The following is a 41958-nucleotide window of genomic DNA, read 5'->3' as shown; positions in this document are numbered from 1 at the left end:
AGCTCCGACGAGGCGAGCGCTACCGTCAAGACTCGTCGCTCAAAGGGGTCAAAATTGGACGCCGATCCGGGGTCAAATTTGAACGCCGATTGACAAGGCTGTTTCGCAAAACAGGTCAGCGTGTGAGTGCCAGCCATTTGGAATGAACCGGTTAAGTTACTGCAATACAGACTATTTTGACTGCGGCCCTTGACGACAGGGAGAGTACAGCTGACGTTAAAAGCGTCGCCGGTTGTTTCTCGATCGCGCGGCCGCGTGGGGGCAGGCGGGCAACCATACCCGTACTGCCGGCGGTCATCCCCCAACGCGTAGGCCGTCGGCAGTGCGGGTGCCCGACGTGTCAGGTGAAAGCAAAGCAAAACGGCGCGCCGGTCGCCCGTGCTTTCCCAGCACAATCGCCGGGTCCAACGTCGTTTCGCGCGGAAGCTGGCGCTAAGACGACACGAGCGAAACCATCGGGGTCAAAGCCAGTAAAATCGGCCAAACCCTTACAGTGTGCAGCAATTCCGATAACGGACGCGGAAGTAGCCTTGTCCCTACATTGGGCTGCCGACATACTCGCCGATTTGGCGAAATCCGATACGGACGGGTGAATTTTCACCCGTCCGTACATTCGGGGAGACGCAATGGCAAGCCAAGTCAATCGCGAGCGCGCTATCGGTTATGGTCGCGTCAGTACGAGAAGGCAGGCCGCCAATATCACTAGCCTCAACGAGCAGGCTGAAAAAATTCAAGCATTTTGCGACACGCGCAATCGCGAGCTTGTGACGATCTTTGTTGATCCGGGTCTCTCCGGACGAACCGACCGTCGGCCGAAATTCAAAGAGATGATACAGTTTGCGTGCGATCCGAAGAACTGCATTCGTGAAGTCATTGTCTATAATTTTTCGCGGTACTTCCGAAATCCTCAAATGTATCTTCAGTATAAGAATCAGTTGAAGGCTGCGGGCGTACGACTCTTGTCTGCCACGCAGGAGATTCCTGCTGGGCCAACCGGAGAACTTCTCGAAACAATTCTTTGCGCATTTGACGGCCATGCCTCCGAGGTGAACGCCGAAGTTGTCCGCGACGTGATGTGTGCGAATGCTGAAGACGGCTTTTTCAACGGGTCAAGCCCCCCATACGGTCACAAGACCGAGGTGGTTGCCGTGCTAAGAAAAAAGGAAAAGAAGAAGCTCGTCCTCGACGATAAAGAAGCGGCAATCGTAAGGTTGATTTTTCGCTTATGTCTCGGTCAACAGGACGGGCTCGGCGAGCTAGGCATCAAGGCAATCGCGAGTTATCTCAACAAGAACGGCTATCGCCGTCGTGGCCATCTCTTTTACACTGCAAGCATCGAACGCATTTTGAAATCCGAAACATGTATTGGCATCCGTTATTTCAATCGGGTTGACAGCCGAACACGAAAGCCGCGACCGCGCTCCGAATGGATTGAGATAAAAGTACCTGCCATCATTGATCGCGATACTTTTGCTGCCGCGCAACGAACCCTCAAACGACGGCGGCCATCTGAAACGCCCGCGCGCATTACAAACGGTCCAACCTTACTCGCAGGCTTGGCCGTCTGCGGGCGTTGTGGCGCTGGAATGCAACTTCGAACCGGTAAGTCTGGCCAATACCGTTACCTCACCTGCAGCGGTCAAGCCAACAAGGGCAAGATTGCCTGCGAAGGCCAGTCAATCCGGATGGAAAAAGCCGATGAACTTGTGTTAAGCGCCGTTGAAGGTCGAGTATTCGAGCCCGCGAGACTATCGGCGCTGATCGGCAAGATGGCCACTATGTCGGCCGGACAACGCGACGGGATAGCTGACCAACTGCATCATCACCGCAACGCCCTTCAAGACGCCACCAAACGGTTGGCGAGAATCTATGACGCGATCGAGGACGGCTTTTCAGATCACAACGACAAGCTACTTCGGGAGCGGGTTGACAGTCTTCGGCTTCAGCGAATGGAGCATGAAAACGCTCTTGCGAAACTTAGCGCCCGCAAACACGCGACCGCGATTACTCTGACCCCGGAAAAGCTGGCAAGATTTTCGGACGCCATGAGGTTGCGTCTACGCACCGCCGATCCGGGCTTTCGGCGTGCGTGGCTGCGCCTATTCGTTGCCGAGGTTTGTATCGGACCCGACCGAATCCGTCTTGCAGGCCCGGATGATGCAATCTTCGGCTTGATTGAACAGCACGAAAACTTGCCCGCAATGGTGCCCAACATTGACCGGAACTGGCGCGCCCGAAGAGATTCGAACTCCTGACCCCTAGATTCGTAGTCTAGTGCTCTATCCAGCTGAGCTACGGGCGCGTTTTTCGCTAGGCATCCTGGGCTTGAGGGCCCGGTCGCATTCCGAACGGGTCCGGAAAGGCCGCGAAAGAGCGCCTTAGCTACCCGCTCCGGCCCCGATTGGCAAGGTCCGCGACGCGGTATCACCCCATCGATTTGCCATCCATTTGCGATGGTAAATTGGCGGAAAATCCGCCAAACGCCGCGATCGAGCCGGCTTTACGCCCGCGCCCGCTCGTTGCGGATGCTGAGCAGTTCCACCGGCCGGTCCGGTATCGCGATCCGGAAGGTGGCCCCGATGGTGCCTTCGACAAGGTGGATGTTACCGCCATGGGCGCGGACCAGCTCGGCGGCGATCGCAAGCCCAAGCCCGCTGCCGCCGGGCCTTCCTGAGGTCTGGAACGCCTCGAACAGGTGATCGCGGGCCTTGGCCGGCACGCCGGGGCCGGTATCGGAAACCTCGACGATCGCCACCGTGCCCTCGCGGCGGCCGGTGATCCGGATCTGCTGGGTCGCCACATCGCTCTTGGGATGGTTTTCCAGCGCCTGGGCGGCGTTGCGCACCAGATTGAGCAATACGCGAAACAGCTGGTCGGGGTCGGCGTCGATGGTCAGGCCGCGTTCGATCGCGCTGATCCAGCTGATCGAGACATCCGACCCGAGCCCTGCCGATTCGCGGACCTCGATCACGACCGGCTCGATCAGGATCATCCGGCGATCGGGTGCGGCCTCCTGGGCGCGGCCGTAGGACAATGTCGACTGGCAGAACGCGATGGCGCGTTCCAGTGAACGCATCAGCTTCGGCGCGAAGCGCTGCACCCGCGGATCGGGCACGCTGGCAAGCTGATCCGACAACAGCTGCGAGGACGCCAGCAGATTGCGCAAATCGTGGTTGATCTTGGAGACGGCGAGGCCGAGCGCCGCCAGCCGGCTCTTTTGATGCAGCATCGACACCAGATCGCGCTGCATGTCGGACAATTCGCGTTCGGCTACGCCGATCTCGTCGCCGCGCTGACTGGGAACGATGATCCGCGCCGAGCTTTCCGGGTTGGCGTGGAAGCCGACCAGATTGGCGGTCAGCCGCCGCATCGGCCGCACGAACAGATAATGCAGCGCCAGATACACCAGGGCCGCGGTGAGAATCGCGATGATCAGCGAAACCCACAACAGGTTGCGGGAGAAGCGGTACATCGACGCCCGCAATGGCGCTTCGTCGACCACCGTCTCGATGAACTGCGCGCCATTGGACGCGGGCCCGACCAACCGTATCGTCTGGTTTCCGGTCTCAAGCATGATCTCGAACGAATCCACGATCGCCGACCACACCGTCAGGGTTCGCATATCGACATCATGATCGATCGCCGCCGGCAGATCGGCGCTGGCCAGGAGCCGGCGCTGGTGCCCCATCTTGATGGCCACCGCACGGGCGCCGATGCTGCTCAGGATCTGCCGCGCCAACGAATCCGGCACCATGCCGGAAGGCGCGGCATCCAGCACCAGGGCCGCGGTGTTCGCCGCCGCCAGCCGGTCGTTGAGCCGGTTCATCCGGAAATTGGCGATCGCGGGCACATAGATCAGGACTTCCGCGATCATCACCAGCGGAATGGTCAACAGCAGCAGCTTGCCGGACAGACCGAGCCGGTACGCCGGCTTCGGCCGCGGCATTGCCGTGGTCGACTGTTCTTCGGTGACTGCCACTCGGTCTGCCTTCGGCTAGCCTGATCCCGACGATGCAATTTGCTCAGGACTCGGTCAAATTACACTTCGATAACGTCAAATATTCCGCACTTAGGCGCGCGTGCCGGACAATTCTCAAGACTCAAACGAAAAAACCCCGGCGCGCTTATTATATTCGCGATATTCGCGCCAAAAATGCGCCATTTCAACGAACCGCGGGTTGCGTCCGGGCGCCTCAAATCCGACCGCCTGCCACTCCGGCCACGGAACCCGGCCGGTCCGCAGTTGCGAATATACCAGAACCCCCTGATTCCAGTGCGATTTTAGTCTAGAATCTGTCTCAAGGACCGCTGTGGCGGCAAGCGCTACCGGGCTTGCCGGTGTCGCTTCGGCCTGATTGACGAAAACCAGTCGCTCGCTTATAAGCCGCGCCAACTGTCCGCGATGGCCCGGTTAACCGGGGCGGCTCATTTGGGCCGGAAGCGGCTTATTTGGGCCGAAAAGGCTCATTTTGGGCTAACCAGCATCACCGGATTTATCTCAATACCTCAATTCGTGGCAAACTTGCCCGGTCAGCGGAGTACTACCCGTGAAGCGGACTTATCAACCCAGCAAACTGGTGCGCAAGCGCCGTCACGGCTTCCGCGCCCGCCTTGCGACGACCGGCGGCCGTAAGGTTCTGGCCGCGCGTCGCGCCCGAGGCCGTAAGCGTCTGAGCGCCTAACCCGGGCTTCCCGGAGAACTCATCATGGATCGGCTAAGGCAGCGGGCGGACTTCCTCGCCGTTGCCGATGGCGTGCGCGTCAACAGCGCTGCCTTTGTGGTGCAAAGCCGCCGCCGCGACGATAACGGCCCGGTCCGGGTCGGCTTCACGGTGACCAAAAAGAACGGCACCGCGACCGAGCGCAACCGCATCCGGCGCAGGCTTCGCGAACTGGTGAAGCGGCTCGACATCATATCAATGCGACCGCACAGTGATTATGTGCTAGTCGGCCGTCGTGCGGCCCTGGGCCGCGACTTTGCGACCATGCTCGACGATCTCCGCTCGGCGCTCCATCGCCTCGACCGGCAGCCCACAAACGCACGGCACAAGCCGCGGCCAGACCCGAATGACGAGACCTTGAAACGATGACCGACAACCGCAACACCATCCTTGCCGTCATTCTGTCCGGGCTCGTGCTGATCGCCTGGCAGTATTTCTACAACATGCCGCAGATGGAAAAGCGCCGCGCCGCCGAACAGGCGCAGAGCGAGCTGGTGAAGCCGGCGCCGCAGCCGGGTAATGCCGCCACAGCCCAGGGCGGGCCTGCGTCGACGCCGTCGCCCGATGCCAATCCGACCGCGACCAGCCAGTCTTCTTCGGCAGCCCCGGTGGTCAGCCGCGAAGCCGCGATTGCCGCCTCGCCGCGCATCAAGATCGATACGCCGCGCCTGATCGGCAGCATTGCGCTGAAGGGCGCGCGGATCGACGATCTGTCGCTGGTGCAATTCCGCGAGACCGTGGATCCTTCTTCGCCCGCGATCGTGCTGTATTCGCCTTCCAATACCGCCGAGCCTTATTACGCCGAATTCGGTTGGGTTCCCGCCTCGGGCGCCAACGTCAAACTGCCCGACCGCGACACCGTGTGGCAGCAGGAAGGCGCCGGCGCGCTGACGCCGACCACGCCGATCACGCTGAAATACGACAATGGCGACGGCCTCACCTTCCACCGCACCATCGCGATCGACGACCGCTATCTGTTCACGATCAAGGACGATGTCAGCAATGTCGGCAATGCGCCGGTCACGCTGTATCCATTCGCGCTGATCTCGCGGCACGGCACCCCGAAGGTCTCGGGCTATTACATCCTGCATGAAGGCCTGATCGGCTATCTCGGCGATCAGGGCTTGCAGGAATATGCCTACAAGAAAATCGACGACGCCAAATCGGTGAACTTCAAGGTCACCAACGGCTGGCTCGGCATCACCGACAAATACTGGGCCTCGGCGCTGTTGCCCGACAACACCGCGCAATTGAATGCGCGCTACTCGTCCACCCTGGTCGGCACCTCGCATAATTACCAGACCGACTATCTAGAGGATGCGCAGACCATCGCCATCGGCGGCACCGGCAGTGCCAGTGCGCGGCTGTTCGCCGGCACCAAGGAAGCCAGCGTCGTCGGCATCAATTTCCCGTTCAGCGGTTTCGGCGGCTACACCAAGCAGCTCGACCTCAACCATTTCGACCTCTTGATCGACTGGGGCTGGTTCTACTTCATCACCAAGCCGATGTTCCTGGCGCTCGACTTCTTCTATCATCTGGTCGGCAATTTCGGCATCGCGATCCTGCTGGTGACAGTGCTGGTGAAGCTGTTGTTCTTCCCGCTGGCCAACAAATCCTACGCGTCGATGGCGAAGATGAAATCGGTGCAGCCGCAACTGGCCGCGCTGAAGGAGCGCTATCCCGACGACAAGATGAAACAGCAGCAGGAGATGATGGAAATCTACAAGAAGGAGAAGATCAACCCGATCGCCGGTTGTCTTCCCGTCGCCTTGCAGATTCCGGTGTTCTTCTCGCTCTACAAGGTGTTGTTCGTCACCATCGAAATGCGGCACGCGCCGTTCTTCGGCTGGATCAAGGACCTGTCGGCGCCGGACCCGACCAATCTGTTCACGCTGTTCGGCCTGTTCAATTACGATCCGACGACGTTGCCGGTGTTCGGACACTATCTCGCGCTCGGCATCTGGCCGATGATCATGGGCGTCACGATGTGGTTCCAGATGAAGCTCAATCCGACGCCGCCGGATCCGACCCAGCAGATGATCTTTACCTGGATGCCGCTGATCTTCACCTTCATGCTGGCGGGTTTCCCGGCGGGTCTCGTGATCTACTGGGCCTGGAACAACACCCTGTCGGTGCTGCAACAGAGCTTCATCATGCGCCGCAACGGAGTGAAGGTGGAACTGTTCGACAATATCAGGTCGACGTTCGGACCCAAGAAAAAAGCAGAATCGAAAGCCTGACGAGTAGCTCGCAGGAGCGCTGAAGTCTCCAGATCGTCATGCCCGGGCTAAAGCGCGAAGCGCGTCTTCGCGCAGATGTCCCGGGCATCCACGTCTTTGGAGTTGCCGAATAGAAAGACGTGGATGGCCGGGACAAGCCCGGCCATGACGAGAACCGAAAGACCTTCGCATGACCGCCAACACCGATGCGAAGCTGATCGAACAGGGGCGAAAACTGTTCGCCGGCGAGTGGCAGTTCTTCTGGGCCTCGCCATCGGTCGAGACCCTGCCGCCGATGGCCGGCATGGAGGTCGCGTTCGCCGGCCGCTCCAATGTCGGTAAATCGAGCCTGATCAATGCGCTGACCGGACGCAACGCGCTGGCGCGCACCTCGCATACGCCGGGCCGCACCCAGGAATTGATCTTCTTCGAAGGTCCCGACAAGGAAGGGCTGCGGCTGGTCGACATGCCCGGCTACGGATACGCCTCGGCGCCCAAGGTCAAGATCGCGTCCTGGACCGCGCTGATTCACAAATTCCTGCAAGGCCGCGCCAGCCTGGCGCGGGTCTATGTGCTGGTCGATGCAAGGCATGGCCTGAAAGATGTCGATCTCGACGTGCTCAAGACGCTGGATAAATCCGCCGTCAGCTATCAGCTCGTGCTCACCAAGGCCGACCAGGTGAAGCCCAGCGAGTTGGAACAGACGCTGGCCGCCACCATCACGGCGCTGGCCAAGCATCCCGCCGCCTTTCCGGTCGTGCTGGTGACCTCGTCGCGCACCGGTGCCGGGATGCCGGAACTGCGCGCGGCGATGATACGCCTGCTCGGCGAGCGCAGCCGATGATCGGATCTCGTTCGTTGCGCATTCTGATCATTCTGGCCGCCATCATGGGCGCCGACGGCGTCATCCTGGCGGCCGCTTCGGCGCACCAGCCCGACGCGACGCGGCTGGCGTCGGCATCCTCGATGCTGCTGTTCCATGCGTTGGCCGTGCTCGCGGTGGTGGCGCTGACCGAGCGCGGCATGCTCCATGTCCGGATCGGGATCGCAGCGGCCTCGGGCTTCGTCGTCGCCGCCATTCTGTTCGCCGGCGACCTGACCTTGCGGCAATATGCCGGCCACAGCCTGTTTCCGATGGCCGCCCCAACCGGCGGCACGCTGCTGATCGTGAGCTGGATCGTGCTGGCCGTGGCCGCGGCGTGGCCGCAGCGGAGCTGAGAGCCTGTAGCCCGGATGAGCGGAGCGATATCCGGATCTCTCGCGTCAAATCCCGAATATCGCTCCGCTCATCCGGGCTACAGGGGAGCGAACAGCGCTTTGCGCGGTGCCCGGCAATCGGATAGAACCCGCCCCATCGTTCCGATCGCGAGACCCCCTTCATGACCGACGCTGCTCATATCAGTCCGCTCGATCAGGCCCGCATCCTGTCCGAGGCATTGCCTCACATGCAGGAATATGACGAAGAAACCATCGTCATCAAGTATGGCGGCCATGCGATGGGCGCCGAAGACCTCGCCAAGGCGTTCGCGCGCGATATCGTGTTGCTGGAGCAGACCGCGATCAATCCGGTGGTGGTGCATGGCGGCGGACCGCAGATCGCAACCATGCTGAAGCGGCTCGGCATCCAGTCGGAATTCGCCGCAGGCTTGCGCATCACCGACGCCGCGACCATCGAGATCGTCGAAATGGTGCTGGCGGGCTCGATCAACAAGCAACTGGTCGGCTACATCAACGAGGCCGGCGGCAAGGCTGTCGGGCTGTGCGGCAAGGACGGCAACATGGTGACGGCGTCGAAGGCGACGCGCACCATGGTCGATCCGGATTCGCATATCGAAAAGGTCATCGATCTCGGCTTCGTCGGTGAACCCGATAAGGTCGACCTGACCCTGTTGAACCAGTTGATCGGCTATGAACTGATCCCGGTACTGGCGCCGCTAGCGACCTCGAAAACAGGACAGACCTTCAACGTCAACGCCGACACCTTCGCCGGCGCCGTCGCAGGCGCGCTCAAGGCCAAACGGCTGTTGCTGTTGACCGACGTTCCCGGCGTGCTCGACAAGTCGAAGAAACTGATTCCGGAACTGTCGGTCAAGGACGCCCGCAAGCTGATCGCTGACGGCACGATTTCCGGCGGCATGATTCCCAAGGTCGAGACCTGCATCTATTCGCTCGAGCAGGGCGTGCAGGGCGTGGTCATCATCGACGGCAAGACGCCGCATGCGGTGCTGCTCGAATTGTTCACCAACCAGGGCACGGGTACGCTGATTCACAAGTGATAACGCACCACCATCCTTCGTCATGGCCGGGCACAGTAGTCTGCCTGGCGCAGACTACGTACACTTGTCTGCGCTCCCGGCCATCCACGTCTTTCTTGCATCCGCGCAAGCAAGACGTGGATGCCCGGCAGAAGGCCGGGCATGACGAACTTGTCAGCGCGCGACACACCTTCTCAATCCTGCTCGCCCTGCCCGCTGCCATCATCTCCTTTCTTCTCTCTGCCGCGCCGGCCCATGCCGACCTGAAACTCTGCAATCACATGAGCTATGTGATCGAAGCCGCGATCGGCATCGACGACAAGGCCGCGACCGCGACGCGCGGCTGGTTTCGTATCGACCCCGCGGCCTGCCGCGTCGTGGTCCAGGGCACGCTGACCGCGGATCGGATCCTGCTCAATGCCCGCGCGCTTCCGGTCTATGGCTCCTCGCCGATCCCGCAAAACGGCGGTGACACGCTATGCATCGCGCCGGACAATTTTGTCATCGCCGCGGCGCGACAGTGCCGCGCCGGGCAAACGCCGGCGCCGTTCACCCAGATCACGCCGACGGCGACCGACGACGGCAATCTGGTGGCGTATCTCGCCGAAGACAGCGACTATGACGACGAGCAGGCACGGCTCGCCGCGATCCAGCGGCTGCTGGTGATCGCAGGCTATGACGCGGCCCCGATCGACGGCGTCGACGGCCCGAAAACCCAAACCGCGCTGGCGGCATTTCTCAAAAGCCGGGGGCTTGCGTCCGACATCGTGCAGTCGCCGAATTTCTTCGCAACCATGATCGAAGCGGTGCAGGCGCCCTCCCCCAACGGCCTGACCTGGTGCAACGATACCCCGCACAAGGTGATGGCCGCGGTCGCCACCGACGACGGCAAGACCGTGACCAGCCGCGGCTGGTATCATATCGATCCCGGCAAATGCCTGCATCCCGATGTCACCGGCCAGCCGAAGCAGATTTTCAGTTTTGCCGAAGCGGTCGATGCCGATAACCGCAGCATCAAGCTCAACGACAAGCCGCTGAACTGGGGCGGCGCCAAACAGCTTTGCACCCGCGAAAGCAAGTTCGAGATCAACGAACAGAGCGACTGCGGCAGCCGCGGCCTCGCGGTATCCGGATTTGCCCCCGTCGATATGTCGAGCGGCGGCAAGACGCTGCGCTTTGCGATGCCGTGATTTTTTCGTCGTCCCCGCCTAGCGCGCAATTGCGCGTCAGGGGCGGGGACCCATAACCCCTAGACTGAATTCAGAGCACCAATGCCGGCAACAAACACATCTAACATCTGCCGCGCCTTTCACGATCGACACGGCGTATGGGTCCCGGCCTTCGCCGGGACGACAACTTCATCGGATGCGGCGCAATGACAACAACACCCCGCAGCTTCGCCCATGTCGACACCTGGGTGTTCGATCTCGACAACACGCTGTATCCACATCACGTCAATCTGTGGCAGCAGGTCGACGCGCGGATCGGCGAATTCATCAGCGCCTATTTGAAAATATCGGCGGAACAGGCCCGCGTGATCCAGAAGGATTATTACCGCCGCTACGGCACCTCGATGCGCGGCATGATGACCGAGCATGGCGTGCGCGCCGACGACTATCTGAGCTACGTGCACCGGATCGATCACTCGCCGCTGCAACCGAACCCCGCGATGGGGACGGCGATCGCCAAACTGCCCGGACGCAAGCTGATCCTGACCAACGGCTCGGTCGATCACGCCAATGCGGTGTTGCAGCGGCTCGGTTTTGGTCACCATTTCGAGGCGATTTTCGACATCGTCGCCGCCGAGCTCGAACCAAAGCCGGCGCCGCAGACCTATCAGAAATTTTTAGGCCTCCACCGGGTCGACCCGACGACCTCGGCGATGTTCGAGGATCTCGCGCGCAACCTCGTGGTGCCGCACCAGCTCGGCATGACCACGGTGCTGGTGGTACCCGACGGCGCTGAGGAAGTGGTGCGCGAAGACTGGGAACTGGAAGGCCGCGGCGAAGCCTATGTCGATCATGTCACGGATGATCTGACGGGGTTTTTGCAGAAGCTGCCGTAGAATTGGGGCAAGCCCGCCCAAACAGCTCGGCCGTCATACCCCGCGAAAGCGGGGTATCCAGTATTCCGCGAAGTCCGAAGGTGCACTCTGGCGTCGCGGAATACTGGATCATCCGCCTGCGCGGATGATGACGCCGCAACGGGGTCGGACGACGGCGAGGAAGCCTTGACTCCGCCCGCTCGAATCCCGACAAAAGCCTCCTAAATCGCCACCGCCATACCCCGTTGCCTCCAAGGAAACCTTCATGTCGCTCGCCTCCCTCGAATCCACCGTCAACGCCGCGTTCGATGCCCGGGATGGGATCTCGACCGCCACCAAAGGCGAGGTCCGCGAGGCCGTGGATCATGCGCTGGAGCTGCTCGACAGTGGTACCGCGCGGGTCGCCGAACGCGAGGCCAACGGCAAGTGGAAAGTCCATCAATGGCTGAAGAAGGCGGTGCTGCTGTCGTTCCGCCTCAACGACATGAGCGCCATTCCCGGCGGTCCCGGACAGGCGTCGTGGTGGGACAAGGTGCCCTCGAAATTCGCCGGCTGGGGCGAGAATCGTTTTCGCGACGCCGGCTTTCGCGCGGTGCCCGGCGCGATCGTGCGCCGCTCGGCCTTCATCGCCAAGAACGTCGTGCTGATGCCGTCCTTCGTCAACCTCGGCGCCTATGTCGATGAATCGACCATGATCGACACCTGGTCGACGGTCGGCTCCTGCGCGCAGATCGGCAAGCGCGTGCATATTTCCGGCGGCGTCGGCATCGGCGGCGTGCTGGAGCCGTTGCAGGCCGAACCCGTGATCGTCGAGGACGATTGCTTTATCGGCGCGCGCTCGGAGGTCGCCGAAGGCGTCATCGTGCGCAAGGGCGCGGTGCTGGCGATGGGCGTGTTCCTTGGCGCCTCCACCAAGATCATCGACCGCGACACCGGCGAAATTTTTATTGGCGAGGTCCCGGAATATGCCGTGGTGGTGCCCGGCACGTCGCCGGCCAAGCCGCTGAAGAACGGCCAGCCCGGCCCCGCCGTCGCCTGCGCCGTGATCGTCAAGCGCGTCGACGAACGCACCCGCGCCAAGACCAGCATTAACGAGTTGCTGCGGGATTAAGTTCAACTCGGGTCCTTTCGAACCCGGGGACCTTTCGAACCCAAGAGCCCTTCGCGCGACCAATCTACCGGACCACGGGCCTCGCTCGGCGGTCCGGAGGCCAGCGATGGATTCGATCGTTTCCAAGACGTTTCTGTTCAGCTTTCAAGGACGCATTAACCGCGCCAAATACTGGTACGCGCTGCTTGCAAGTACGATTTCCTGCCTGGTTTTGCTGTCGATATTGTCGTCTGCCGTCGGCGGGTTCTTCGGTGTCGGTGTCGAGTCAGTCAGCCTCGACTTCGAGGACATCCTCCGTCATTTCCCGTCGCTTCCTTTCCACGTCAGTTTTGGCAATGCCGGCCCAACGTCGGCCGCGGCTCTATCGTTCTACGTGCTCGGAACTCCGATCTTCATCGTCGGCGTCTGGTTCCTGGCGGCCACCACGGTCAAGCGACTGCACGATCGCAACAAAAGCGGATGGTGGATTGTCCCGTTCTACATTGCTCCTCCCTTGCTCGGGAGGCTTTGGGACTGGCTCGATAACCCGGATTTGCTGCTTCTCGTCGAAGCGCTCAGATACGGCCTCGACGTTTGGTGCATTGTCGAACTGTTCTGCCTGAGCGGGGCGAAGGCGCCCAACCGATTCGGACCCGATCCGCTGGCGCCGGTCGAGACCGGCACACCCGACAAGCGCCCGGGCTGGGACCAGCACAGCGAGCTGGAATTTGTGCCGCATAGCGCTGGCCCATCGCCGGGGCCTCATGTTAATCCGACAGCATGAATGACGCTGTTTCCATTACCCGCGACCTGATCCGCTGCCCGTCGGTGACGCCGGCCGACGCCGGTGCGCTCGATGTGCTCGAAAATATCCTCAAAGCCTCAGGCTTCGAGATCCATCGGGTCACCTTCAGCGAACCCGGCACCGCCGACGTCGATAATCTCTATGCCCGTATCGGTACGTCGGCGCCGCACATCACCTTTGCCGGGCATACCGACGTGGTGCCGCCGGGCGATGAGGCCGCCTGGAGCCATGGCGCGTTCTCAGGCGAGATCAAGGACGGTTTTGTCTACGGCCGCGGCGCCGTGGACATGAAAGGCGGCATCGCCTGCAGCGTCGCCGCGGTGCTGGAATATCTCGCCGCCAATGATGGCAAGCCTAGAGGATCGATCTCGTTCCTGATCACCGGCGACGAGGAAGCAATCTCGGTCAACGGTACCGTCAAGCTGTTGCCGTGGGTCGCGGCGCGCGGCGAGAGCTTCGATCATTGCGTGCTCGGCGAGCCCAGCAATGTCGAGGAACTCGGCGACTGCATCAAGATCGGCCGGCGCGGCTCGCTGTCGGGCACGCTTTATGTCGATGGCCTGCAAGGCCACGTCGCCTATCCGCATCGCGCGGCCAATCCCGTGCCGGATATTTCGCGTTTGGTGGTGGCGCTGAGCGACGAGCCGCTCGACCACGGCAGCGCCCAGTTCCAGCCCTCGAACCTCGAATTCACCTCGATCGATGTCGGCAACACCGCGAGCAACGTGATCCCCGGCCAGGCCCGCGCAAAGTTCAACATTCGCTTCAACGACAATCATACCCAGGAGACGCTACGCGCGCTGGTCGAGGCGCGCTTGACCAAAGCCTGTGGCAACCGGATCCGGGCCCGGATCGAATGGGAGTACTCCAACTCCAACGTGTTCGTGACCAAGCCCGGCCCCTTCACCGATCTCGCGGTCAGCGCGATCGAGCAAATCACCGGGCGCAAACCCGAACTCTCGACCTCCGGCGGCACCTCGGACGCGCGCTTCATCTCGAGCTACTGCCCGGTGATCGAATTCGGCCTGGTCGGCCAGACCATGCACCAGATCGACGAGCGCACCCCGGTGTCGGATCTGGAGAAGCTGACCAAGATCTATCGCGGCGTGCTGGATCGATATTTTGGGTGACTGCGTCACTTCGACCGCGGGGCGCCAGACACAAAATCGCGAAAACAACCCCATGCAAAGTAAGGATGGGGGCCCTAGAGCCTTTTCGGTTCTGATGGAATCAGAACCGGGCTCTAGGCTCTTGTTTTGACGCGTTTTCTTGACGCGAACCGGTATCCACTTCGCTCGAAAACGCCCTAGTAATCCACGCGCACCAGATATAGCCCATCCGGCGGCGCGACCGGACCGCAGGCGGCGCGGCTTTTGGCGGCCAATGCTGCAGCGAGATCGTCGGCGCTCCAGCGGCCCTCGCCGACCCAGACCAGCGATCCCACGATCGAACGCACCTGGCTGTGCAGGAACGAGCGCGCCGACGTGATGATATCAACCTCGTCGCCGTTGCGGATCACGTCGAGCTGCTCGAGCGTCTTCTCCGGCGACTTCGCCTGGCATTCGGTATCGCGAAAGGTCGTGAAATCATGCTTGCCGACCAGCCGTTGCGCGGCCTGGTGCATCGCATCGGTATCGAGCGGGCGCGGCAGGCGCCAGACATGGCCGATGTCGATCGCGAGATTGGCGCGGCGATTGCTGATGCGATAGCGATAATGGCGTTTCCTGGCCGAGAACCGCGCCTCGAACGTATCAGGCACGATGTCCGCCGACAGCACGCCGATCGGATGCGGCCGCAAGTGAGCGTTGAGGCCGTCGCGAAAGCGGCCCGGCACAAAGTGTTTTTCGATGTCGCAATGCGCGACCTGCGCCAGCGCATGCACGCCGGCATCGGTGCGACCGGCGCCGTGCACGCGGACCTGTTCGCCGCAGATCGCTTTCACCGCGTTCTCCAGCGCGCCCTGCACCGAGGCGCCATTGTCCTGCAACTGCCAGCCACAGAACGGCGCGCCATCATACTCGATGATGAGCTTGTAGCGAGGCATCAGGCGAACCGCAGCGGCGGCTTGAGCGGCATGCCGCGGAGGAAATCCCCGGCCTTCATCGGCGCCTTGCCGGCGCGCTGCAATTCGAGAATCCGGATCGCGCCCTCAGCACAGGCGACCACGAGATGTTCGTCGAGCAGATCGCCCGGCTGACCTGAACGCGCCACCTTTTCGCAGCGCAGGATTTTGATCCGCGCAGACTGACCGTCGAGCGCGATCTCGGCCCACGCGCCGGGAAACGGCGACAGCCCGTGGATGTGGCGCAGCACCGCATGCGCCGGCCTGTTCCAGTCGATCCGCGCCTCGGCCTTGTCGATCTTGGCGGCGTAGGTCACGCCGTCGTCGCTTTGTCTGGTGAGCTGCAATTTGCCGCGCTCCAGCGCGCCCATCGCCCGCACCATTAAATCAGCCCCGAGCGGCGCCAGCGCATCGTGCAGATCGGCCGCCGTCATCGCATCTGATATCGCGATGCGCTCGGCCATGGCGACGTCGCCGGTATCGAGGCCGACGTCCATCTTCATCACCATCACGCCGCTCTCGGTATCCTCGGCCATGATGGCACGGTTGATCGGCGCGGCGCCGCGCCAGCGCGGCAGCAGCGAACCGTGCAGATTAAAGCAGCCCAGCGGCGGCGCATCGAGAATGGCTTTGGGCAGGATCATGCCGTAGGCGACGACCACAGCGGCATCCGCCTGATGCGCCTGCAATGTTTCGAGCGCTTCCGGCGTCTTCAAGGTCGAAGGCGTCAGGACAGGGATGCCGAGCCGCTCGGCCTCTTGCGCCACCGGCGTCGGCTGCAACTTCATGCCGCGCCCGGCGGGTTTTGCCGCGCGGCTATATACCGCCGCGATCTCATGGCCATGGGCCACAAGCTCCAGCAGCGTCGGCACCGCGAAATCGGGCGTGCCCATGAAGATCAAGCGGAGTGGCATGTGCGCAGAAAACTCCTTTAACCGACCCCAAGATAGCGAGCGTCATCCTGAGGTGCGAGCCCTTGCGAGCCTCGAAGGATGTGCAGGAAGAAAGAACGTAACCTGCGTCTGCCGTCGCCCTTCGAGGCTTCGGCGCCAAGAGGCGCCTTCGCACCTCAGGGTGACGGCGCGTCGTTCGTGCAAGGCCGGGTCTTACTCCACCGCGCGTTGCTTGGCGGCTTTTGCAAACTTCTTCAGCACGCGGTCGCGCTTCAGCTTCGACAGATAGTCCACGAACAACACGCCGTTGAGATGGTCGATCTCGTGCTGGATACAGGTGGCGAACAGGCCCTCGGCGTCTTCCTCATGCACTTTGCCGTCGAGATCGGTGAAGCGCACGCGCACTTTGGCCGGCCGCTCGACCTCCTCGTAATATTCCGGGATCGAGAGGCAGCCTTCCTCGTAGACCGACAGCTCTTCCGAGGACGAGACGATCTCCGGGTTGATGAACACCCGCGGCCGCGGCGTGGTCTCGCCGTCTTCGTCCCTTTTGGCGAGGTCCATGGTGATCAGCCGCAACGGCTGCGCGACCTGGATCGCCGCAAGCCCGATGCCGGGCGCGTCGTACATGCTCTCGAACATGTCGTCGGCGAGCTTGCGGATCTCCGTCGTCACCTTCTCGACGGGCTTGGAGACGAGCCGCAACTGCTTGTCCGGCAGGATGATGATTTCTCGGATGGCCATGATGATATCTGTAAGTACCTCGGCGGGCGATTTAAGCCGCTGATCTGCCGGGGTCAATCGCCGTTGGCCCGCGTTAACGCTTCGCTAACCATGAAATTTAAGGCGGCGTTAACCATGAAAATTAGTGTTTGATTAACCATAAATGTTCCCTCTTCGTTCGTGTTCAAGCGCGAATCGGCTACAAGGGCGCCATGAACGAGATCCTTTTCATCCTCGGCGACTGGCCGATTCGCGTCAGCACGGCACTCACCGGCTTCGCCGCGCTGGCCCTGCTGCTGTTATTGAGCATTGCCGTCGTGATTGCCCGGTCCGGCCGCCGCGGCGCCGAACTGGCGATGGCGCAGGCGATCCGCGCCGACGAGCTGGAGGAGCGCCTCGGCGAAATGCTACGTGCCCAGAGCGAGGCCACCGGACGAGTCGATGCGATGGGGCAGGCGCTCGCCGGCCGCCAGGCCGAAATGACGCGCGCGGTCAGCGAGCGACTGGATTCGGTCACCCACCGGGTCGGCCAGTCGATGGAAGCGACCACGCGCAACACCATGGACAGCTTGCGCGTGCTGCACGAGCGGCTCGGCATCATCGACAATGCGCACAAGAACCTCACCGATCTGACCTCGCAGGTCACCACCTTGCGCGACGTGCTCGCCAACAAGCAATCGCGTGGCGCCTTCGGCCAGGCGCGGATGGAAGCGATCGTCCAGGACGGCATGCCGAAAGGCTCCTACGAATTCCAGTTCACGCTATCGACCGGCAAGCGGCCGGATTGCGTGGTGTTCCTGCCGGATCAGCGCCCGCTCTGCATCGATGCGAAATTTCCGCTGGAAGCCGTGACCGCGCTGCACGACGCGCGCTCAGACGAGGAAAAGAAATTAGCCGCGCAACGGCTCCGTGGCGACGTGATGAAGCATGTCAGCGACATCGCCGAGAAGTATCTGGTTCCCGGCGAGACCCAGGATACCGCGCTGATGTTCGTGCCGTCGGAATCGGTCTATGCGGAGATTCACGACGGTTTCGACGACGTGGTGCAGAAAGCCTATCGGGCCCGCGTGGTGCTGGTGTCGCCGTCGCTGCTGATGCTGGCGATCCAGGTGATGCAGCAGATCCTGAAAGACGCGCGGATGCGCGACGCCGCCGACCAGATCCGCACCGAAGTGCTCAACCTCGGCGACGATCTCGGCCGCCTGCGTGACCGCGTGCTGAAATTGCAAAACCATTTCGGACAGGCCAACGAGGATGTCCGGCAGATCCTGATCTCCGCCGACAAGATCGAAAAGCGCGCCGGACGGATCGAGGAGCTGGATTTCTCCAAAAGCGACGCTCCCGCGGAAGCCCCGCGCATCGCCAAGCCCGCCGCGCCCGAGCTATTCCCGCTGCCGCGCAAGCTGCAGGCCGGGGAGTAATATACCGCCGTCATCGCCCGGCGCTCTTTCCCTTCTCCCCTTGTGGGAGAAGGTGGATCGACGCCGCGAAGCGGCGGCGAGACGGATGAGGGGTCGCGGCGTATCAATACCCCTCACCCGTCTCGCACCTGACGGTGCGATCCACCCTCTCCCACAAGGGGAGAGGGGAAGAAGCGCGAATCTGCTAGCCTTGCCGGATGAACACCTCGCCCGATCATCCGCCCCAAAAGCCAACCTCACCCCAGCCCCCCACCTCCTGGCGCGACAGCTTCGCGGTCTACCTGCAGCGGCGGGTGCTGATCGTGTTGCTGCTCGGGTTCTCGTCGGGGCTGCCGCTGGCGCTGTCGGGGTCGACGCTGCTGGTGTGGATGACGGAATCCGGCGTCGACCTGCGCACCATCGGGCTGTTCGCGCTGGTCGGCACGCCCTACACGTTGAAATTCCTGTGGGCGCCTCTGGTCGACGCGATCCACGTGCCGCTGTTCACGCGCGCCTTCGGCCGCCGCCGCGGCTGGCTGTTGTTCTCGCAACTGTTGCTGATCATAGCCATCCTGTTGCTGGCGCTGACCGACCCGGCGCGCTCGCCTCTGTTCGTGGCGCTCGGCGCGCTGCTGGTGGCGGCGACCTCCTCGACGCAGGACATCGTGGTCGATGCCTTCAGGGTCGAGAGCCTGCCTGAGAGCGAGCAGGCCGCCGGAATGGCATCCTATGTCGCGGCCTACCGCATCGGCATGCTGGTCTCGACCGCGGGCGCGCTGTTCATCGTCACCGGATTTGAGAGCGGCGGCCTGCCGCGCCCACAGGCCTGGATGTGGGGTTATGTCGTAATGGCCGCGATGGTGCTGATCGGCACCGTCACCGCCCTGGTCGCCACCGAGCCCGAGCAATCGGCGCGCGCGGAGGCCGCGACCGGCAGCGAGACCGCGTTCGCGCGGGTGCTGCATGCGGCGACCGGCGCGTTCTCCGAATTCCTCGGCCGCCCGCATGCCTGGGCGGCGCTGGCCTTCGTGGTGCTGTTCAAGTTCACCGATGCGTTTTCCGGCACCATGACCGCGCCGTTCGTGATCGATCTCGGCTTCACCCGCAACGACTATGCCGCGATCGTCAAGGGCGTCGGATTGGCCGCGACCTTGATCGGCGGCTTTGCCGGCGGCTTCGTCGCACGGCGCTATTCGCTGGCCGCGAGCCTGTGGATCGGCGGCGTGCTGCAGGCGGTCGCCAATTTGTCGTTCTCGTGGCTGGCGCTGTCAGGCGTCAACGAATGGGCACTGGCCTTTGCCATCACGATGGAGAATTTCACCAGCGCCATCGGCACCGTGATCTTCGTCGCCTATCTGTCGGCGCTGTGCCGCAATCCGCTGCACACCGCAACCCAATACGCGCTGCTCACGGCGCTCGCCGCGGTGGGGCGAACGTATCTGTCATCGGGCGCGGGCTATGTTGCGCAGGCGACCGGCTGGCCGCTGTTCTTCGCGGTCTGCGTGCTGGTCGCGATCCCCAGCCTGATCCTGCTATCATGGCTGCAGCGGCGCGGACATTTTGACGCGTTGGGGCCAGTGAAGGTTTGATCGGCGCCGGCAATCAAATTCAGCTGTCATCATCCGGCCTTGTGCGCAATTGCGCACTGGGACCGGATGATCCAGTATTCCAGAGCGTTGTTTTTCAATCGAAGCGCTCTGGAATACTGGGCCACCCGCTTTCGCGGGTGGTGACGTCAGCAACGGCGGGACGGTATCGCCTTAGCGCTTCGTCACCACGCTCCATTTGGTGACCACGGCATCGCTCATCTGACCGGCTTCCTGGGAACAGGCGACCTCATCGACCTTGAGCGAGACTTCCTTGCCGATGAAATTCTTCAACTGCGCCACCTGTGCCTCGTTGTTGGTGACGATCTGAAAGGTCTCCGGGCCGGTTTCCAGCCCGCACAGCCCATTCGCCGTCGCCAGCCGGCGCGGCTCGCTGGTCACCTGATAGGTGGCGACGCGTTTGCCCAATTTGCCGGCGCGGACTTTCATGGCGTTGAGTTCACCCGACAGCACATCTCCGGCATTGATCAGCTTGGCGGCCTTCGGCGCCGGTTCAGCCTGCGGCTCCAGGTCTCCCGGTGCCGAGCGGGCAGCGGGCGCGGCCAACACCACGAGCATCGCCACACCAAAGCTCAAGCGTTTGCCGAATCGTCGTTTCGTCATGTCGGTTTGTCCGTGATTGATGGTTAGAACAGCGTCCGCTGCCGCATCGCGGCGGACAGCGTGCCTTCGTCGAGATAATCAAGTTCACCGCCGACCGGCACGCCATGGGCGAGCCGGGTGATCTTGACGTTGGCTTCCTGCAATAGGTCGGTGATGTAATGCGCGGTGGTCTGGCCGTCCACCGTCGCATTCAGCGCCAGGATGATTTCGCTAACGCGTGGGTCATGCGCCCGCGCCACCAGCGCCTCGATGGTGAGGTCCTGCGGGCCGACGCCATCGAGCGGCGACAGCGTGGCACCCAGCACATGGTAGGCGCCATTGGTCGCATGCGCGCGCTCCAGCGCCCACAGGTCGGCGACGTCGGCGACCACCACGATGATCGAGCCGTCGCGCCGCGGGTCGGTGCACACCGTGCAGGGATTTTGCGTGTCGATATTGCCGCAAATCTTGCAGACCTGGATTTTTTCGATCGCGACCTGCAGCGCGCCGGCGAGCGGCGTCATCAGCGCCTCGCGCTTCTTGATCAAATGCAGCGCCGCGCGCCGCGCCGAGCGCGGGCCAAGCCCGGGCAGCCGCGCCAGCAGCTGGATCAAGCGTTCGATTTCGGGACCGGCAACCGCAGCAGGCATGTCGTCAGCCGAGTCCCAATCCGGGCGGCAATCCGAGGCCGCCGGTCAGGCTCGACATTTTCTCCTGCACCGCGGCTTCCGCCTTGCGCCGCGCGTCATTATGCGCGGTGACCAGGAGATCCTCGAGGATCTCTATCTCATCGGCCTTGATCAGCGACGGGTCGATCTTCACCGCCTTGACTTCCATCTTCGCGGTCATGCGCACGGCGACCAGGCCGCCGCCGGAGATGCCCTCGACCTCGACATGGCCGAGCTCTTCCTGCATCGCCTGCATCTTCGATTGCAGTTGCGCCGCCTGTTTCATCATGCCGAGAAAATCAGCCATCGGATATTCCTCTTGCCTCTCGAAAATATCTATTCGTCGTCGTTGTCGGGGCTCTCGGTGGGATCGTCGACGCCGGCATCGGATTCCGGCGGCTCGGGCGCAAGCCGGCGCACCTCGACGACTTTGGCGCCGGGAAACCGCGCGAGCACTTCCTTGACCCGCGGATCGGATTCAGCGGCGCGTTCCCGCTGATTCTTCTCGACCTCGCTCTGCGAGCGCAGCGTCGGCTGTCCCGGTTCGTTGGATACGATCACGGTCCAGCGCCGGCCGGTCCATTGCTCCAGCTTACGCGAGAGCTCGTTGATCAGCGTACGCTGGGCATTGCGCTCCAGCGCGACCTCCAGCCGCCCGTCCTCGATGCGAACCAGGCGGACATCAGCCTCCAGCGCCATCTTGGTCATCACGTCGCGCTTCTCGCCCGCCAGCGCCACCAATTGGGGAAAGCTCGAAATCCGCAGCGCGGGTGCCGCTTGCGCGACGGAGGCGACCTCTTGCGCGGGCGCGATGATTTGCGGGCGCGCGGAGGCTTCGGCGCCGGCGCGCGGGGGGCTCGAGGATCGTATCGGCGACGGCTGTGAGGCGATCGAGGCAACCGTCGATGCCGGCGCGCCGCGCGGCGCAGCACTCGATGCGATCACCGGTGAGGCGTCGCCGTTCTGCGCGAGCATCCGGATCGCCTCATCCGGCGTCGGCATGTCCGCGACATAGGCAATGCGGACCAGAACCATTTCGGCGGCCGCGGCCGGCCGCGTCGCGGCCTGCACCTCAGCGATGCCCTTCAAGAGCATCTGCCACATCCGCGACAACACCCGCATCGACAATTTTGCCGCGAAGTCGCGGGCGCGCAGCCGCTCGGTCTCGCCGAACGCGACATTGTCCGCGGTCGCCGGCACGATCTTGACCCGGGTAACGAAATTGACGAATTCGGCCAAATCGCTCAGCACCACGATCGGATCGGCGCCGGTATCATATTGATCGCGGAATTCCTTGAAGGCGCTCGCGATGTCGCCGCGCGCCAGCGACTCGAACAGGTCGATCACCCGGGTGCGGTCGGCCAATCCCAGCATCTGCCGCACCGCATCGGCGCGCACCGGGCCCGCCGCATGCGCGATCGCCTGATCGAACAGCGACAGCGAATCACGCACCGAGCCCTCGGCGGCGCGGGCGACGATGCCGAGCGCCTCGGGCTCGACCTCGACGTTTTCCTTGGCCGCGATATTGGCCAGATGTTTCATCAGCACGTCGGCCTCGACCCGGCGCAGGTCAAAGCGCTGGCAACGCGACAGCACCGTCACCGGAACCTTGCGAATTTCCGTGGTGGCGAACACGAACTTGGCATGTTCCGGCGGCTCTTCCAGCGTCTTCAGGAAGGCGTTGAAGGCCGCGGTCGACAGCATGTGGACTTCGTCGATGATGTAGACCTTGTAGCGCGCACTGGCCGGCGCATAGCGCACGCTGTCATTGATCTGGCGCACGTCGTCGACGCCGGTGTGGGACGCGGCGTCCATCTCCAGCACGTCCATGTGCCGGCTTTCCATGATCGCTTGGCAGTGGACGCCCGGCACCGGCATATGAATGGTCGGCCCTTTCACGGAACCGTCCGGCAATTCGTAATTCAGCGCCCGGGCGAGGATCCGCGCCGTGGTGGTTTTGCCGACGCCGCGCACCCCGGTCAGGATCCAGGCCTGCGGAATCCGCCCGGTCTCGAACGCATTGGAAACGGTGCGGACCACGGCGTCCTGGCCGATCAGATCCTCGAAACTGGAGGGGCGGTATTTGCGCGCCAGCACCCGATAGGGCTTGCCCACCTCCGGCGGTCCACCGAGATCGAAACCACCCTGATGGGTGCTGTCGTCGGACGGCGCGGTGGACATGTCGGCGGAAGGTTGGGTCGGCTTGCCAGCGTCGGTCATCGATCGATCCGCAATTGATTGTCACTCGAAGCCGGCTTGCGGACTAGCAGGAGAATCAAGCGCAGGACGGGCCACCCCTTTTTGGCGCGATTCGGCCGAAAAAACAGGCGAAAAACTGGTAGGAGACTGACGAGCGACCCGATCCGGACCTCGTTAGGGCTGCTTCCTTCCGGACCTGACCCGGTTGGCGAGTGGCTCGTCCACCGCCAATCTCCCGGCTCCTATTTGGGGCCAAAAGGGCCGGAAAGCAAGCGCCAGCCACGCGCTTTGCGGGGCTTGTGCAAAAACACGGAAAAGCATTACTTGCCCTGAAGCACGGTCTATGCCGGGCATCGAAGTCTTTTTGACCTCTTCTTTCAGGTCTTCTTTGAAGTCTTTTTTGACGTCGCAGGAATAGACATGCCCGACTCCGCTTGGTCGCTGAACTCACAGCTCAAAAAAGACACCATCGACATCGGCGACCTGCCGCTGAGCCGCGTGCTGGTGATCAAGGACGCACATTATCCCTGGCTGTTGCTGGTGCCGCGGCGGCCCGAAGTCAGCGAGATCATCGACCTCGACGAGGTCGAGCAGGCGCAATTGATGACCGAAATCAGCCGCGTCGGCCGCGCCCTGAAAGACATCACCAAATGCGACAAATTGAATATCGCAGCGCTCGGCAACGTGGTGCCGCAACTGCATGTCCACATCATCGCCCGGCGCACGAGCGATGTCGCCTGGCCGCGCCCGGTCTGGGGCGTGATGCCGCCGCTCGAACATGACGCCGAGGAAGTCCAGCACTTCATCAGCGCGCTTCGCCGTAAAATCTGGCTAGGGTAATCCATGACCGCATTCGATTCATTTCCGCTGGGCCAGCCGGCCTTCGTCACCCATGTGCTCGATCGCGCCGCCCATTTGCGTACCGACGACGCCAAGCTGCTGGCGCTGGAAGGCAAGCCCGATACGCGCGCCTATGTGCTGCATCGTGATTCGCTGGTGGTCGTCAGGGAAAACGGCAGCTCGCGCGCGCTCTTGACGATCGACGAGGCGCTCAAGCACGGCGCCAATCCCGGCACCATCTTTTTGGGCTTGCGCGAGGGGGCCGCGATCTTCGGCATGGGCATCGGCGCCCCCGCCGTGGAGAAGCTATTGACCCGCGACGACGTCGCGGTCAGCGAATTGCGCGGCATGGCGATGCAGGGCGTGGTGCCGGCCGACCAATTGTCGGCGATCGCGATGGCGAAATCGATGGTGAGCTGGCATCAGCGCCATGGCTATTGCGCCAATTGCGGCACCCGGACGGCGATGAAGCAGGGCGGCTGGAAGCGCGATTGCCCCAATTGCAAGGCCGAGCACTTTCCACGCACCGACCCCGTCGTGATCATGCTGGTGACATCAGGCGACAAGGTGCTGATGGGCCGGCAGAAGCAGTTCCTGCCCGGGATGTATTCGTGCCTCGCCGGTTTCGTCGAGGCGGCCGAAACCATCGAGGACGCGGTCCGCCGCGAAATCTTCGAGGAAAGCGGCATTCGCTGCACCGACGTGAATTACTACATGACGCAGCCCTGGCCCTACCCGTCATCGCTGATGATCGGTTGCACGGCGCGCGCCACCAACGAAGACATCATCGTCGATCATTCGGAACTGGAAGACGCGCGCTGGTTCGACCGCACGGAGGCCACCTTGATGATCAAGCGGCAGCATCCGGACGGACTGGCCGGGCCGCATCCGTTTGCCATTGCGCATCATCTGCTCGGACGATGGTTGCAGGCGGGGCCCGATAGCATTGCCTAGAGCGTTTTCAAGCGAAGTGGGCACCGGTTCGCGTCAAGAAAACGCGTCAAAACAAAAGTCTAAAAACCCGCCGCGTATCCTGTGCATTGGCATCCCGGTACGTGACCTGATCTTTCGGATCGAGGAACTGCCCGAGCGCGGCTTCAAGGTAAGCGCCAGCCATTTCGACCAGATCGGCGGCGGCAACGCGCTCAACGCGTCGATCGGTATCGTTCGCCTGGGCGGCCGGGCCTCGATCTGCGGGCCGATGGGCGACGCCGCCGAAACCTCGAGCCGGTATATTTTCGACAAGCTTGCCGAAGAGGGCATCGACACCAGGCACCTCGTGCACATGCCGGGCCTGGTGACGCCGATCTCGAACATCATGATCGACCCCAGCGGCGAGCGCACCGCGGTGACGTTCCGCGATCCGGAATTGTGGAAGGTCAGCCTGCCCGATGCCGACATATTGCTCGACGATTGCAGCGCCATCCTGACCGAAAGCCGCTGCGCCGAATTCTGCACGGATCTCTGCGCCGAGGCGCGCCGGCGCGGCATTCCCGTGGTGGTGGATGTCGATCGCACCATGTCGCTGCGGGAAGGCCTGTTGACCGCGTCATCGCATCTGGTGTTTTCCAGCGACGCCTTGCGGTCCACCGCCGGCATCGCCGACGACGGCGAGGCGCTGAAAAAAATTGCCAGGCTGACCCCCTCGTTCCTGGCGGGCACCCAGGGGCCGCAAGGCACGCTGTGGCTCGATGAAAACCAGAACCTGCAGCGCACACCCGCGTTCCCGGTGCATACCGTGGACACGCTGGGCGCCGGCGACGTGTTCCACGGCGCCTTCACGTTGGCGATCACCGAGAACCAGGAGCTTCGGCAAGCCCTGCGATTTGCCTCCGCCGCCGCGGCGCTGAAATGCACCCGGTTCGGCGGCGCTTATGCTGCACCGGAGCGCATTGAAGTTGAACAGCTTTTGGCCCAAGGCCAGACGGTCGATTCGGCGCCGCCGCCGCCATAATGGGCTTGTCCTAGAAGAATTTTCTATATATGAGTGTGATCTACCGCTCATATGGAACAAAGTTCTTCCCATGACCGACCTCGCCGTTCACGTCCTCGAGCCCAACCGCCGGCTCGACGCGATCGACCGCAAAATTCTCACCGTGCTGCAGGAAGACGCCTCGCTGTCGGTGGCCGAGATCGGCGACCGGGTCGGCCTGTCATCGACGCCATGCTGGAAGCGCATCCAACGGCTCGAGGCTGACGGCGTGATCCTGCGCCGGGTGGCGCTGGTCGACCAGAACAAGATCGGCCTCGGCATCTCGGTGTTCGTCTCGGTCGAGAGCGCCGATCATTCGGAGGCCTGGCTTCGAACCTTCGCCGACGCAGTCAGCGCCATGCCGGAGGTGATGGAATTCTACCGGATGGCCGGCGACGTCGATTACATGCTGCGCGTCGTGGTCGCGGACATGCAGAGCTACGACGTGTTCTACAAAAAGCTGATCAGCGCGGTGCCGCTGAAGAACGTGACGTCGCGTTTTGCGATGGAGAAGATCAAGTCGGTCACCGCGCTGCCGGTGCCGGCGGCGTAAAAGATAACCTCTCCTTCCCGCTAGACGGGAGGGAATGGACGGGCTTCATTGCCGCGATCGCTACGCGCTGGGGATCTCGTCCATGACCGACCGCCTCAACATTCTCATCATCGGCGGATATGGAATCTTCGGCGGCCGCATCGTCGAATTGCTGGAAGACGACCCGCGGCTGAGCCTGACCGTCGCCGGCCGGTCGCTGCAAAAAGCCAGCGCCTTCTGCCAGGCGCGCCATCAAGCCAAAGCGCAGCTCGTTCCCGCCGCGTTCGATCGCAACGGCGATCTCACAGCCCAGATTGCATCGCGGCGGCCCGATATCCTGGTCGATGCCAGCGGCCCGTTTCAGGCCTATGGCGATGATCGCTACCGCGTCATTGAAGCCTGTATCGGCCAGCGCGTGAACTATCTCGATCTGGCCGACGGCTCGGATTTCGTCGCCGGGGTCGGCGGGTTCGACGCGGCTGCCCGGACCGCCGGCTGCTACGTGCTGTCAGGCGTTTCCAGTTTTCCCGTCCTCACCGCCGCGGTGGTCCGCCACCTTTCATCCGATATGGAACGGGTGGACACGATACATGGCGGCATCGCCCCGTCGCCCTTTGCAGGGGTGGGCGAAAACGTTATCCGCGCCATTGCCGGTTATGCCGGTCAACCGGTTGCGCTCAAGCGCGACGGCAAGACCGCGACGGGCTATCCCTTTACCGAGCAGTTGCGCTTCACGGTGGCGCCGCCGGGCCGGCTGCCGTTGCACAATACGATGTTCTCGCTGGTCGACGTTCCCGACCTGCGCGTACTGACCGAACTGTGGCCCGACGCCACCACGATCTGGATGGGCGCAGGTCCGGTTCCCGCGATATTGCACCGTGCGCTGGCGGCTCTGGCGTGGCTCGTGCGTTGGAGATTGCTCCCGACCGTGTCGGGTCTCGCGCCGCTGATGCATTGGGCGACCAACCATCTGCGCTGGGGCGAGCATCGCGGCGGCATGTTCGTTGCGGTGAAAGGGACCGACAGATCGGGCGCACCATCCAGCCGATCGTGGCACCTGCTCGCCGAAGGCGACGATGGCCCGCTGATTCCATCGATGGCGGTGCAAGCGCTGGTACGAAATATCCTCGACGGGAAGCTGCCCGCGCCGGGCGCGCGTGCCGCCGTGCGGGATCTGGAACTTGCCGACTATGAAAGGCTGTTTGCCAACCGGACGATTTATGCCGGCGTCAGAGACGACAGCCCGGTAGCCGCCGCACCGCTCTACGCGCGGGTGCTGGGAACAGCCTGGAACGAGTTGCCCGGCGCGATCAGGAATCTGCACGATTTCGACACGACGGCTTCGGCGCGAGGGCGCGCCAGCGTCGAACGCGGCGGCAGCCTGCTGGCGCGTTTGGCCGCGTTCATCATCGGTTTTCCCAAGGCGGTTGCCGATACGCCGGTCAGCGTGGAATTCGGTGCCTCTGATGGCACCGAGACATGGACCAGGAGATTCGGCGACCAAGTCCTTTCAAGCCAAGCCTTTTCAAGCCGCCAATTCGCCGGCAACGAAAAATCGGCAGCGCTGCTGTGCGAGCGCTTCGGCCCGCTGACCTTCGCGATGGCGCTGGTCGTGGAGAACGAGCGATTGTCGCTGCGGTTGCGCCGCTGGACCGCCTTCGGCATCGCGCTTCCGATGTGGCTATGCCCGCGCTCGGACTCCTATGAGACCACCGAAGACGGCCAATTCCATTTCCATGTCAGGATCTGGCATCCCCTGACGGGGCTCATCGTTCGATACAAAGGCTGGCTGGAGCCAGATCGGCAAGCGCACGCCAATAGAGGCCAGCCAAAGCCCTCTGATGGCAGGCCGCCTCAAATCTTCTGATTATATTCGCCGACCTCGGGATGGGTGCGCAGCACCGAATCCATCGCCTCGAACAGGTCGCGCATCCGTTGCTCGGACACCGGGCTTTCGACCACCACCACCAGTTCCGGCTTGTTGGACGACGCCCGCACCAGGCCCCAGCTGCCGTCCTCGACCGTGACCCGCACGCCGTTGACGGTGACGAGATCGCGGATCGATTGGCCCGCGACCTTCTCGCTCTTGTTCTGCATCGCCTCGAAATGCTTCACCACGGAATCGACGATGCCGTATTTGGCCTCGTCCGTGCAATGCGGCGACATGGTCGGCGACGACCAGGTCTTCGGCAGCGCGTTCTTCAAATCCGCCATCGACTTGCCGGGCGCCCGGTCCATCATTTCGCAGACCGCGATCGCCGAGATCAGACCATCGTCATAGCCGCGGCCGAACGGCTTGTTGAAGAAGAAGTGGCCGGACTTCTCGAAGCCCGCCAGCGCGCCGAGTTCGTTGGTGCGGCGCTTCATGTAGGAATGGCCGGTCTTCCAGTACGTGGTCTTGGCGCCCTGCTTTTGCAGCACGGGATCGGTGACGAACAGCCCGGTCGATTTCACGTCGACCACGAATTGCGCATTGGGGGTGATCGCCGACATGTCGCGCGCCAGCATCACGCCGACCTTGTCGGCAAAGATCTCCTCGCCGGTATTGTCGACCACGCCGCAGCGGTCGCCGTCGCCGTCAAAGCCCAGTCCGACATCGGCCTTGTGCTCCAGCACCGCGTCGCGGATCGCGTGCAGCATTTCCATGTCTTCGGGATTGGGATTGTATTTCGGGAAGGTATGATCGAGGTTCGTGTCGAGCGGCACCACCTCGCAGCCGATCGCCTCCATCACCTGGGGCGCAAACGCGCCCGCGGTGCCGTTGCCGCAGGCGACCACGACCTTGAGCTTGCGCTTCAGTTTCGGGCGCTTGGTGAGGTCGGCGATGTAGCGCGCCGGGAAATTCTCGTGGAACTGATAGGAGCCGCCGACCTTGTTTTTGAAATCGGCGTTGAGCACGATCTCCTTGAGGCGGTTCATTTCGTCCGGGCCGAAGGTCAGCGGACGGTTGGCGCCCATCTTGACCCCGGTCCAGCCATTGTCGTTGTGCGACGCCGTCACCATCGCGACGCAGGGCACGTCGAGCTCGAACTGGGCGAAATACGCCATCGGCGTCATGCACAGCCCGATGTCGTGAACCTTGCAGCCCGAGGCCAACAGCCCCGAAATCAGTGCATATTTGATCGAGGCCGAATAGCTGCGGAAATCATGTCCGGTGACGATTTCCTGTTTGGCGCCGAGCTCCGAGATCAGCGCGCCGAGCCCCATGCCCAGCGCCTGGATGCCCATCAGATTGATTTCCTTGCCGAACAGCCAACGGGCGTCGTATTCGCGAAACCCGGTCGCCTTCACCATCGGCTCGGATTCGAAAGCATAGGTGTTGGGAACCAGCACGGATTTCGGCTTTGGAAACATGCGAATGGCCTCATTCGGGGGGCGGATCGGGAAAGCACGGTAGTCATAACGCAGGCACAGCGGAAGGCGGGACAGCCGTCTTTTGGCGATTAATTAGGACGGATGTGTGGAGCGTCATCCACCCATCTTTGCACGGCGGCGCAATACGCCGCGCTGTTGCGCCCTACGAGCTGCTTGACCGTGATCGCTCCGACCCGGCATGGTTTCTGAACCATGGATGGGCCTTTCAACGAAAATATCCAAAACGACCCCATGCAAAGTAGCATGGTCCGGCCTTTTGAGCGATCCCGCAAAAACATTTTGACACGTCGGGCAAATCACCGGCATATCTTCATCGTCGCAAGAATTAGGCCCGCGCCGGAAAATCCGCTGCGGGCTTTTTGAATCAGACGATACGCTGTCAGGCCATACGCTGCCGAGCGCGCCGAACCTGACCAATCGACGCTTCCGCCATTGCGCAAGCCATCCTTCAAGCACTCAAACACTTAAAACCAACCCAGCCCTCTCCGCGAGGGCGCGGTCACATCACGGGCTCACCCGGAGGTGTCCGCAACTACCTGTAGGTGATCCATCATGCCTGGTTACTCTCTGGTGCCGGTCGACTATCAGCCGGATTTCGATGACCACTCGCTCGTTCCCGTTGACTACGATCCGTTCGCCGCGGATGGCCCTGCTCAACAGGCGCAGATTCAACAGGCCCAGGCCGAGCCGCAAGGCCCGCCGCAGCAACCGCCCGCAACGGGAGCCGGTCAACCCGATGCCGGTGCGCCGGCTGCAGGCGGTGATGGTGCAGCCCCCAACCTGACTTTGGATCAAGGCGCAGCCAAAGCTGCTCCCTTTGGCGGCTACGCTAATCCCACGCCAACAGACCCCCCTACATCGAATGGTGTCCTAGCTCCCCTGCGCGATGAAAATCATATGGTTGACAGCTATGTTTATAAAAAATTTTCCACTGGCACTCCACCAGCGGGCCCTCAGATTACTGCCGCCGAGAGTAATCGCAAGATCACTGCCACTGACAACGCCAACCGCACGAATTTCGGCGGGATTTATGGACATACGCTCACGTATTCAGAACCAGATACCGACAACTTGCTAACAATCAACGCTGCCGACCCGACTGGTTTGTTGGTAGCGACCCCGGTTGAAGGCGATCCGAGCCGCGTGACTATCAGGGAGTATAAAGGCTACTAGGCCCTGTATTTATAACCCGGCGACGTAACTCTATGAAGGCTAAGTCCGTCTGCCATATTACCGACCAAGCCTATGCGGCAGCGGTATGTCGCCAAGGACCACGACCTGAAATTCGCCACCGTTCGGCTTTACTATGGCGGTCTATCAGTGTGAATTTTGGAAGGGCTGCACGGACTGGCTTCGCTCAGGAGATGATCTTCATGGCTATCCGCCTGTTTAATGTTGTGTGTCTGGCTGCCCTGGTCGTCTTTCCTGCATATGGCCAGAGCGTACCTGCACCAGGCCAAGAAATAGCGGCCATAACAACCTACCTCCAGTTCATCACCGAGGACGACGTTGACCAGCGCACCAAGCTCGATTTGCTGCTTGCGCAAAAGCAGGTCGACAGGGAAGGAGTGATCGGTGAGTTGTCTGAAGACTCGTTCAAGATTGTAAAGGCCGAGGGAGCTGGCTTGCTATCGGATGCTCTCGTCGACAAAGCCTTCGCGGACATGTGCTCGCGACTCGGTGTCGCGCCGGCAGATCTGATGAAAACCCTGGAGGAGAAGGGCATCCGGCCCGACACTCTGAGAAAGCGCCTCAAGTCTGATGTTGCTCGGGAACGTCTGGCGCGAATGCCGAGCCGTGGTTACGAAGATCGACTCGATCACCCTCTCATTCCCAAAATGTGAAAAGCAGCGTCTTAAATTTCCTCGATGCTCCTTGTATTTCCGCCTTGGTCATTTTCAGCTGATCCCCGCAGATGTCCTCCGCAGGTTGATGTGTGCATCTGCTCGTAAGCTCCGAAGCGCGCCTTGGAACTTGAATCAGGCTTCGGGCAGCGCCATCAAAGGTGGATTGGCAACCAAGGCGCCTTACTGCTCCAGCACCATCATGCCATTGGCGTATTCGAACCGCTTCAGCCTGGAGAGGAACGATAGTCCCAGCAGGTTCTCCGACAGCGACTCGTCGGGCAGCACCATGGCATCGACATCGCGCACCACCAGCCCGCCGACCTCGACCATGGCGATGCGGGTGCGCGCCGCCTTGATGGTGCCGTTGGCGGTCGTGACCTTGGCGGTGTAGTCGCCGGGCGTCGGACGGAAGCCGAATTGCGCCGCCGAGGTCTCGTTCAGCGCGATCACCGACGCTCCGGTATCGACCATGAAGCCGATGCGCTGACCGTTGATCCGGCCTTCGGTGGCAAAATGACCGCGGGCATCATGCGGGATATTGAGCGTGCGACCGGATGCCGGGGCGGCCTCCTCGACCGCGGCGACCTGCTGCGGAACGGTGCCGGCGCGGGCGGGCGTCATCCTGTCCGCCATCTGGGCCATCACGGTGCCGAGGCCGATCATCACAGCGGCGAAGATCATTATGTTACGCATGACGAACACTCGATCAAACACGGGGCGCGGCGATATCACCACGTCCGCCGCCAAGCCGCGACTAACGGCGGCCGCAGCGGCCGCTATTTCGGCCAATAGGATGACGGAAGCGTTAACGGGCAGCCGTCATACGCGGGCTTGACCCGCGTATCCATCGAACTTCGTAAGAATCTTTCGAAGCAGATGGATTGCCGGGCATAGGCGAGCGGAAGCGACGCCGTCCTTCGGACGACTATGCCCGGCAATGACGGCTTGTGGTACGATGTCCTCACGTCCCGCGCGGCTTGACCCGCCGGGTCGGCATCGCGCTGGCGGGATCCTCCGGCCAGGGATGCCGGGGATAGCGCCCGCGCAGGTCGGAGCGCACCGCGGCATAGCTGCCGCGCCAAAAGCCCGGCAAATCGCGCGTCACCTGCACCGGGCGGTGCGCCGGCGACAACAGTTCCAGCACCAGCGGTACCGCGCCTTTCGCAATCGACGGGTGGATGTTGAGCCCGAATAATTCCTGCAACCGGACCGCGATGGTCGGGCCCTGCTCGGCCTCGTAATCGATCGCAAGCTGGGTTCCGGTCGGCGCCTCGAAATGCATCGGCGCTTCCTTTTCCAGCCGCGCGCGCAATTCCCACGGCAACAGCCCCATCAGCGCATCGGACAAATCGCCGGAGGACAAATCCTTCAGCGCAATCTTGTCGTACAGCGCCGGCACCAGCCATGTCTCGCGTCCCGCGGCGAGCGAATCGTCGGAGAGGTCTGGCCAAAGCGATGCATCGCCTTCGGCCTTGCGCAGGAACATCACGCGATCTCGCCATTGTTTTGCAGGCTTCGACCATGGCAGCCGATCCATGCCAGCCGCGATCAGGCCATCGGCCAGCACCCGCGCGGTCTCCGCAGAAGGCGTAAGTGCTAGCGGGGCTTCCGATAGCGTGATCGCATGCAAGGTGCGCTTGCGCCGCGCCCGCAACGCCATTGCGCTTCGGTCGAACGAAATCTCATCGGCGATTTCGATCTCGTCGGCGAACCGCAGTTCGATGTCGGCCTGCGCGATCGGCGCCGCCAGCAGAATACGTCCCTGCGCCGCCGTTCCCGTCAGTTCGGCCACCGCGATATAGGGCGCACGCGCCAGCGCGGAGACCTGCTCCACCGAAGCCCCGCGCCCATTGGCCAGCACAAAACTGCCATTGCCCCGGTTGCGCGCGACGCGGTCGGGAAAGGCGAAGGCGAGCATGATGCCGGTGGACGGTAGTTCGTCGCTGGAGGGAGCGCTTCTCTTCCCCCCTCCCCCTTGCGGGGAGGGGGAAGAACCGCCTCGGCTCTCCGTCTTCTCACTCGCCACCTGCTCGGCCCAACGCCGCGCCAGGCTCCTTGCGCTGGTGGCGCGTTGCGAGCGGTCGCGGCGGAACTGGTCGAGCCGGTACTCCAGATCGACGCTGTCGCCGCCGAGACCGCGTTCGGTGAGGATGGCGGCAATCTCGGCGGCCTCCTCGCCGGCGCCGAGGCGATGCGAATCCACGATCATGCGGGCGAGCCGTGGCGGCAGCGCCAGCGCGCGCAGGCTGTTGCCCTCGGCGGTGATACGGCCATCGCCGTCGAGCGCGCCAAGTTCGCGCAGCAAACTGCGCGCCTCCTTCAGCGCCGGCGCCGGCGGGGGATCGAGAAACGCCAGGCTGGCGGGATCGGTTACCCCCCATTGCGCGAGGTCGAGCACCAGCGACGACAGATCGGCGCTGAGGATTTCGGGCTGGGTGTAGGCGGCCAGCGACGCGGTCTGCGGCTCGTCCCACAGCCGGTAGCAGATTCCGGGCTCGGTGCGCCCGGCGCGGCCGCGGCGCTGATCGACCGCGGCGCGCGAGGCGCGCACGGTCTCCAGCCGGGTCAGCCCGATATCCGGTTCGTAGCGCGGCACCCGCGCCACGCCGGAGTCCACGACGATGCGCACCCCTTCGATGGTCAGCGAGGTCTCGGCAATCGAAGTCGCCAGCACCACCTTGCGATGCCCCTTCGGGGCGGGCGCGATCGCGCGATCCTGCACGCCGGCGTCGAGCGCGCCGAATAATGGGACGATCTCGATTGAAGCGTCGTGGATCCGTTCGCCGAGAAAATTCTGGGTGCGGCGAATTTCCGCGGCTCCCGGCAGAAACGCCAACACCGAGCCTGGATCGGCGCGCAGCGCCATCGCGATCGCATCGGCCATCTGCCGCTCCAGCGGCGCATCGGCCTTGCGGCCGAGATAGCGCGTCTCGACCGGAAAGGCGCGGCCCTCGCTGGCGACCACCGGCGCATCGCCGAGCAGCTTTGCCACGCGCGCACCGTCGAGCGTTGCCGACATCACCAGGATGCGCAGATCCTCACGCAAGCCGGTTTGCGCATCGCGCGCCAGTGCCAGTCCCAGATCGGCATCCAGCGAGCGCTCGTGAAACTCATCGAACAGCACCGCCCCGATGCCGGACAATTCGGGATCGTCGAGAATCTGCCGGGAGAAGATGCCCTCGGTGACGACCTCGATCCGGGTCGCGCGCGACACTTTCGAGCCGAACCGGACGCGGTAACCGACGGTCTGGCCGACCGGTTCGCCCAGCGTCTTGGCCATGCGTTCGGCGCTGGCGCGGGCCGCGATCCGGCGCGGCTCCAGCATGATGATTTTCTTGTTTCCGGGACCTTTCTCGAAAGCAAGCCCCTTCTCGGAAGCAAGCCATGGCGCATCGAGCAGTGCCAGCGGCACCCGCGTGGTCTTGCCGGCGCCGGGCGGCGCCACCAGCACGGCGGCGTTGCCGCGCTCGAGCGTACCCGCCAGTTCGTCGAGCACCGCGTCGATCGGCAGAGGGGTGTCGAAGCTGCGCATGCGGCCAGTGTCACTCGTTCTTTCCCTCTCCCCTTGTGGGAGAGGGTGCCGTAGCGAAGCGAAGGCGGGTGAGGGGTATCGGCTTCTCGTTATGCCGCGACCCCTCACCCGCCTCGCATCTAACGATGCGAGCCACCCTCTCCCACAAGGGGAGAGGGGACAATCATTTCTTTCCTTCGGGGGCGCGGCCGACGCTTTCATAAATGAAGCCGAGCGCCACCGCGTCTTCGGGGCGATAGATGTTGCGCAGGTCGACGATCACCGGCTGCGCCATCGCGGCCTTGACGCGTTCAAGGTCGAGGGTGCGGTACTGCACCCACTCGGTCACCACCACCATGGCGTCAGCGCCGCGCACGCAGTCGTAGGGATCGTCGCAATAGTCGATATCGGGCAATTCGCGCCGGGCCTGCTCCATGCCGACCGGATCATGCGCGCGAACCTTGGCGCCCATGTCGAGCAGGCCGGTCACCAGCGGAATCGACGGCGCCTCGCGCATGTCGTCGGTGTCGGGCTTGAAGGTGAGCCCGAGCACCGCGACGGTCTTGCCGCGCAGATTGCCGCCCGCGGCGTTGGCGACCTTGCGCGCCATCGCGCGCTTGCGGTTGTCGTTGACCGCCAGCACGGCCTCGACGATGCGCAGCGGCACATCGTGGTCGAGCGCGATCTTGACCAGCGCGCGGGTATCCTTGGGGAAGCACGATCCGCCGAAGCCGGGGCCTGCATGCAGGAATTTCGAGCCGATGCGGTTGTCGAGCCCGATGCCGCGCGAGACTTCCTGGACGTCGGCGCCGACCTTTTCCGCAAGGTCCGCGATCTCGTTGATGAAAGTGATCTTGGTGGCGAGAAAGGCATTGGCGGCGTATTTGATCAATTCAGCGGTGCGCCGCGCCGTGAACATCAGCGGCGCCTGGTTGAGCGACAGCGGCCGGTAGACGTCGCCGAGCACCTTGCGGCCGCGTTCATCCGAGGTTCCGACCACGATACGGTCCGGGAACTTGAAATCGCGGATCGCAGCGCCCTCGCGCAGGAACTCCGGATTGGAGGCGACCACGACATCCGCCGACGGATTGATTTCACGGATCAGGCGCTCGACCTCATCGCCGGTACCGACCGGCACGGTCGATTTGGTGACCACGACCGTAAAGCCCGCCAGCGCGGTCGCGATCTCGCGCGCGGCGGCGTGGACATAGCTCAGATCGGCATGGCCGTCGCCGCGCCGCGACGGCGTGCCGACCGCGATGAAAACCGCGTCGGCTTCGGCGACCGGCGCCGTCAGGTCGGTGGTAAAATCCAGCCGGCCGGCTTTCACATTGGCGGCCACCAGCGCATCGAGGCCGGGCTCGAAAATCGGGATTTCGCCGCGTCGAAGGGCTGCGATCTTGTCGGCGTCCTTGTCGACGCACGTGACCTGGTGGCCGAAATCCGAAAAGCAGGCGCCGGATACCAGCCCCACATAGCCCGTGCCAATCATGGCAATCCGCATAAGACAACCTGCCTGTAATGGTTAATGACGACCCGATTTCGGGGCGGTCTTAGAGCATTTCAGGCGAATCGGAAACGGTCAGGTTCCAGAAAAGCGGCATGACATTTGTATGAATAAAGGAGAAAGAAACCGATCGGGCCGATGATGCCGCGGTTTAGCGCCGAAAAAGGACAGTGATGACCGCAAACGGCACATCCGCCGCGACACCTGGTTCCGTCCCCTCCGCGGGCGGTCGCGTCGATTGGGTCGATTACGCCAAGGGCATCTGCATTGTCATGGTGGTGATGATGCATTCGGTGCTGGGCGTCGAGGCCGCGGCCGACCAGACCGGTTTCATGCACGTCGTCGTGATGTTCGCCAAGCCGTTCCGGATGCCGGATTTCTTCCTGATCTCCGGGTTGTTCGTGTCGGTGGTGATCGACCGCGACTGGCGGGTCTATCTCGACCGCAAGGTGGTGCACTTCGCCTATTTCTATGTGCTGTGGGTGACGATCCAGTTCGGCTTCAAGGCGCCGTCGTTTGCTGCCGAATCGAACTGGGCCCATGTTGGGTTGTTGTATCTGGAATCCTTTATCGAGCCGTTCGGCACGCTGTGGTTCATCTACCTGCTGCCGATCTTCTTCGTCGTCATCAAGGCGACGCGGCGGATGCCGCCGCTGGTGATCTGGGGTCTGGCGGCGCTGCTGGAGATGGCGCATGTCGCGACCGGCTGGACCGCGATCGACGAGTTCGCCGCGCGCTTCGTCTATATCTATTCCGGATATCTGTTTGCCGATTATGTGTTCGCGCTGTCCGATCGCGCACGGGCGCGGCCTGATCTGGCACTGGCGGGATTGGCGCTGTGGGCGCTGGTCAATGGCGGCCTGGTGGCTTTGGGTGTCAGCGAATGGCCGCTGATCTCGATCGCGCTCGGGCTCGCGGGCGCCTGCGCCATCGTCACGCTGGGCACGCTGCTGGCGCGCGCGCACTGGCTGACATGGCTGCGCTTCTGCGGCGAGCATTCGATCGTGATCTATCTGGCGTTCTTCCTGCCGATGGCGACGACGCGGACACTGCTGCTGCGAACCGGATGGATCGCCGATATCGGTACGATTTCGCTGATCGTCACTGTCGCCGGCGTGGTCGGCGCGCTGGCGATCTGGCGCATCGCGCTGACGGCCGGCGCGACCTTCCTGTTCGAGCGCCCGGCCGCGTTCTGGATCGCGCCGAAGAAGTCCCGCACCACGCTGCAGCCGGCGGAATAGCCGCACGCTAGCGAGCGAGGCCGGGGTCCACTTTTCCGCGATTAGACACCTAGAGCCTTTTCGGTTCTGATGGAATCAGAACCGGGCTCTAGTCTTTTGCTTTGACGCGTTTTCTTGACGCGAACCGGTATCCACGGAGCCTGTCATCGGGCGCGCATTCGCGCGACCCGTTGGCTCGAAAACGCTCTACGGCACCAGATACAGCGAACCGCTGCTTCGCCCGGCCTCGAGATCGGCGTGCGCCTGAGCCGCGTCGCTCAGACGATAAGGCTTTCCGGTCGCGCGCAAGATGCCGTCCCGCACGGCGGATAACACGGCTTCCGCAGCGACCCGGTAATCCTGCGTGCCGTTCATGTAGGCCATGACACTGGGCCGAGCCAGCATCACGCTGCGCCGGGGGCCGAGATCCTCCACATCGATTGGCGGAATCGCGCCGGCCGACTGGCCGATGCTTGCGATCACGCCGAACGTTCGCACGCATTGCAGGGTCTTTGCCAGCGTCGCGCCGCCCACGCCATCATACGCAACATCCACACCGCGGGCTTCGGTGAGTTCGGCCACAGCACTGGCGAAATCGGCGTCCCGGCCGATGATGACATGATGCGCGCCGGCGTTGCGCGCTGTGGCGGCCTTGCCGTCTGAGCCGACAGTTCCGATCACGGTCGCGCCAAGATGCCTTGCCCATCGCGTCATCAACTGCCCTAGCCCACCGGCGGCGCTGTGGATCAGGACCGTCGTGCCCGAGCCAACGGGATAAACCCGCGTCAACAGCATGTGTGCCGTAATGCCTTTGACGAACACCGATGCCGCCACTTCGTCCGTAACACTTTCCGGCAATATCACCGCGCGCCAGGCAGGAAGATTCCGTTCCGACGTGTAAGCACCGACCGGCGCGCCGGCATAGGCGATCCTGTCACCTATTCGCGGCGACGTGACATTAGCGCCCAATTTGGTCACCACACCGACCGCCTCGACACCGGGTATCGCCACCGGTGGCAGCGGATAAAGCCCCATGCGCTGGTAGATATCGATGAAGTTAACGCCAATTGCGGTTTGGCGAACGCGGATTTCGTCCGGCCCCGGCGGCGGCAACTCGATCGTCACGCTTTCGAGCTGGTCGGCGGCGCCGGGCGATTTAAGTCTGATGGCATGGGTCATGGAGATGCTCCCGGGGTTCACCGAGGCACTTTGCAGCGAAATCCAAATATGCGAAATTACCCAAGACTTCATTCTTGATGTGAGATTTTGCACAATGCCCGATTGGGAAGATCTGCGTCATTTCGTGGTGCTGGCGCGGGAGGGCACATTGTCGGCCGCGGCGCGGCTGCTTGGGGTCGATCACGCCACCGTCGCCCGCCGCGTCGCCGCGCTCGAATCCGATACCGGGTTGAAACTGGTCGATCGCCGGGCACGCAGCTATCAATTGACCGATGACGGCCGGCGCATCGCGGCGACCGCGATGCCGATGGAAGAAGCGGCGTTCGCCGTCGGGCGCGCGGTGCAGGCGGCCAAGCCCGGCCTGCGCGGCGAAGTCTCGATCAGTTCGCCACCTTCGCTCGCCAATGCGCTGATCGCCCCGCAATTGTTTCGATTGCGTCGCCGGCATCCCGGCATCCAGATCAAACTGATTGGGGAAAAGCGAACAGCCTCATTGAACCGCCGCGAGGCCGACGTGGCGCTGCGGCTGTCGCGGCCTTCCGAACCGGGATTGATCGCCCGCAAGATCGGCAGCTTCGGCTTTAGCCTTTACGGCGCCGCCGCCTATCTGAAGCAAACGCCCCGTCACGCCCTTGCCTTCATCGCCTATGACGACAGCATGGACGACGCGCCTCAACAAAAATGGCTGAAGGCCATTGCCGCAGGCAACGAGATCGTGCTGCGCACCAGCGATCTGGAAAATCAGGCCGCCGCCGCGCGCACCGGCGTCGGGCTGGCGGTATTGCCGCACTTTCTTGGCGATCCCGATCCGCAACTCACACGTTATGAAACCACCCCCACGCCGCCCAGCCGTGAGGTGTGGCTTGTGGTTCATCGCGACCTGCGTCAAGCGCCCCTGGTGCGCGCGGTGATGGAGTTCCTGACCGATTGCATCAAGGCCAAATAACCAGGCTAGAGCGGGATGACTTATCTTCGAATCGTCATCCCACTCTAGTCTATTGTTTGAGCATGATCTCCGCGCAAACGCTTCGCGTTTGTCGCGAGGGAAAACCGGTGCCCACTTTTCCGGATCATGCTCTACGACGCGTCGTCGATCTTCACGCCATCCTTCATCTGCATGAGTTTCTCGCGAAACCCATCGGCATCGCCGAAATTCGCAAAGCCTAGATAATGCGGGTGCGGACCGAGGATGCGGCGGGCGTGCTTGATCGGGCACCAATAGACTTCGGTGCGCGACGCCACCTCGCGCACGAACGCGATCGCACCGTTGCAATAGGAGCAATAGGCGCAATTGATCTTCTCGATGATGTTGAGATAAGCGAGATGGTGGCGATCGAACACCAGATAGTCGCGGCGGCGCACCTTCGGAATCTTGTAGATCGGAAAACAGATCGCCTGATAGGCCATCACCCAGATGTCGACCAGCGCCACCGGGACGATCAGCGAATAGATCACCGGCGCAGACAGCACGATCAGCGGATTGGCATCGATGAAATAGCGGGATGCCCTGGTTTTGATAGCGCGGTGAATGCGCTTGACGTCCTGCTCGAACACGATGCGGCGTTTTTCGATCCGAAAACGCAGCTCTTCAGCACGCTTTGCCAGTTCAGCCTCGATCTCGGCCTCGACCGATCGCAGCTTCTCCGTCAAAACGTCGAGTTGCCCGGTCATGGATTGATCCCTTTGGGGTCGGAGGTTGCCGCAGGGGGTCATGGAACGGGTATGGATGCAACCCATTCCCGGGTGCAAAAATCCGGGCACATTCCGCCGCAGAGGCTGTCAACGCCGGCAAAAATCCTTACATTGCGGCCATGCCGAAAACATCCGAACAAGCCGCCGCAACGCCCGTCGCCGTCAAAGCCCTGAAGAAGGGCGATCACGTCTTTCTGGTCGACGGTTCCGGCTATATTTTCCGCGCCTATCACGCGCTGCCGCCGCTCAATCGCAAATCCGACGGCTTGCAGGTCAACGCCGTGCTGGGCTTCTGCAACATGCTGTGGAAGCTGTTGCGCGACATGCCGCCGGACAACCGGCCGACCCATCTCGCCATCGTGTTCGACAAATCGGAAGTCACGTTCCGCAACAAACTGTATCCCGAGTACAAAGCGCACCGGCCGCCGGCGCCGGAAGATCTGATCCCGCAATTTCCGCTGATCCGCGAAGCGGTGCGCGCCTTCGACCTGCCCTGCCTGGAACAAGGCGGCTTCGAGGCCGACGACCTGATCGCGACCTATGCGCGGGAGGCCGGCGAGCGCGGCGCCACCACGACCATCGTGTCCTCCGACAAGGATTTGATGCAACTCGTCACCGATCGAGTGACGATGTACGACACCATGAAGGACCGCCGTATCGGCATCCCGGAAGTGATCGAGAAATTCGGCGTGCCGCCGGCCAAGGTGGTCGAGGTGCAGGCCCTGGCAGGCGATTCCACCGACAACGTCCCCGGCGTGCCCGGCATCGGCATCAAGACCGCCGCGCAGCTGATCGTGGAGTATGGCGATCTCGAAACCCTGTTGCTGCGTGCCGGTGAGATCAAGCAGCCGAAGCGGCGCGAGGCGCTGATCGAGAACGCCGAGAAGGCGCGGATCTCGCGGCAATTGGTGCTGCTCGACGATCAGGTCAAACTGGACGTACCGCTCGATGAGCTCGCAGTGCACGAGCCGGATGCGCGCAAGCTGGTTTCGTTCCTGAAGGCGATGGAGTTTTC

Annotated in this window: 38 protein-coding genes, 1 tRNA gene and 1 other RNA gene; 24 read left to right on the top strand and 16 right to left on the bottom strand. The window is 62.7% G+C overall.

Features of this window, described 5'->3' with window-relative positions:
- Nucleotides 1-626: 626 nt before the first annotated feature.
- Nucleotides 627-2255: a recombinase family protein gene (locus tag GSQ88_RS14430; RefSeq protein ID WP_159008420.1), complete on the top strand. Its 1629-nt coding sequence runs from the start codon at nucleotides 627-629 to the stop codon at nucleotides 2253-2255.
- Here the strand turns inward: GSQ88_RS14430 and GSQ88_RS14425 are convergent.
- Nucleotides 2226-2302: transfer RNA gene (locus GSQ88_RS14425), tRNA-Arg, on the bottom strand. The genes GSQ88_RS14430 and GSQ88_RS14425 overlap by 30 nt on opposite strands.
- 198 nt (nucleotides 2303-2500) lie before the next feature.
- Nucleotides 2501-3946, bottom strand: coding sequence for an ATP-binding protein (locus GSQ88_RS14420; protein WP_159008424.1), 1446 nt, complete (start codon nucleotides 3944-3946; stop codon nucleotides 2501-2503).
- A gap of 601 nt (nucleotides 3947-4547) precedes the next feature.
- Here GSQ88_RS14420 and rpmH point away from each other — a divergent pair.
- The 11 genes from rpmH (at nucleotide 4548) to dapE (ending at nucleotide 14264) form a co-directional block, all read left to right on the top strand.
- Entirely contained in the window at nucleotides 4548-4682 is a 135-nt protein-coding gene (gene rpmH / locus GSQ88_RS14415) for a 50S ribosomal protein L34 (protein ID WP_006609582.1), read from the top strand.
- 24 nt (nucleotides 4683-4706) lie between these two features.
- Nucleotides 4707-5090 (top strand): ribonuclease P protein component, encoded by a 384-nt coding sequence (gene rnpA / locus GSQ88_RS14410; protein ID WP_159008419.1) that lies wholly within the window; start codon nucleotides 4707-4709, stop codon nucleotides 5088-5090.
- The gene (gene yidC, locus GSQ88_RS14405) at nucleotides 5087-6961 is read left to right on the top strand and encodes a membrane protein insertase YidC (RefSeq protein ID WP_159008418.1); all 1875 of its coding nucleotides are present in this window, start codon (nucleotides 5087-5089) and stop codon (nucleotides 6959-6961) included. Before rnpA ends, yidC begins: the two co-directional genes overlap by 4 nt.
- Nucleotides 6962-7130: 169 nt before the next feature.
- Complete coding sequence (yihA, locus tag GSQ88_RS14400; protein WP_159008417.1) at nucleotides 7131-7784, top strand: ribosome biogenesis GTP-binding protein YihA/YsxC; 654 nt, start codon at nucleotides 7131-7133, stop codon at nucleotides 7782-7784.
- Nucleotides 7781-8158, top strand: a complete 378-nt coding sequence (locus tag GSQ88_RS14395; RefSeq protein WP_159008416.1) for a DUF423 domain-containing protein — start codon at nucleotides 7781-7783, stop codon at nucleotides 8156-8158. Before yihA ends, GSQ88_RS14395 begins: the two co-directional genes overlap by 4 nt.
- A gap of 161 nt (nucleotides 8159-8319) precedes the next feature.
- Complete coding sequence (gene argB, locus GSQ88_RS14390; RefSeq protein ID WP_159008415.1) at nucleotides 8320-9216, top strand: acetylglutamate kinase; 897 nt, start codon at nucleotides 8320-8322, stop codon at nucleotides 9214-9216.
- Between the two features lie 179 nt (nucleotides 9217-9395).
- Entirely contained in the window at nucleotides 9396-10385 is a 990-nt protein-coding gene (locus GSQ88_RS14385; protein WP_246784801.1) for a DUF1036 domain-containing protein, read from the top strand.
- 185 nt (nucleotides 10386-10570) lie between these two features.
- The gene (locus tag GSQ88_RS14380) at nucleotides 10571-11260 is read left to right on the top strand and encodes a pyrimidine 5'-nucleotidase (protein WP_159008414.1); all 690 of its coding nucleotides are present in this window, start codon (nucleotides 10571-10573) and stop codon (nucleotides 11258-11260) included.
- 244 nt (nucleotides 11261-11504) lie between these two features.
- Complete coding sequence (gene dapD, locus GSQ88_RS14375) at nucleotides 11505-12350, top strand: 2,3,4,5-tetrahydropyridine-2,6-dicarboxylate N-succinyltransferase (RefSeq protein ID WP_159008413.1); 846 nt, start codon at nucleotides 11505-11507, stop codon at nucleotides 12348-12350.
- Between the two features lie 106 nt (nucleotides 12351-12456).
- Entirely contained in the window at nucleotides 12457-13113 is a 657-nt protein-coding gene (locus GSQ88_RS14370; RefSeq protein ID WP_159008412.1) for a DUF805 domain-containing protein, read from the top strand.
- Nucleotides 13110-14264 (top strand): succinyl-diaminopimelate desuccinylase, encoded by a 1155-nt coding sequence (gene dapE, locus GSQ88_RS14365; protein WP_159008411.1) that lies wholly within the window; start codon nucleotides 13110-13112, stop codon nucleotides 14262-14264. Before GSQ88_RS14370 ends, dapE begins: the two co-directional genes overlap by 4 nt.
- A gap of 176 nt (nucleotides 14265-14440) precedes the next feature.
- Here the strand turns inward: dapE and truA are convergent, their stop codons facing one another.
- The 3 genes from truA to def all read right to left on the bottom strand — a co-directional run bounded on the left by truA (nucleotide 14441) and on the right by def (nucleotide 16833).
- Nucleotides 14441-15178, bottom strand: a complete 738-nt coding sequence (gene truA, locus GSQ88_RS14360) for a tRNA pseudouridine(38-40) synthase TruA (protein ID WP_159008410.1) — start codon at nucleotides 15176-15178, stop codon at nucleotides 14441-14443.
- The gene (gene fmt / locus GSQ88_RS14355) at nucleotides 15178-16110 is read right to left on the bottom strand and encodes a methionyl-tRNA formyltransferase (protein ID WP_159008409.1); all 933 of its coding nucleotides are present in this window, start codon (nucleotides 16108-16110) and stop codon (nucleotides 15178-15180) included. Before fmt ends, truA begins: the two co-directional genes overlap by 1 nt.
- 192 nt (nucleotides 16111-16302) lie before the next feature.
- Entirely contained in the window at nucleotides 16303-16833 is a 531-nt protein-coding gene (gene def / locus GSQ88_RS14350; protein WP_159008408.1) for a peptide deformylase, read from the bottom strand.
- 191 nt (nucleotides 16834-17024) lie between these two features.
- On the opposite strand from def, the gene GSQ88_RS14345 reads away from it, so the two are divergent.
- Complete coding sequence (locus GSQ88_RS14345) at nucleotides 17025-18233, top strand: DNA recombination protein RmuC (RefSeq protein ID WP_159008407.1); 1209 nt, start codon at nucleotides 17025-17027, stop codon at nucleotides 18231-18233.
- A gap of 197 nt (nucleotides 18234-18430) precedes the next feature.
- Entirely contained in the window at nucleotides 18431-19801 is a 1371-nt protein-coding gene (locus tag GSQ88_RS14340) for an AmpG family muropeptide MFS transporter (protein ID WP_159008406.1), read from the top strand.
- A 171-nt stretch (nucleotides 19802-19972) separates the two neighbouring features.
- Here GSQ88_RS14340 and GSQ88_RS14335 read toward each other — a convergent pair whose 3' ends face one another.
- The 5 genes from GSQ88_RS14335 to ffs all read right to left on the bottom strand — a co-directional run bounded on the left by GSQ88_RS14335 (nucleotide 19973) and on the right by ffs (nucleotide 23504).
- Entirely contained in the window at nucleotides 19973-20422 is a 450-nt protein-coding gene (locus tag GSQ88_RS14335) for a hypothetical protein (protein WP_159008405.1), read from the bottom strand.
- 23 nt (nucleotides 20423-20445) lie between these two features.
- Nucleotides 20446-21051, bottom strand: coding sequence for a recombination mediator RecR (gene recR / locus GSQ88_RS14330; protein ID WP_159008404.1), 606 nt, complete (start codon nucleotides 21049-21051; stop codon nucleotides 20446-20448).
- 4 nt (nucleotides 21052-21055) lie between these two features.
- On the bottom strand, nucleotides 21056-21376 hold the full coding sequence (locus GSQ88_RS14325; protein WP_159008403.1) for a YbaB/EbfC family nucleoid-associated protein: 321 nt from the start codon (nucleotides 21374-21376) through the stop codon (nucleotides 21056-21058).
- A gap of 29 nt (nucleotides 21377-21405) precedes the next feature.
- Entirely contained in the window at nucleotides 21406-23289 is a 1884-nt protein-coding gene (locus tag GSQ88_RS14320) for a DNA polymerase III subunit gamma/tau (protein ID WP_174248016.1), read from the bottom strand.
- 118 nt (nucleotides 23290-23407) lie between these two features.
- Nucleotides 23408-23504: signal recognition particle sRNA small type (gene ffs, locus GSQ88_RS14315), an RNA gene on the bottom strand.
- A 184-nt stretch (nucleotides 23505-23688) separates the two neighbouring features.
- Here ffs and GSQ88_RS14310 point away from each other — a divergent pair.
- The 5 genes from GSQ88_RS14310 (at nucleotide 23689) to GSQ88_RS14290 (ending at nucleotide 28479) form a co-directional block, all read left to right on the top strand.
- Nucleotides 23689-24108 (top strand): HIT domain-containing protein, encoded by a 420-nt coding sequence (locus tag GSQ88_RS14310; protein ID WP_159008402.1) that lies wholly within the window; start codon nucleotides 23689-23691, stop codon nucleotides 24106-24108.
- A 3-nt stretch (nucleotides 24109-24111) separates the two neighbouring features.
- Entirely contained in the window at nucleotides 24112-25062 is a 951-nt protein-coding gene (gene nudC / locus GSQ88_RS14305) for an NAD(+) diphosphatase (RefSeq protein WP_159008401.1), read from the top strand.
- 16 nt (nucleotides 25063-25078) lie between these two features.
- Nucleotides 25079-26062, top strand: coding sequence for a sugar kinase (locus GSQ88_RS14300; protein ID WP_159008400.1), 984 nt, complete (start codon nucleotides 25079-25081; stop codon nucleotides 26060-26062).
- 70 nt (nucleotides 26063-26132) lie between these two features.
- A complete protein-coding gene (locus GSQ88_RS14295) occupies nucleotides 26133-26633 on the top strand; it encodes an Lrp/AsnC family transcriptional regulator (RefSeq protein WP_159008399.1) in 501 nt (166 codons plus the stop codon).
- Between the two features lie 82 nt (nucleotides 26634-26715).
- A complete protein-coding gene (locus GSQ88_RS14290) occupies nucleotides 26716-28479 on the top strand; it encodes a saccharopine dehydrogenase family protein (protein WP_159008398.1) in 1764 nt (587 codons plus the stop codon).
- Here the strand turns inward: GSQ88_RS14290 and GSQ88_RS14285 are convergent.
- Nucleotides 28467-29966 (bottom strand): phosphomannomutase/phosphoglucomutase, encoded by a 1500-nt coding sequence (locus GSQ88_RS14285; RefSeq protein ID WP_159008397.1) that lies wholly within the window; start codon nucleotides 29964-29966, stop codon nucleotides 28467-28469. The genes GSQ88_RS14290 and GSQ88_RS14285 overlap by 13 nt on opposite strands.
- A 573-nt stretch (nucleotides 29967-30539) precedes the next feature.
- Between GSQ88_RS14285 and GSQ88_RS14280 the strand changes: the two genes are divergently transcribed.
- Together GSQ88_RS14280 and GSQ88_RS14275 are read left to right on the top strand one after the other, a co-directional pair.
- Nucleotides 30540-31160, top strand: coding sequence for a hypothetical protein (locus GSQ88_RS14280; protein WP_159008396.1), 621 nt, complete (start codon nucleotides 30540-30542; stop codon nucleotides 31158-31160).
- 200 nt (nucleotides 31161-31360) lie between these two features.
- The gene (locus tag GSQ88_RS14275) at nucleotides 31361-31831 is read left to right on the top strand and encodes a hypothetical protein (RefSeq protein ID WP_159008395.1); all 471 of its coding nucleotides are present in this window, start codon (nucleotides 31361-31363) and stop codon (nucleotides 31829-31831) included.
- Nucleotides 31832-32014: 183 nt separating this feature from the next.
- Here the strand turns inward: GSQ88_RS14275 and GSQ88_RS14270 are convergent, their stop codons facing one another.
- From GSQ88_RS14270 to GSQ88_RS14260, 3 genes are all read right to left on the bottom strand, one after another.
- Nucleotides 32015-32527, bottom strand: a complete 513-nt coding sequence (locus GSQ88_RS14270; RefSeq protein WP_159008394.1) for a TIGR02281 family clan AA aspartic protease — start codon at nucleotides 32525-32527, stop codon at nucleotides 32015-32017.
- Between the two features lie 268 nt (nucleotides 32528-32795).
- Nucleotides 32796-35366: an ATP-dependent helicase HrpB gene (hrpB, locus tag GSQ88_RS14265; RefSeq protein ID WP_174248015.1), complete on the bottom strand. Its 2571-nt coding sequence runs from the start codon at nucleotides 35364-35366 to the stop codon at nucleotides 32796-32798.
- 163 nt (nucleotides 35367-35529) lie between these two features.
- Nucleotides 35530-36849: a UDP-glucose dehydrogenase family protein gene (locus GSQ88_RS14260; RefSeq protein WP_159008393.1), complete on the bottom strand. Its 1320-nt coding sequence runs from the start codon at nucleotides 36847-36849 to the stop codon at nucleotides 35530-35532.
- Nucleotides 36850-37025: 176 nt separating this feature from the next.
- On the opposite strand from GSQ88_RS14260, the gene GSQ88_RS14255 reads away from it, so the two are divergent.
- Nucleotides 37026-38093: an acyltransferase family protein gene (locus tag GSQ88_RS14255; RefSeq protein WP_159008392.1), complete on the top strand. Its 1068-nt coding sequence runs from the start codon at nucleotides 37026-37028 to the stop codon at nucleotides 38091-38093.
- Nucleotides 38094-38279: 186 nt separating this feature from the next.
- On the opposite strand, the gene GSQ88_RS14250 is transcribed toward GSQ88_RS14255, so the two are convergent.
- Nucleotides 38280-39251: a quinone oxidoreductase family protein gene (locus GSQ88_RS14250; RefSeq protein ID WP_159008391.1), complete on the bottom strand. Its 972-nt coding sequence runs from the start codon at nucleotides 39249-39251 to the stop codon at nucleotides 38280-38282.
- A gap of 94 nt (nucleotides 39252-39345) precedes the next feature.
- Between GSQ88_RS14250 and GSQ88_RS14245 the strand changes: the two genes are divergently transcribed.
- Nucleotides 39346-40197, top strand: a complete 852-nt coding sequence (locus tag GSQ88_RS14245) for a LysR family transcriptional regulator (protein WP_159008390.1) — start codon at nucleotides 39346-39348, stop codon at nucleotides 40195-40197.
- Between the two features lie 131 nt (nucleotides 40198-40328).
- On the opposite strand, the gene GSQ88_RS14240 is transcribed toward GSQ88_RS14245, so the two are convergent.
- A complete protein-coding gene (locus tag GSQ88_RS14240; protein ID WP_159008389.1) occupies nucleotides 40329-40922 on the bottom strand; it encodes a hypothetical protein in 594 nt (197 codons plus the stop codon).
- A 140-nt stretch (nucleotides 40923-41062) separates the two neighbouring features.
- On the opposite strand from GSQ88_RS14240, the gene GSQ88_RS35650 reads away from it, so the two are divergent.
- A partial coding sequence (locus tag GSQ88_RS35650; protein ID WP_283810683.1) for a 5'-3' exonuclease occupies nucleotides 41063-41958 on the top strand: 896 nt, incomplete at its 3' end.

Origin of the sequence: Bradyrhizobium sp. S69, from assembly GCF_009766005.1 — a bacterium.
In the GTDB taxonomy this organism is placed as follows: Bacteria; Pseudomonadota; Alphaproteobacteria; order Rhizobiales; family Xanthobacteraceae; genus Bradyrhizobium.
Note: the sequence above shows the minus strand (reverse complement) of the source record. Positions and strands in the feature narration are given on the sequence as shown.

Coding starts and splice junctions, on each gene's coding strand:
- GSQ88_RS14430 (WP_159008420.1), top strand. CDS start 627: ATGGCAAGCCAAGTCAATCGCGAGCGCGCTATCGGTTATGGTCGCGTC.
- GSQ88_RS14420 (WP_159008424.1), bottom strand. CDS start 3,946: ATGCCGCGGCCGAAGCCGGCGTACCGGCTCGGTCTGTCCGGCAAGCTG.
- rnpA (WP_159008419.1), top strand. CDS start 4,707: ATGGATCGGCTAAGGCAGCGGGCGGACTTCCTCGCCGTTGCCGATGGC.
- yidC (WP_159008418.1), top strand. CDS start 5,087: ATGACCGACAACCGCAACACCATCCTTGCCGTCATTCTGTCCGGGCTC.
- yihA (WP_159008417.1), top strand. CDS start 7,131: ATGACCGCCAACACCGATGCGAAGCTGATCGAACAGGGGCGAAAACTG.
- GSQ88_RS14395 (WP_159008416.1), top strand. CDS start 7,781: ATGATCGGATCTCGTTCGTTGCGCATTCTGATCATTCTGGCCGCCATC.
- argB (WP_159008415.1), top strand. CDS start 8,320: ATGACCGACGCTGCTCATATCAGTCCGCTCGATCAGGCCCGCATCCTG.
- GSQ88_RS14380 (WP_159008414.1), top strand. CDS start 10,571: ATGACAACAACACCCCGCAGCTTCGCCCATGTCGACACCTGGGTGTTC.
- dapD (WP_159008413.1), top strand. CDS start 11,505: ATGTCGCTCGCCTCCCTCGAATCCACCGTCAACGCCGCGTTCGATGCC.
- GSQ88_RS14370 (WP_159008412.1), top strand. CDS start 12,457: ATGGATTCGATCGTTTCCAAGACGTTTCTGTTCAGCTTTCAAGGACGC.
- dapE (WP_159008411.1), top strand. CDS start 13,110: ATGAATGACGCTGTTTCCATTACCCGCGACCTGATCCGCTGCCCGTCG.
- truA (WP_159008410.1), bottom strand. CDS start 15,178: ATGCCTCGCTACAAGCTCATCATCGAGTATGATGGCGCGCCGTTCTGT.
- fmt (WP_159008409.1), bottom strand. CDS start 16,110: ATGCCACTCCGCTTGATCTTCATGGGCACGCCCGATTTCGCGGTGCCG.
- def (WP_159008408.1), bottom strand. CDS start 16,833: ATGGCCATCCGAGAAATCATCATCCTGCCGGACAAGCAGTTGCGGCTC.
- GSQ88_RS14345 (WP_159008407.1), top strand. CDS start 17,025: ATGAACGAGATCCTTTTCATCCTCGGCGACTGGCCGATTCGCGTCAGC.
- GSQ88_RS14340 (WP_159008406.1), top strand. CDS start 18,431: ATGAACACCTCGCCCGATCATCCGCCCCAAAAGCCAACCTCACCCCAG.
- GSQ88_RS14335 (WP_159008405.1), bottom strand. CDS start 20,422: ATGACGAAACGACGATTCGGCAAACGCTTGAGCTTTGGTGTGGCGATG.
- recR (WP_159008404.1), bottom strand. CDS start 21,051: ATGCCTGCTGCGGTTGCCGGTCCCGAAATCGAACGCTTGATCCAGCTG.
- GSQ88_RS14325 (WP_159008403.1), bottom strand. CDS start 21,376: ATGGCTGATTTTCTCGGCATGATGAAACAGGCGGCGCAACTGCAATCG.
- GSQ88_RS14320 (WP_174248016.1), bottom strand. CDS start 23,289: ATGACCGACGCTGGCAAGCCGACCCAACCTTCCGCCGACATGTCCACC.
- GSQ88_RS14310 (WP_159008402.1), top strand. CDS start 23,689: ATGCCCGACTCCGCTTGGTCGCTGAACTCACAGCTCAAAAAAGACACC.
- nudC (WP_159008401.1), top strand. CDS start 24,112: ATGACCGCATTCGATTCATTTCCGCTGGGCCAGCCGGCCTTCGTCACC.
- GSQ88_RS14295 (WP_159008399.1), top strand. CDS start 26,133: ATGACCGACCTCGCCGTTCACGTCCTCGAGCCCAACCGCCGGCTCGAC.
- GSQ88_RS14290 (WP_159008398.1), top strand. CDS start 26,716: ATGACCGACCGCCTCAACATTCTCATCATCGGCGGATATGGAATCTTC.
- GSQ88_RS14285 (WP_159008397.1), bottom strand. CDS start 29,966: ATGTTTCCAAAGCCGAAATCCGTGCTGGTTCCCAACACCTATGCTTTC.
- GSQ88_RS14280 (WP_159008396.1), top strand. CDS start 30,540: ATGCCTGGTTACTCTCTGGTGCCGGTCGACTATCAGCCGGATTTCGAT.
- GSQ88_RS14275 (WP_159008395.1), top strand. CDS start 31,361: ATGGCTATCCGCCTGTTTAATGTTGTGTGTCTGGCTGCCCTGGTCGTC.
- GSQ88_RS14270 (WP_159008394.1), bottom strand. CDS start 32,527: ATGCGTAACATAATGATCTTCGCCGCTGTGATGATCGGCCTCGGCACC.
- hrpB (WP_174248015.1), bottom strand. CDS start 35,366: ATGCGCAGCTTCGACACCCCTCTGCCGATCGACGCGGTGCTCGACGAA.
- GSQ88_RS14260 (WP_159008393.1), bottom strand. CDS start 36,849: ATGCGGATTGCCATGATTGGCACGGGCTATGTGGGGCTGGTATCCGGC.
- GSQ88_RS14255 (WP_159008392.1), top strand. CDS start 37,026: ATGACCGCAAACGGCACATCCGCCGCGACACCTGGTTCCGTCCCCTCC.
- GSQ88_RS14250 (WP_159008391.1), bottom strand. CDS start 39,251: ATGACCCATGCCATCAGACTTAAATCGCCCGGCGCCGCCGACCAGCTC.
- GSQ88_RS14245 (WP_159008390.1), top strand. CDS start 39,346: ATGCCCGATTGGGAAGATCTGCGTCATTTCGTGGTGCTGGCGCGGGAG.
- GSQ88_RS14240 (WP_159008389.1), bottom strand. CDS start 40,922: ATGACCGGGCAACTCGACGTTTTGACGGAGAAGCTGCGATCGGTCGAG.